General features: G+C 43.8%; 58 protein-coding genes (2 of these 58 cut by a window edge). 24 read left to right on the forward strand and 34 right to left on the reverse strand.

Annotation, left to right across the window (positions count from 1 at the left end; all coding sequences use genetic code 11):
- Positions 1–50: the start of an ABC transporter substrate-binding protein gene (locus COP04_RS12535; RefSeq protein WP_100488334.1), read on the reverse strand. 1,741 nt of this gene lie to the left of the window's left edge; the window shows 50 of its 1,791 coding nt (coding positions 1–50); the start codon lies at positions 48–50; the stop codon falls past the left edge of the window.
- A gap of 120 nt (positions 51–170) precedes the next feature.
- Here COP04_RS12535 and COP04_RS12540 point away from each other — a divergent pair, with 120 nt between their 5' ends.
- On the forward strand, positions 171–1,391 hold the full coding sequence (locus COP04_RS12540) for an MFS transporter (RefSeq protein WP_100488335.1): 1,221 nt from the start codon (positions 171–173) through the stop codon (positions 1,389–1,391).
- Between the two features lie 143 nt (positions 1,392–1,534).
- Here the strand turns inward: COP04_RS12540 and COP04_RS12545 are convergent, their stop codons facing one another.
- On the reverse strand, positions 1,535–2,806 hold the full coding sequence (locus COP04_RS12545) for an APC family permease (protein WP_100488336.1): 1,272 nt from the start codon (positions 2,804–2,806) through the stop codon (positions 1,535–1,537).
- Positions 2,807–2,958: 152 nt separating this feature from the next.
- Between COP04_RS12545 and COP04_RS12550 the strand changes: the two genes are divergently transcribed.
- From COP04_RS12550 to COP04_RS12565, 4 genes are all read left to right on the forward strand, one after another.
- Positions 2,959–3,393 (forward strand): Lrp/AsnC family transcriptional regulator, encoded by a 435-nt coding sequence (locus COP04_RS12550; protein ID WP_100488337.1) that lies wholly within the window; start codon positions 2,959–2,961, stop codon positions 3,391–3,393.
- 538 nt (positions 3,394–3,931) lie between these two features.
- On the forward strand, positions 3,932–4,315 hold the full coding sequence (locus COP04_RS12555; protein WP_100488338.1) for a GntR family transcriptional regulator: 384 nt from the start codon (positions 3,932–3,934) through the stop codon (positions 4,313–4,315).
- Positions 4,312–5,187 (forward strand): ABC transporter ATP-binding protein, encoded by an 876-nt coding sequence (locus COP04_RS12560; protein ID WP_100488339.1) that lies wholly within the window; start codon positions 4,312–4,314, stop codon positions 5,185–5,187. The genes COP04_RS12555 and COP04_RS12560 overlap by 4 nt, the downstream gene beginning before the upstream one ends.
- On the forward strand, positions 5,168–5,815 hold the full coding sequence (locus tag COP04_RS12565; protein WP_100488340.1) for an ABC-2 transporter permease: 648 nt from the start codon (positions 5,168–5,170) through the stop codon (positions 5,813–5,815). The genes COP04_RS12560 and COP04_RS12565 overlap by 20 nt, the downstream gene beginning before the upstream one ends.
- A gap of 195 nt (positions 5,816–6,010) precedes the next feature.
- Here COP04_RS12565 and COP04_RS12570 read toward each other — a convergent pair whose 3' ends face one another.
- A complete protein-coding gene (locus COP04_RS12570; RefSeq protein WP_100488341.1) occupies positions 6,011–6,901 on the reverse strand; it encodes a LysR family transcriptional regulator in 891 nt (296 codons plus the stop codon).
- Positions 6,902–7,032: 131 nt separating this feature from the next.
- Between COP04_RS12570 and COP04_RS12575 the strand changes: the two genes are divergently transcribed.
- On the forward strand, positions 7,033–8,223 hold the full coding sequence (locus tag COP04_RS12575) for an MFS transporter (protein ID WP_100488342.1): 1,191 nt from the start codon (positions 7,033–7,035) through the stop codon (positions 8,221–8,223).
- Positions 8,224–8,246: 23 nt separating this feature from the next.
- Here COP04_RS12575 and COP04_RS12580 read toward each other — a convergent pair whose 3' ends face one another.
- Positions 8,247–9,446 carry an MFS transporter gene (locus tag COP04_RS12580; RefSeq protein ID WP_100488343.1) on the reverse strand — a complete coding sequence of 400 codons (1,200 nt, stop codon included), beginning with the start codon at positions 9,444–9,446 and terminating at the stop codon, positions 8,247–8,249.
- A gap of 166 nt (positions 9,447–9,612) precedes the next feature.
- On the opposite strand from COP04_RS12580, the gene COP04_RS12585 reads away from it, so the two are divergent.
- Positions 9,613–10,422, forward strand: a complete 810-nt coding sequence (locus COP04_RS12585; protein ID WP_100488344.1) for a PaaX family transcriptional regulator C-terminal domain-containing protein — start codon at positions 9,613–9,615, stop codon at positions 10,420–10,422.
- 52 nt (positions 10,423–10,474) lie between these two features.
- Here COP04_RS12585 and COP04_RS12590 read toward each other — a convergent pair whose 3' ends face one another.
- Both COP04_RS12590 and COP04_RS12595 read right to left on the reverse strand, forming a co-directional pair.
- The gene (locus COP04_RS12590; RefSeq protein WP_100488345.1) at positions 10,475–10,939 is read right to left on the reverse strand and encodes a DUF5063 domain-containing protein; all 465 of its coding nucleotides are present in this window, start codon (positions 10,937–10,939) and stop codon (positions 10,475–10,477) included.
- 271 nt (positions 10,940–11,210) lie between these two features.
- Positions 11,211–12,476: an APC family permease gene (locus tag COP04_RS12595; RefSeq protein ID WP_100488346.1), complete on the reverse strand. Its 1,266-nt coding sequence runs from the start codon at positions 12,474–12,476 to the stop codon at positions 11,211–11,213.
- 149 nt (positions 12,477–12,625) lie between these two features.
- Between COP04_RS12595 and COP04_RS20795 the strand changes: the two genes are divergently transcribed.
- The 3 genes from COP04_RS20795 (at position 12,626) to COP04_RS12605 (ending at position 14,490) form a co-directional block, all read left to right on the forward strand.
- Positions 12,626–12,826, forward strand: a complete 201-nt coding sequence (locus tag COP04_RS20795) for a LysR family transcriptional regulator (RefSeq protein ID WP_420852756.1) — start codon at positions 12,626–12,628, stop codon at positions 12,824–12,826.
- Between the two features lie 18 nt (positions 12,827–12,844).
- Positions 12,845–13,507, forward strand: a complete 663-nt coding sequence (locus COP04_RS12600; protein WP_420852757.1) for a LysR family transcriptional regulator substrate-binding protein — start codon at positions 12,845–12,847, stop codon at positions 13,505–13,507.
- A 527-nt stretch (positions 13,508–14,034) separates the two neighbouring features.
- Positions 14,035–14,490, forward strand: a complete 456-nt coding sequence (locus COP04_RS12605; RefSeq protein ID WP_100488347.1) for an NUDIX hydrolase — start codon at positions 14,035–14,037, stop codon at positions 14,488–14,490.
- A 189-nt stretch (positions 14,491–14,679) separates the two neighbouring features.
- Here the strand turns inward: COP04_RS12605 and COP04_RS12610 are convergent, their stop codons facing one another.
- The 7 genes from COP04_RS12610 to COP04_RS12640 form a co-directional block, all read right to left on the reverse strand.
- Positions 14,680–15,168, reverse strand: coding sequence for a tetratricopeptide repeat protein (locus COP04_RS12610; RefSeq protein ID WP_100488348.1), 489 nt, complete (start codon positions 15,166–15,168; stop codon positions 14,680–14,682).
- Positions 15,169–15,209: 41 nt separating this feature from the next.
- A complete protein-coding gene (locus COP04_RS12615; protein ID WP_100488349.1) occupies positions 15,210–15,428 on the reverse strand; it encodes a hypothetical protein in 219 nt (72 codons plus the stop codon).
- A gap of 271 nt (positions 15,429–15,699) precedes the next feature.
- A complete protein-coding gene (locus tag COP04_RS12620) occupies positions 15,700–16,068 on the reverse strand; it encodes a hypothetical protein (protein WP_100488350.1) in 369 nt (122 codons plus the stop codon).
- Entirely contained in the window at positions 16,046–17,512 is a 1,467-nt protein-coding gene (locus tag COP04_RS12625; RefSeq protein ID WP_100488351.1) for an MFS transporter, read from the reverse strand. The genes COP04_RS12620 and COP04_RS12625 overlap by 23 nt, the downstream gene beginning before the upstream one ends.
- A 338-nt stretch (positions 17,513–17,850) precedes the next feature.
- On the reverse strand, positions 17,851–18,276 hold the full coding sequence (locus COP04_RS12630) for a GtrA family protein (RefSeq protein WP_100488352.1): 426 nt from the start codon (positions 18,274–18,276) through the stop codon (positions 17,851–17,853).
- Between the two features lie 66 nt (positions 18,277–18,342).
- The gene (locus tag COP04_RS12635; RefSeq protein ID WP_100488353.1) at positions 18,343–19,488 is read right to left on the reverse strand and encodes a glycosyltransferase family 4 protein; all 1,146 of its coding nucleotides are present in this window, start codon (positions 19,486–19,488) and stop codon (positions 18,343–18,345) included.
- Positions 19,489–19,508: 20 nt separating this feature from the next.
- Entirely contained in the window at positions 19,509–20,657 is a 1,149-nt protein-coding gene (locus tag COP04_RS12640) for an NAD-dependent epimerase/dehydratase family protein (protein WP_100488354.1), read from the reverse strand.
- Positions 20,658–21,319: 662 nt separating this feature from the next.
- On the opposite strand from COP04_RS12640, the gene COP04_RS12645 reads away from it, so the two are divergent.
- Together COP04_RS12645 and COP04_RS12650 are read left to right on the forward strand one after the other, a co-directional pair.
- Complete coding sequence (locus COP04_RS12645; RefSeq protein ID WP_100486821.1) at positions 21,320–21,874, forward strand: helix-turn-helix domain-containing protein; 555 nt, start codon at positions 21,320–21,322, stop codon at positions 21,872–21,874.
- Positions 21,820–22,737 (forward strand): IS3 family transposase, encoded by a 918-nt coding sequence (locus tag COP04_RS12650; RefSeq protein ID WP_157800397.1) that lies wholly within the window; start codon positions 21,820–21,822, stop codon positions 22,735–22,737. The genes COP04_RS12645 and COP04_RS12650 overlap by 55 nt, the downstream gene beginning before the upstream one ends.
- A gap of 44 nt (positions 22,738–22,781) precedes the next feature.
- On the opposite strand, the gene COP04_RS12655 is transcribed toward COP04_RS12650, so the two are convergent.
- Together COP04_RS12655 and COP04_RS12660 are read right to left on the reverse strand one after the other, a co-directional pair.
- A complete protein-coding gene (locus COP04_RS12655; protein ID WP_100488355.1) occupies positions 22,782–24,008 on the reverse strand; it encodes an MFS transporter in 1,227 nt (408 codons plus the stop codon).
- A gap of 208 nt (positions 24,009–24,216) precedes the next feature.
- Positions 24,217–25,575: an MATE family efflux transporter gene (locus COP04_RS12660; RefSeq protein ID WP_100488356.1), complete on the reverse strand. Its 1,359-nt coding sequence runs from the start codon at positions 25,573–25,575 to the stop codon at positions 24,217–24,219.
- A 497-nt stretch (positions 25,576–26,072) separates the two neighbouring features.
- Between COP04_RS12660 and COP04_RS12665 the strand changes: the two genes are divergently transcribed.
- Entirely contained in the window at positions 26,073–26,378 is a 306-nt protein-coding gene (locus COP04_RS12665; RefSeq protein ID WP_100488357.1) for a hypothetical protein, read from the forward strand.
- Positions 26,379–26,521: 143 nt separating this feature from the next.
- Here the strand turns inward: COP04_RS12665 and COP04_RS12670 are convergent, their stop codons facing one another.
- The 9 genes from COP04_RS12670 to COP04_RS12710 all read right to left on the reverse strand — a co-directional run bounded on the left by COP04_RS12670 (position 26,522) and on the right by COP04_RS12710 (position 37,205).
- Positions 26,522–28,468 carry an ABC transporter ATP-binding protein/permease gene (locus COP04_RS12670; RefSeq protein WP_100488358.1) on the reverse strand — a complete coding sequence of 649 codons (1,947 nt, stop codon included), beginning with the start codon at positions 28,466–28,468 and terminating at the stop codon, positions 26,522–26,524.
- A gap of 222 nt (positions 28,469–28,690) precedes the next feature.
- Positions 28,691–29,332 (reverse strand): ABC transporter ATP-binding protein, encoded by a 642-nt coding sequence (locus COP04_RS12675; RefSeq protein WP_239984856.1) that lies wholly within the window; start codon positions 29,330–29,332, stop codon positions 28,691–28,693.
- Entirely contained in the window at positions 29,301–30,677 is a 1,377-nt protein-coding gene (locus COP04_RS12680; RefSeq protein WP_100488360.1) for an ABC transporter ATP-binding protein, read from the reverse strand. The genes COP04_RS12675 and COP04_RS12680 overlap by 32 nt, the downstream gene beginning before the upstream one ends.
- Positions 30,678–30,952: 275 nt before the next feature.
- A complete protein-coding gene (locus COP04_RS12685; RefSeq protein ID WP_100488361.1) occupies positions 30,953–31,597 on the reverse strand; it encodes an HAD family hydrolase in 645 nt (214 codons plus the stop codon).
- A 33-nt stretch (positions 31,598–31,630) separates the two neighbouring features.
- Entirely contained in the window at positions 31,631–32,596 is a 966-nt protein-coding gene (locus COP04_RS12690) for an energy-coupling factor transporter transmembrane component T family protein (protein ID WP_100488362.1), read from the reverse strand.
- The gene (locus COP04_RS12695; RefSeq protein WP_100488363.1) at positions 32,593–34,344 is read right to left on the reverse strand and encodes an ABC transporter ATP-binding protein; all 1,752 of its coding nucleotides are present in this window, start codon (positions 34,342–34,344) and stop codon (positions 32,593–32,595) included. Before COP04_RS12695 ends, COP04_RS12690 begins: the two co-directional genes overlap by 4 nt.
- A 61-nt stretch (positions 34,345–34,405) precedes the next feature.
- Positions 34,406–35,164: a hypothetical protein gene (locus COP04_RS12700; RefSeq protein ID WP_100488364.1), complete on the reverse strand. Its 759-nt coding sequence runs from the start codon at positions 35,162–35,164 to the stop codon at positions 34,406–34,408.
- Between the two features lie 412 nt (positions 35,165–35,576).
- On the reverse strand, positions 35,577–36,290 hold the full coding sequence (locus COP04_RS12705) for a nucleotidyltransferase domain-containing protein (RefSeq protein WP_100488365.1): 714 nt from the start codon (positions 36,288–36,290) through the stop codon (positions 35,577–35,579).
- 135 nt (positions 36,291–36,425) lie between these two features.
- Positions 36,426–37,205 (reverse strand): PHP-associated domain-containing protein, encoded by a 780-nt coding sequence (locus COP04_RS12710; protein WP_100488366.1) that lies wholly within the window; start codon positions 37,203–37,205, stop codon positions 36,426–36,428.
- A 103-nt stretch (positions 37,206–37,308) separates the two neighbouring features.
- Between COP04_RS12710 and COP04_RS12715 the strand changes: the two genes are divergently transcribed.
- Complete coding sequence (locus COP04_RS12715) at positions 37,309–38,145, forward strand: MurR/RpiR family transcriptional regulator (RefSeq protein WP_100488367.1); 837 nt, start codon at positions 37,309–37,311, stop codon at positions 38,143–38,145.
- Positions 38,146–38,291: 146 nt separating this feature from the next.
- On the opposite strand, the gene COP04_RS12720 is transcribed toward COP04_RS12715, so the two are convergent.
- A complete protein-coding gene (locus tag COP04_RS12720; RefSeq protein ID WP_100488368.1) occupies positions 38,292–39,272 on the reverse strand; it encodes a YeiH family protein in 981 nt (326 codons plus the stop codon).
- 102 nt (positions 39,273–39,374) lie between these two features.
- On the opposite strand from COP04_RS12720, the gene COP04_RS12725 reads away from it, so the two are divergent.
- From COP04_RS12725 to COP04_RS12740, 4 genes are all read left to right on the forward strand, one after another.
- Positions 39,375–40,241 (forward strand): LysR family transcriptional regulator, encoded by an 867-nt coding sequence (locus COP04_RS12725; RefSeq protein WP_100488369.1) that lies wholly within the window; start codon positions 39,375–39,377, stop codon positions 40,239–40,241.
- A gap of 158 nt (positions 40,242–40,399) precedes the next feature.
- Positions 40,400–40,849, forward strand: coding sequence for a MarR family winged helix-turn-helix transcriptional regulator (locus tag COP04_RS12730; protein ID WP_162297098.1), 450 nt, complete (start codon positions 40,400–40,402; stop codon positions 40,847–40,849).
- Positions 40,846–44,067: an MMPL family transporter gene (locus COP04_RS12735; RefSeq protein ID WP_100488371.1), complete on the forward strand. Its 3,222-nt coding sequence runs from the start codon at positions 40,846–40,848 to the stop codon at positions 44,065–44,067. The genes COP04_RS12730 and COP04_RS12735 overlap by 4 nt, the downstream gene beginning before the upstream one ends.
- 52 nt (positions 44,068–44,119) lie before the next feature.
- Positions 44,120–45,154: an SDR family oxidoreductase gene (locus COP04_RS12740; protein ID WP_100488372.1), complete on the forward strand. Its 1,035-nt coding sequence runs from the start codon at positions 44,120–44,122 to the stop codon at positions 45,152–45,154.
- A gap of 90 nt (positions 45,155–45,244) precedes the next feature.
- On the opposite strand, the gene COP04_RS12745 is transcribed toward COP04_RS12740, so the two are convergent.
- Positions 45,245–47,104 carry a DHA2 family efflux MFS transporter permease subunit gene (locus COP04_RS12745; protein ID WP_100488373.1) on the reverse strand — a complete coding sequence of 620 codons (1,860 nt, stop codon included), beginning with the start codon at positions 47,102–47,104 and terminating at the stop codon, positions 45,245–45,247.
- A 153-nt stretch (positions 47,105–47,257) separates the two neighbouring features.
- Between COP04_RS12745 and COP04_RS12750 the strand changes: the two genes are divergently transcribed.
- On the forward strand, positions 47,258–47,872 hold the full coding sequence (locus COP04_RS12750; RefSeq protein ID WP_100488374.1) for a TetR/AcrR family transcriptional regulator: 615 nt from the start codon (positions 47,258–47,260) through the stop codon (positions 47,870–47,872).
- An 84-nt stretch (positions 47,873–47,956) separates the two neighbouring features.
- On the forward strand, positions 47,957–48,379 hold the full coding sequence (locus tag COP04_RS12755) for a DUF2000 domain-containing protein (protein ID WP_100488375.1): 423 nt from the start codon (positions 47,957–47,959) through the stop codon (positions 48,377–48,379).
- Positions 48,380–48,852: 473 nt separating this feature from the next.
- Here the strand turns inward: COP04_RS12755 and COP04_RS12760 are convergent, their stop codons facing one another.
- The 3 genes from COP04_RS12760 to COP04_RS12770 all read right to left on the reverse strand — a co-directional run bounded on the left by COP04_RS12760 (position 48,853) and on the right by COP04_RS12770 (position 51,786).
- The gene (locus tag COP04_RS12760) at positions 48,853–49,650 is read right to left on the reverse strand and encodes a helix-turn-helix domain-containing protein (RefSeq protein WP_162297099.1); all 798 of its coding nucleotides are present in this window, start codon (positions 49,648–49,650) and stop codon (positions 48,853–48,855) included.
- Between the two features lie 49 nt (positions 49,651–49,699).
- Complete coding sequence (locus COP04_RS12765; RefSeq protein WP_100488377.1) at positions 49,700–50,272, reverse strand: DUF2087 domain-containing protein; 573 nt, start codon at positions 50,270–50,272, stop codon at positions 49,700–49,702.
- A 77-nt stretch (positions 50,273–50,349) separates the two neighbouring features.
- On the reverse strand, positions 50,350–51,786 hold the full coding sequence (locus tag COP04_RS12770) for an aminotransferase-like domain-containing protein (RefSeq protein ID WP_100488378.1): 1,437 nt from the start codon (positions 51,784–51,786) through the stop codon (positions 50,350–50,352).
- A gap of 190 nt (positions 51,787–51,976) precedes the next feature.
- Between COP04_RS12770 and COP04_RS12775 the strand changes: the two genes are divergently transcribed.
- The 3 genes from COP04_RS12775 to COP04_RS12785 all read left to right on the forward strand — a co-directional run bounded on the left by COP04_RS12775 (position 51,977) and on the right by COP04_RS12785 (position 53,807).
- Positions 51,977–52,591, forward strand: a complete 615-nt coding sequence (locus tag COP04_RS12775; RefSeq protein WP_100488379.1) for a LysE/ArgO family amino acid transporter — start codon at positions 51,977–51,979, stop codon at positions 52,589–52,591.
- 152 nt (positions 52,592–52,743) lie between these two features.
- Entirely contained in the window at positions 52,744–53,325 is a 582-nt protein-coding gene (locus COP04_RS12780) for a TetR/AcrR family transcriptional regulator (RefSeq protein WP_100488380.1), read from the forward strand.
- A gap of 5 nt (positions 53,326–53,330) precedes the next feature.
- Positions 53,331–53,807 carry a flavodoxin domain-containing protein gene (locus COP04_RS12785; protein WP_100488381.1) on the forward strand — a complete coding sequence of 159 codons (477 nt, stop codon included), beginning with the start codon at positions 53,331–53,333 and terminating at the stop codon, positions 53,805–53,807.
- A 64-nt stretch (positions 53,808–53,871) separates the two neighbouring features.
- Here COP04_RS12785 and COP04_RS12790 read toward each other — a convergent pair whose 3' ends face one another.
- The gene (locus COP04_RS12790; protein ID WP_100488382.1) at positions 53,872–54,441 is read right to left on the reverse strand and encodes a DJ-1/PfpI family protein; all 570 of its coding nucleotides are present in this window, start codon (positions 54,439–54,441) and stop codon (positions 53,872–53,874) included.
- A gap of 102 nt (positions 54,442–54,543) precedes the next feature.
- On the reverse strand, positions 54,544–55,209 hold the full coding sequence (locus COP04_RS12795) for a class I SAM-dependent methyltransferase (RefSeq protein WP_100488383.1): 666 nt from the start codon (positions 55,207–55,209) through the stop codon (positions 54,544–54,546).
- 321 nt (positions 55,210–55,530) lie between these two features.
- On the opposite strand from COP04_RS12795, the gene COP04_RS12800 reads away from it, so the two are divergent.
- A complete protein-coding gene (locus COP04_RS12800; protein ID WP_100488384.1) occupies positions 55,531–56,439 on the forward strand; it encodes an AEC family transporter in 909 nt (302 codons plus the stop codon).
- 171 nt (positions 56,440–56,610) lie between these two features.
- Here COP04_RS12800 and COP04_RS20525 read toward each other — a convergent pair whose 3' ends face one another.
- The 3 genes from COP04_RS20525 to COP04_RS12815 form a co-directional block, all read right to left on the reverse strand.
- On the reverse strand, positions 56,611–56,880 hold the full coding sequence (locus COP04_RS20525; protein ID WP_275656864.1) for a WCX domain-containing protein: 270 nt from the start codon (positions 56,878–56,880) through the stop codon (positions 56,611–56,613).
- Positions 56,807–57,247, reverse strand: a complete 441-nt coding sequence (locus COP04_RS20530) for a helix-turn-helix transcriptional regulator (protein WP_275656886.1) — start codon at positions 57,245–57,247, stop codon at positions 56,807–56,809. Before COP04_RS20530 ends, COP04_RS20525 begins: the two co-directional genes overlap by 74 nt.
- 157 nt (positions 57,248–57,404) lie before the next feature.
- On the reverse strand, positions 57,405–57,671 hold the end of the coding sequence (locus COP04_RS12815) for an SDR family NAD(P)-dependent oxidoreductase (RefSeq protein WP_157800290.1). 282 nt of this gene lie beyond the right edge of the window; only the last 267 of its 549 coding nucleotides appear in the window; the start codon falls outside the window, past its right edge; the stop codon is at positions 57,405–57,407.

Here is a 57,671-nt window from a genome sequence, read left to right on the forward strand (position 1 = left end):
TTATTCCGGCTGAATGGATAGCAGCTGACGTACTGTTCGATTAATCCCATTTAATCGCCCCGTCTCTATCTCAATAAACGCTAAAAAAGGTGAAAGATCTGATTTCAGTTTACACTTTTTCTTCCCCTTTTTTAAGGGTAGCATATGAACCAAAAGAAGGGGGCCAGATCATGCTGCATTCATTACATCGAAATATCAGAATCCGTCTGATTATTTCTTTCTTATCCGTATGTGTCAGCAATATGGTTTTTCCATTTATGGCGATGTACTTTGCACAGGCCTTTGGTCCGGCGCTGGCCGGAATACTGCTTTTAATGAATGTGATCATTTCTGCTTCGGCCAGCTTTGTGGGTGGTTATCTGAGTGACCATTTCGGAAGAAAACCAATGATGATCATTGCCCAGGCAATAGAAATCGCCGCATTCGCTGGTATGGCTCTGGCCAATTCCGGTTGGTGGGTTTCTTCAGTTTTTACTTTTTTAATGATGGTCGTACAAAATTTAAGCAGCGGATTGATGCATCCCGCTGAAGAAGCCATGCTGATCGATGTCAGCACTGAAGAAAATCGTCGTTTGATGTACAGTATTAATTACTGGTCCACCAATTTCGGTATGGCAGCCGGTGCTGTCATCGGCGGTTTCTTTTTTGGATCGTACCGGTTTGCGCTTTTTCTCGTCCTGACCATTTCTTCAATCATCGTTTTGTCCCTGATCATTCTTTGTATGACTGAAGTCTATCAACGCCCGGAATCTTCAATCAAGGGTGCTTCGCCGTTCTCGATTCTCTCCCACTACTCAAAGGTTGTCGCAGATCGCGTGTTCATCTTATTCTGTATCGGCAATCTACTCGTGCTTTCACTTGAATTTCAGACCACGAATTACATCGCTGTGCATTTGGAAAAAAGCTTTAAAACTATTACTCTGAATCACTGGCTTAGTCTGGACAGCTATACCATGATCAGCTGGATGCGAATTGAGAATACATTGCTTGTCGTCATTCTCGCTCTGATTATCGCCAAATGGACAAAACGGTGCTCTGCTCCTTCGGTCTTTCTTATCGGGCTGCCTATTTATTCCCTTGGCTATGCGATCCAGGCTTTCAGCAATCAGTGGGCCTTGCTGACTTTTGCTGTATTCTTTGCAAGTATAGGAGAACTAATGTATGTTCCGGTCAGCCAGAGTCTGATTGCTTCCCTGACAAAAGCAAAAACCAGAGCTTCTTATATGGCCATCTATGGTTTTGTTTTTCAAGGTTCTAAATTGTTTGGCGCAATAGGGATCATCATCGGAGCTTTCCTGCCGCCCGTCATCATGGCCTTGCTTTTCCTGCTCGCGGGTCTGGTTGGTTTATGCTGTTATCTGAAAGTCTATCGTCAGAAATCGCAGGCATAAGTAATATGTGCCAAGCACCAAGACACGAACACTCTAAGATCCGTTCCCGATTTTTTATCTAAGATAGATGTCGTTCAGTTAACGAAGTTACTTCATTCTGTTATTGCGCCATCAACAGGAAATTGTAATACTCACATTGTTCACTACTCATCGCTTTTTAAGTTGTTAAAAGAATTTCTACCATGCAGATACAATTCTCCAATCACAGCCAGCACAATCGGATAAAGAATGGCCCAGCCACTAAAAAGAAATATGGCTATACTTGTGAATAAAGAAATAAGCGCCATAAACCAACCAGTCGTTAAGGGCTTCAAAATTTTAATGGCGGCCAGCATTGTAAAGATATAAGATACGATAAAAACCGTACCGGGTCCCTTTAAGAGTGTTCCAATACTAGGTTTAAGCCATCCAAAAATGACTAAAACACCGAAAAATACTGTCCCGAGCGCAGCTAAAACCCTTGCCGGCGTTAGGTGTTTTGGATGTAAAACCGCAAAAAAAGATGGAAAGTTTCCATCTCTCGCCTGAGCATATACCATTCTTGAAAACCCGGCAATGTTTGCATGCACGGTACTGAAAGTAATAAACAGAGCCAAAGCCGTAGTAAAAAAAGCGCCTGATGCTCCTAAACTTTTTGACACTAGCATGTTTAATGAAGCGATATGATTTCCACCATATGAATGGGTCCCAATGGTTACGAAAGAAATGGAAATGTATAAAACTGAAATACAAGCTGCGCCTAATAATAAGCTAATAGACATATCCCTTTTAGGATTTTTAAATTCCTCTGACAAAGGAGTAATCATTTCCCAACCCACAAAAGAGAAAAAAACCATCACGGACGTTGAACCTAATGAAAACCATCCATGGGCAACAAAAGGATAAAATGCGCTGAATTTTACGTGAGGAATGGAGACAATAATTGCGGTAACAAGCAGACTGAGAATCATAAAAATGGCAACCACGCTGACTTTAGAAGAAACTTCAATCCCTTTCATGTGTAAAAGCAAGGAGGTTGCGAGCATCAAAAGGGCGATGCCAATGACTTCCCAAGTATCTAGCGGTTCAATATAGTTTATGTAGTAAGCCCCCGTTAACGCAATCGTCGGAACGCCGACAGGAACGGAGCCAAGCATGATCCAGCTGAGTATTGAACTTGCGTGAGAGCCGAACGCTGTTCTGACATATGCTGTGATGCCCCCGGCACTGGGAATTAATCTCGCAAGATGTGCCATTGTCATTACAATAGGAAAAGACAATAAGGACATGAAAATCCATGACAAAAGAGAAGCCGGCCCGGCACTATTTGCAGTAATCGAAGGCAGAACCAAAATGCCACAGCCAAGCACTGCCGAAATTGTTAAAGTCGTGCCTTGCACCCAAGTGATGGTGCGATTTAATGATTGTTGCTTCAAAATGTTCTCCTCTTTGCTCTATGTATTTTTATTAATTATAGATGGCTTCACCAGGCAGGCACATGGTATGATTAATTTATTAAGCGATGATCGGTAAATAAATTAACGGAAAAGATAACAATTTTATTAATAATTAAGGCGGATGATCTTGAATGGATGAAATTGACTTAGGCATTCTCTCAGAATTGCAGGAAAATGCCCGCCTGACAATGATTGAGTTGGGTAAAAAAGTAGGTTTAACCTCTCCTTCAGTTACAGAACGTGTCAGGAGACTGGAGGAACAGGGCGTGATAAAGAAATACACTGCCCAGATTGCTGCGGAAAAACTAGGTAAACGTGTTACTGCTTTTATTCTGATGGAGCCAAGGGATTGTAAGAAATATGCGCAATTCGCTACCGGGCATCCGGATGCTATTGAATGTCACCGGATTGCCGGAATGTACAGTTATCTAACAAAAGTTGTGACAGAGTCTGTTCATACACTTGAGGACTACATTAACGATTGCCTGAAGTTTGGAAAGCCGACAACGTTGATCGTCTTATCTTCACCACTTGAACAGAAGCCTATAAAATCAAATACCCAGTAATCAGCTGGATAAGGCTTAATCTTGAGGAACGTGATGCACGATGAAAAAGAATGCGTATTCAGTGACGGACAAAATTAAGATTTGTATTTTCGGATTAATGACTGCCGGATCCCTTATTATGATGATTATTTCTTTATTGAGAGGCTTCAATTCTTTTAGTCACGCGAGCTTGTTAATCACCAGCGTGCTCGTATTGATCAGTTCTTCTCTTTCACTTTACCGGGCATTGCGTCAATCAGAGCTTTGGTGAAGTCGTCTGCCTTCACAAAAAATATGAAAATTCACTCTACCGCAACAGATCATCCGGTTGCCCGAGTGTGCCAGATCTAAAAGCTCATACAAATCGCAAAAACGTATTTATTCGGTTTTTCACCCGTTTTGTTCCACCCGCCAATATTTTCCCTGAGCTCTCCTGAGACTGAAAATCACATGTATTTCTCTGATCCTCTTGTAAACCGGATTAAAGTCATTTATACTAATCATTGTACACATTGTGTATATTGTGCATACCCATTGATCACAATAGTGAGGCTTTTGCGTGAAAATAATTTTAAAAAATACTTCGGATCTGCCTTTATATCAGCAAATTAAGGATCAGATCAAAACGGCTATTCTGAATAATGAGTTAAAAGCGGGTGAGCAGCTCCCCACCATCCGCGCGCTGGCCAATGATCTCCAGGTCAGTGTATTAACGACGAAAAGAGTCTACGCCGAACTGGAAGCCGAGGGTTTCATTCTGACCCGTGTTGGCAAGGGCTCCTTTGTCGCTCCCGAAAATTTAGAACTGTTCACCGAGTCCAAGCGGAGGATGGTTGAGGCAAAGCTCTCAGAAGTTTGCCGTATGGCCCATCAACTCGGCATCCGTGCAGATGAGCTTCATTTAATGCTGGATCTGCTTTTTGAGGAGGAGAATGAGAAGTGACATCCATTTTAGAGGTTGAAAACCTGACGAAAAATTTTGATCGTTTTTGCTTGAATCATCTCTCTTTTTCGCTAAGAAAGGGCTGCGTCACCGGCTTTATCGGTGTTAATGGAGCAGGTAAGACGACGACAATTAAAGCGATTCTCGGCCTTATTTCAAGAGATTCAGGAAGTATCCGTTTTGATGGCAGGGACATGGATGACAGTGAAAGAAAAGTAAAAAATCGAATCGGTTTTGTCATGGATGAAGGCTATTTTTACGAGCTGATGACGCTGAAAGAAATGAAAAATGTCATTGCGCCCGCCTACAGCAATTGGGATGAAGCCGCTTTTTCAACCTGGATGAAGCGATTCAACCTGAATCCGAGTCAGAAGATCTCTGCTTTATCTAAGGGCATGCGGATGAAATATGCCGTCGCACTGGCGCTTTCGCATCACGCCGATATGCTGATTATGGACGAACCGACGAGCGGTCTTGATCCTTTGATACGGAGCGAATTTATGGACATTCTGCTCGATTTTATGAAAGAAGAAGGAAAAAGTGTTTTCTTTTCCACACATATTACTTCCGATCTGGATAAAATCGCTGATATGCTGATTCTGATCGATGATGGAAATATTCTGCTGAATGAAGAGAAAGATGTTCTGCTCGATACACATGCACGGGTAAAAGGCGACAACGAATGGATTAATGAAGAAACACGGCCACTGTTTTTAAATTTGCGCCAATCATTGTATGGGTTTGACGGATTGACCGGTAAAAAAAGCGAAGTGCGACGGCTGATGCCTGAAGCAGTCATGGAACGGCCGGAGATCGAGGATATCATGCTGGCCTATATTGGAGGTGGAAAACATGTTACTTCCGCTCGTTAAAAAAGACTTTATACTTATTAAAAAATATCTAGCATTTCTCGTCCTTTTCGCAGCAATAGCACCCGTTTATATGTCCCAATCACTTGCACCTGGGAGTGATCATTCAATTTTATTTTTCTTAGTCGTTTTTGTATTAGAGTACGTATTATTTTTCCAAATTGCCAGATATGAGGTTCAGTATCGGGGATCTGCCTATCTTTGTGCTACTCCTTATACGCGAAACGCATATGTCGAGGCAAAATATCTTTTTATCTTGCTTGTGTTTATTGGCGTCACGCTCATCCAGATCGTCACTTCATTATTCGTACCATCGATGGCTGAAGGAATAACGCTTCAATCGTTGGGGATCACCCTGCTGATTCTTAGTCTGTCATTCGGGATCATCATACCTGCGCTGTTTAAATTTGGCTATGATAAATTAAAATTTGTGTTATATTTTATGATTATATTAACACCCTTTCTACTTACCCCTCTCGTTCGCTGGTATCAATCATCGGGCATCAGTTTATCTGTTCCGCTTCCGATCCCGCAAACGATCCGGACGTTTCTTCTCTATTTCATTGCTTTACTCATTTGCTTCGTTTCGATGTTCATTTCAATAAAAATTTACGAAAAAAAGGATCTTTGAACATTTTTAAGACGGGCAATCTATAAAGGGCAAAATAGACTGAATCACATTGATGCCCTGCAAAGGAAATCCTTATCATTTTCAAATAAATTTAAAGCTATGCACTGACACAAACGAGTTGCATCTAATTTAATTACGATGCAACTCGTTTGGTTTAGCTTTTATTGGACTTGTAATTCTGGTCATTTGGTGCATTCATTCATTGATCATCAAATAGCCATTTTTTCTCACGAATGCCACAAAAGATTGGAGGTTAAATTCTTTTTTTCTGCTTTTCAAATAGGTCAGATAGATTGTCATGTCCGGGATGGATGTTTTTGATTGATAATCGATGGGTTTGAGTTTACCCTTTTTTATCCACTCCCGGGCGACACTCTCCAGCATGAAGCCCAGGCAATCAAGATTCATGATTAATTTTAAAGCGAGTCCGGAATGATCAACACGCGCTGCCACTGTGGCGTATTTTCCAAATTCATTTTTAAACCAATCCTCATAGGCAATACCCCAATTCTGGTACAGCAGCTTGTGGCTGTGAAGCAGTTGCTCACGGGATAGAGTCTGAACGCCTTGATAACGATCACTGTTTCCAACCAGGATGATCCGCTCATTTCGAAAAAGAACTTTTCCAAAAACCGGCGAACGCGGCGGGATCAGAACAAAGGCGACATCAATTGTGCCTTCCTGAAGCCGATTGATTAAATGTGATGAATGGTCCGTCACCATTCTTACAGATACCCTTCCTCCCCCGCAAAGTTTCTCAATTAATGTATAGATTGAGCTGTCCCAAATTGTGTTTAATCCGCCAATGACAATTCGATAGTCATATTCTTTCCTGATTTGCAGTTCCGTTACAGCCTGTCTCATTCTACCGACGATCTTACCTGCATCATCGAGAAAAGCATGGCCATCCGGCGTTAACCGAACATAACGTGTTCCACGTTCAAATAACTTTCTGCCTAATTGTGTTTCCAGTGCTTTGATTCTCACGGTTATTGTCGACTGGACAACATGCATCATCTCAGATGTCTTAGTAAAACTCGATGTTTCCGCGAGAGTCAGGAATGTTTCCAATTGTTCCTGATCCATGATCCGGTCTTTCCTTTATTTATTATTTTCATTAATACTATTAAAATTATTCGTTTATCAAATAAAAGTCAACGCTTTAAGATTAAGTTAACCCATGAAAAGAAACAGAAAATTAAAGAGGCTGGTTAAATATGAACACGTTAAAGAAAATGACCCCTAAGCTCATGCTGATTCTGTTCGGTTTACTGCTTACCAATACAGGTTCGTTTATGATTCTCCCCTTCTTAAGTCTGTATCTGAGTAACCTGAACCTGTCCACAGCTATGATCGGATTTGTCCTCATGGTCAATGTCATCTGCCAGCGCGGTCTGACATTCTTCGGAGGCATGCTGAATGATCAGTTTGGTGAGAGGAAGCTGTTAATCATTGGCCTGTCTGTCCGACTGACAGGCTACATTCTATACAGTTTTGCTGGTCATCTCTCGCTGATCTTCGTGGCTTCCGCTTTTGTCGGCCTTGGCGGCGCTCTCTTTGCACCCGGCCTGATGGCAACCATTGCCAAACTGGCCGGTGACTTAAAACCGGAAGTCTTTGCACTGCGTAATGCAGTCATTAATGTTGGTTCATCATTGGGGCCGATTCTGGGCGGAGTACTCTACCAATACTCTGTTTTCTGGGTATTTATGCTGACTTCTATGGCCCACTTTATCTTTCTGCTGTTCATTATTTTCAGCGGACCGCGTGATATCAACGCAAAGAGGAGAGTTCCAGTCATAGGTCTTTTTCGCTCTGTCATTCAGAATCGCGCCATTTTGATTCTTACCTTAATGAATACCATTTTCTGGTTTGTGTACAGCCAGTTTAATTTGGCCATACCGCTGTACATGAAAGATGTTTTTCGAGAGCCTTCACTGATCGGATTATTATTCACGATTAACGGATTATTCGTGATTCTGCTTCAATTTGCGATTGCGCAAATGATTTTTCGGAGATCAGCGAGCAGAACTGCCTTGTTATACGGGTTCTTTTTTATGAGTTCTGCTTACTTTGTTCTTGGTCTGTTCCCTTATTTACCATTCATCTTCCTCTTTGTCCTGCTCTGTAGTACCAGTGAAGTGCTTGTATTCCCGACAATTGACAATTTGGTCTCCGAACTGGCAAACGCGGACTTCCTCAGCACTTATTATGGCTTTGTTGATATGGGCTGGGCCGTAGGGGCAACTCTTGGCAATCTTTTGGGCGGTATTTTCTTTGGTTTCGCTCAAGCGAATCATCTGTTGCCACTCGCCTGGTTCAGCTATGGAGCACTGGCTTTGATTGCTGTATTTTTTGTGTTTCTGCTTGGTTACATAGGACAACCTGCTCTTAAAACGCATCGCTGAATGAGTGCACATTTTCTGGAAAGTTATTTAACTTTATCAAAAGCATTATTTTTATCTCCCGGATGTTTATGGTGTTTGCTGAAGATTCCACTGCCGGCATAAATCAACAGTGAAACGATATAGGCTGTGACAGTAAAGAAGGAAACACCTGTAAATCCGGAGAAACGGCTGAATAATAAACCACCGATGATACCGCCAATGGTCGTTCCCGCATACATCGCCGCATTGGCCAGAGCCGAGACCGTTCCTCTTGCCGTTGCTGTCAGGCTTTGCATCGTGCTCATAAAGACTGGAAAAACGTATCCCCCTGTTAAAAAGATCAGAAATAAAACAGCTTCTGCGGCAACCAGCGAATGAGAGAATGGCAAAATGGAATATAAAATGATATAGGCACAGAAAGACAGGAATAGGGACCTGGCCTCACCTAATTTTCGAATCAGGCTGCTCCCGAAAAGCGATCCGATCGCGTTCCCTATACCTAACACGATCATAGCTGTCCCGACTGCTGCAACGTGAAGTGAAAAGCTGGAAGAGTACCATAAGCCGATAAAAGAAAAGGCTTCAAAATTTCCTGTCTGAAAAATAAAATAGGCAAGCATATAGTTAACGGCTCTTGGCGTTTGAAACAAACCGCTATAGACACGTAAAATAGACGGTCTTTGTTCCATATACCTGGCAGCAGGGATCGGCGGAAGAAATGCCGAAATAATGCACAGCAAGATAATAGAGCATCCTGCCGTGACAAAAAAAGGCGCGCGCCAAGACAGAGCTGCGAGATAACTGCCGACAGGAAGGCCGACCACTTGCGAAATCGACAGACCGGCCGTTGCGTAGCCCATTGATTTAACGATATCTTGCCGAGCAACAAGCTGAGGGATTGCAGCCCAGACCTGTGAACCGACGAATGTTGCGCCAATGCCTGCAAGCAGTCGAAAAAGAACCATTGTCCAAAAGGTGGAAGATAATCCGCATAGAAAAGTAGACAGTGAAAAAACAATCAGTCCGAAAATCATCACTTTTTTGCGATCCAATCCATCGGATACGGGTCCTACAAATAATGCAGATATGGCATATCCTAAAGCATACGAACTGACCATCCAGCCGGAAATTTCAGTTGGGATTTTATAGGCTGCCGTTAAAATCGGCAGCAGTGGTGAAATGAGAAACGTGTCTGTGCCAATAAGAAATATCATAGAAAAAAACAGAAGTGAAACTTTTTTCATCAATTTGATCTCCTCATGTTTTTCTATTAAGGATCCGGATCCCTTCTCATATTTTATAACATTATTTATAACGTTCGTCTATTATTTAGTTATTTTCTGAGTAATATCCATTACAGGCAATAATAAAATCGTGTAAAATAATTCTATAAGAAAGGATCTGATCCGCTTGCTTTCATTGGAAAAACAGCTTTTATATATCCTGATGAGAAAACCCAATATTGAAGTGTCTGAACTGCTTGGCATTTATCGGGGGAGGGATTATTCTGCCCAATCTATCCGGAACGCCATTTCCCGATTAAAAAAATCCGGATATATTGATCACCGGGGGCGCGCTTACTTTCTGACTGCCAGCGGATCCCATTTTATCAAAGCCTTTCAGGACAAGCTTTTGCTTAAGGATCACGATTGGAATGGCAGCTGGCAGCTGGTGGTGTACCAGATACCCGAGCCACTCAGACGAGCCCGCAACACACTGAGGCAGGAGCTGACGGATCTTGGATATGGCCAGCTCTTCCAGAGTGTCTTCATCTCACCTCACGATCAAAGTCTCTCCGTCAGGCAGATTTTTTCAGATCTCAATATCCAGCCTTACGTGAATATTTTTTCAGGGCATTTCATTTATGGAGATGTGAAAACGAGAATGCAGGAGATTTGGGATCTGAAAAAAATAGAATCCTTGTACGTTGACTTTATTTCGTGGACAAAAGATAAGAGCGTTTCTTGGGTGAAGCAGGAATCCATTGATTCCTGGGATGCATTCTTTCATGTTCTGGAATTGGGGGAGCGTTTTGGAGCTATTTTACTGAAAGATCCGATGCTGCCGGCTCAATTTTTGCCGATGAACTGGCCTGGGGGAGAAGCCTGGAAAACGTATCGTCTTCTTTTCACAAAGCTGGCTGCTTCTGTTGCAGATAATCAGGAAATCATTAAACTGATCAAAGATGATGTTGGGGAAAAGCTGGTTAAGCCGGTTTGATCTCTGTAAGGTTTGAAAAAAAGCAGGAATTGTAAAATGACTCCTGCATTTCTTATGCGAGATAAATATCCCGATTGATCAAATAATGTAATGCACGCATAGCATCAATGGCGTGGGCTCCCCAGTGCATTTCAAAGTTAAATTTCCAATGCCAGACTGCCTCCTTATATTTCTTTTGCTCGTACAAAGAAATGCCCTCTTTTAAGTCATGGTATATGTCTGAAATATCATCAGTCAGGCTCCCTTGAATTGGTTCGTCTGGCTGGTAGGGATTGAATACTTCCCAATAGGTATCGTATTTCTTTATCTTCAATTTGGGATAGGACACGTCCACTTTGGTAGACTTTGAAGTTTCAAGAGTAACTTGCGGTAAATCCAGCCCTTTGTGATATAAACGTAAGAGATTTTTAAGAAGTTTATTAAATTTATTACGGTTTTTGCACCTGCCCAGTAAATCAACAAAATCGCAGAAGTCATTGGCTGATTTGTAAAAGTCTCGTGTTCTGGCTTTATTCATTATACTTTCTCCGCTCTGTTACATTTGTTGTAACTTGTTTGGTGCGTCGGCACGTGTGGACGGGTCATTTGTTTTGATAAACCAGTTCTGTGTTATCGCTTTATGCTACTTTCTATATCGATACGTGTTCCAGTAAGCGCAGGTTTCGTTCAATCAGCCGACTGATCGGAGAGAGGATGATCGTGTTTCTTACTCGGGAGATGCCTTTCCTGTCGATGTAGCCTATACAGCTGATGTGTTAGCTTTTAACAGCCTTTCTGTTCCCATTATTTTATTTGTTTATCCTTATTTTTTTATGCTCAATCCACATTTTCCCAATCACGATCATCAGAAAAATCACTATGGGGTAAACGATGGCCCAGCCAACAAACAGGAACATGATTGCCGTCGCTAGAAGCGAGATCAGGCTTACTATTAATTTTTTTCTTTCATTTTTAAACAGTACAACACCCGCTGCACAACCACTCAAATAATTCAGTAAAAATGTTGCGTTAGGCAATTGGATAAGTTCTGTCAAGGAGATCAAGCGCAGCGCATAAGACGCCATCACACAGATAAAACAAAGAGCTAAAAAGAGCAGCCCGCCGAGCGGGGTTGTATATTTGGGTGAACGCCTGCCAAACCACTTAGGTGCAAGGCCATTCTCCGATAATGAATAAGCCAGTCTTGAGGCTGCCCCAGTATAAGCCATCACAGTCGCCAGACAAATCAACAGGCTGGCAATACCGGTCAGAATCGTCCCCAAGCGGCCATACGTTTCGCCTGCCACGTTAACGAGAGCTGCCTGTGATTGATTTTTATAGCTATCGGTCCCGATCACGGCGATTGCTGTCATAAAGTATAGGCCGCCCATCACTATTGCTGCGATCAATGTCGCACGCCGGACATCTCTTTCCGGATGAACGAATTCCTCAGATAGATTTGAGACAGCCTCCCAACCGATAAAGCACCAAAATAAAATAGTCGAGGCTCTACCGATACTCATGACTCCATGCGGCATAAATGGGCTAAAATAAATCCATTTTAAATGTGGTGCGGCGCCAATAATTGTGAGACACAAAATGGTCAGAATTCCGAAAATCACTGCCACCTGAATCCTTCCGGCCACATTCATCCCCAAATAATTGAGCAAAAGAGCGATTATAAGCACCATACAGGCTATCGTTATTCTTGAAGTTTCCGACAGATCTAACGCGGCACTCAAATAACCGGCGCCCGTTAATGCTGCAACCGGTGCACCAATGGGAACAGACATTAGAAAAAGCCAGCCTGCAATCGCCCCAGGTATCTTCCCGAAGGCTTTCGTTACAAAATAGCAAACACCTCCTGAAACAGGATACTTTTGAGATAAATAGGCCATGCACAAAGAGAGAGGCAAAACTAATAGGAGCAAGAAACCCCAGTCAATTAATGAGGCCGGTCCTGCAATTTGAGCAGCCAGGCCGGGAACAATCAAGATTCCCGCTCCGAGCACTGCACCGATATAAAGAGCAACAGCCTGGGGCAGGCGGATCGTTGCTTTTGGTCCCTGTTTCATCTCTTACTCCTTCTTCCCTTAAAATGATAGATTGTACTTTCAAAGTATTGTTTTTCTTTACAAATCATCATAAGATAGATTCATTGATTAGAAAAACTGATTATTTTGATTGAATCAATCGAAATATCCGATTAATAGGAGAAGTGATAATGGATACCAAACAGTTGCGGACATTTAAGGTCGCTGCAGAATGCCTGAACTTTACCCAGACAGCCGTTCGATTAAATTTTGCCCAGTCCAGCGTGACTGCGCAGATTCAAGCTCTGGAGCGGGAAGTCGGAAGACCGTTATTCGAGCGGCTGGGCAAAAAAATAGCGTTGACTGAGTCAGGCCAAGCATTTAAAAAATAGGCAGATCAGATGGTTCATTTGACTCAGGAAGTTGAAGATAAACTCGCCAATCCTGACGCTCTCCCTACTCTGACAATTGGCGCTACTGAAAGCCAGTGCACCTACCGGCTGCCCCCTATCTTGGCGAAATATAAAAGTAAATTTCCTCAGGGCAAACTGGTTGTGAAACCTGCCAATTTTGCCGAAGACATAAAAGAAAACCTGGAGAATGGACGCATCGATCTGGGATTTATTATGGGAAAAGTGCAAACAAGATCGATGCTGACTGTTGAACCATTGGTTAATGAGGAAATATGGCTATTAGCTCATCCTACAAATCCATTGGTTAATAGAGATCCTATTTTAGCCCGGGATCTTGAACAAGAAACAATGCTGCTGACAGCAAAGGGGTGTTCTTATCGTATGCTTCTTGAAAACGCCCTTTCTCAGGCGGGAATTTTTCCCGAAAACATTGTTGAATTTGTGACTGTTGAAGCGATCAAACAATGTGCGCTCACAGACCTTGGCCTTGCCTATCTGCCAGCCGTAGCCGTGCAATCTGAGGTAAAAAAAGCGTTATTAAAAAGAGTGGACTGGCCCTATGCGCCTACTTCAGTCCCAACGTTCATCGCCTGGAATAAGGATAAAGAACTGACACCCAATATTCGATACTTCATTGAAGCGGCGCATGCTATGTATTGAATAAAAGCGGATCATGTTTTAGTTAACCGCTCTCTAATGGACGATTTTACTCACTATTCAAATTGATAACCGTTTTTCCTGATTGGTTTGAATCCAGCGTCTAATGGCTTCATAGTAGTTTGGCAGATCATATTGCCGGCTCACTTCAGGTAACTTTAATTTCCCAGTTTCTATAAGTTTCATGATCTCCTGGAAACCGCTCGCCCTTGAAGCACCAGCAACTAAATTGATAATAGATCCATGACTAGACAAATCAACACAAAATCAAAAATTAAGATTTTTTCTCCGCTTCAGCAAATCGCCATGCGCTGCCGTACAATGAAACAGCTATGCCGAGCCAACCCGTAATCCTAGATTTCATCTGGACCCCAACGCAATAAGGGAATGAACGAAGACGGCGGGCAATGGCAACAAAAAATGGACTATTTTTAGAAGTACTATCCCGGATCTGGAACAAACGACCCATGAAAATTAATATAAGGATAGTCTTTTGTGCTATAATTGGCCAGTCAAGGAGGTTGACATATATGGGGTACATCGAAGAAATACGGACGCTAGTCGGGCACCGGCCTCTGATTTTAGTCGTCGCGGCCGTGCTGATTCTCGATAAAGACGAGAAAGTACTGCTCCAGGAACGCACGTTTCCTAAAAATGTTTGGGGAATTCCAGGAGGATTTATGGAACTTGGAGAATCGTCAGAAGAAACTTCAAAACGGGAAGTCTATGAAGAAACAGGATTAACTGTAGACGATCTTCATTTTTTCAGAGTTTACTCTGGCACTGAACAGAATCAGGCAGAAAACGGAGATCAATATTATACTGTTACCGTTATGTATACTACCAGCAAATTTAAAGGTCATTTGATTGTTGATCCCAATGAATCCATTTCATATCAGTTTCACAGCCCTGATGATTTGCCAGATAAAATATTAAATGAACACCGCACCATTCTGAATGACTTTTTTTCACACCGAAAAAAATAAAAAAGCCTACCATCTACTTTGTCAGGGGAGTCCTCTTTAAATATCAGACTGTCTATTGAAAAAGAAAGGCTAGGTTTAACTGAAGTGGTAGCTTAAATCAGATAATACAAGAACATGTTTTGATCAACTTTTTTCAGAACATGCTCTTTCTATTTGTTATTTTAAACCAGCAGAAGCATCTCATATTCCTTATTCTGTCAGCGCAGAAAATTTAAAATCCAGCGCTCCTTTAAATCCTTCAAAAGCTGCCGGTTCGAGACTTTTCAATAGTGCCCTGCCCAATAATTGCACTGCCTTCCTGGACCGTCCCGCATCAGCTAATATCAGGCTGTAAAAGCATTCAGCAGCAATATTGTCAGGATATTTTTTCAAAGTTCTTACTATGGTCTCCGTTGCCAGATCAAGCTGACCGATATTGCGATAGGATGAGGCCAGACAAATGAGTGCTGTACGTTCCGACTCATAATCCAGGCCGATTTCCATGGATTTTCGGTATACTGGAATGGCCTCTTCTTCCTTTGAAAAATGATCCAATGCTAGCGCATACTTAAGCCACGCGTCACTGTTGCCGGGAACCTGAACGCACAGGTTGCTGAGCAAAGCCAAACACGCCTGCTCATTTCCATTTTTCATGAATGCGTCTGCTTTATGAATAACGGATTCCATTGACTCTTCCATATATATAAATCACCCCACACGTTGTTCAGCCTGTGCATCATTTAATTGAACAATGCATCCGTGAACTGGTGATTGTCACTGGGAAATGTTGTCAATGTCAGGTTAATATTTTTCGTCAGCTCATGCATAGTTCTCACATAGTCTTCCTCCACCTTAATCGATACGTTCGAATCATTGTTTCCATGCATCAGAAATTGAGGAAAAGCATTAAGAACGGGCCTGCCCCACCGGATCATAACGGGAGAACTCAGCTTTCTCATACCTCTCCTCGTACCGTCGCACTTTCTTTGTTCTCCATGATCTGACTATCCCTCTTTTTTTCCAAATTCATGAGTTCTGAAAAATGCCGGGTTTCCGAAATGATTGACAGGAGCACCGATGATGGGAACGCATTAATTCATTAAGTTTCTTGTAGACATCGCCCTTTTCAAATGTTTTCAGTGATGCTGGCAGTTCTTCTTGATCAAGCATAAATGAACGGCCGTCCGCTCTGACAAGCAGCTCTTCATAGGAAACGACCTGATCTGTGATTCAGGTCGTTTTTGACAATATCGAAATACGTGCCCAACTATTCTCCGCCGCTGTCTCTCCAGAATAGATGTTATAAGGGCGTTTTGTCCAGTCATGGGCAAAAGTCCGGCTGCCAGCCGAGACTTTCACGTCAATTTCTGCAGATCCGACTGCCACAGTTTTCGGCATCTTATAATCTAAAACTGCGTAATCCGTCTCTAGTTTTAATACCTCACATTTGAATTTCGCAAGCGTTGCATCATAACGAATTTTCCGTTCGGTTATGTACCTTAATGGTCGATCTCGCTTTCGTTCCAGTTTCTTCAGCAATGATTGGGCAACGCCACATCCCGCACCTTCGTAACTTTCAGACCGCCTTTTGATGGACATGCCGCCTTGACTGCAGCAGACGAAATCCGGTGATTACAGCGCATAACATACAAATTCCTGCTGATGTGAGAAAAACAATATGCATACCGTACAGAAAAACGTCCGGATGTCCGGGGATCAGCCCGGTCACACGATAGCCCGCTGCTGAAGACATGCAGGCAAACAGCAAAGTCGTGGCAAACGTGATACCGCTGATCATGCCGAGATTCCGGATCAGGGCATTCACGCTTCCGGCACTGCCGAGCTGTGAACGGGGCACTGTTGACATAACCAGTGAGTTGTTCGGCGACATAAATAGGGCACTCCCGATGCCCAGCATGGCAATCAACATGCCAACATAGAAAAGCGGGCTCGTTTCATCAAGAAATCCAAGACCAATTTGCGCTGCTACCAGCACAAGCAAGCCGATAAAAGTCAGAATTTCGGAACCTATTTTATCTGACAGTGCGCCGCTCATCGGGGCAATGACGGCCATCATGATTGGAAAGAGCATCATTAACAGCCCGGAATCTCTCGCTGTCATATTTAAAATATCCTGCGTGTAAAACGGTGCAATAATGGTGAAGCAAAAATTGGACAGAAAAACAAGATAGCCGCACAGAATACCCACGGAAAACAGTGGATTTTGAAATAGTTTCAGCTGAAGCATCGGCTGTTCTTTATGCCACTCGGCTCTGATGAACAGAGCCAGAAAAACGACGGAAAGAATGAGAAAACCTGCGATCTTCCAGTTTTTATAGCCAAAGTGCTCGCCGAGCAGCAGCCCGGCAAATAAAAGAGTAATAAATAGCCCGAAAATCAAAGTACCGGTTTTATCAAGATTTCCCTTTGACTTGAATAAATCTTTTGGAAGCACGTACAGCCCAAGGATGATCACGACAATACCGATCGGCACATTAATCCAGAAAATATAATTCCAGCTGAGTGCAGAAACGACTATCCCACCTATCCCCGGTCCGGCAATGCCGCCCAACGAGACAAATGTTCCAATCAGACCAAGCGCCCGTCCGCGCTCCGATCGCGGAAATATATCTGTCGCAATACCAAAATTATTTGCCATCGTCATGGACGCACCAATTGCCTGGATCACCCGCCCGGTCAACAGCAGCTCAAAATTCAGTCCGAAGCCGCTGATCAGTGAACCGAGAACAAACAGCAATGTTCCGATACGAAACACAAAAATTTTACCAAGCATATCACCCAGCCGGCCGAACATCAGAATCAGCACGCAGATGACCATTAAATAAATCGTCACGATCCACTGGCTGCTGGCAATCGGCAAATTCAGGTCACGTGAAATCTGGGGTAAAGCAACGTTCACAATACTCGCGTCAAGAGTAGACATAAAGGTAAACAGATTGACGACGATCAGGATCAACCATCTTTTCCTTTGAACATCCTGGTTATCCTGATAAGTTAACGGTTTTGAATCAGTTGTTTCCATAGTTACGGCATCCTCCTATTTATGAAACGGTAAGCCGTTTTCAACGATTACCCGGCAAATCAGACACGGGAATTCAGAAAAAACTTACACGTGCAAAAAAATAAAGCCAACTATAGAATAACTATAAATGGCTTAAATAATCAAAAAATCAGCTCTCATGAATTCAGAAATTTTTTATCGTCTACTCTCAATGCAGCTTTTTAAAGGCATATAACGGCACCGTAAAAGTCTTGATCAGCTCGTGGTTGCACTCACAGATCCATTCAAAAATGGTGACAAAGGAGGACCGGAGAAACAAGCGGGCGTTGAGATTTGCTGCTTATCGTTTGCCGGCTGCCTTAAATCGATTTTTGCGGCTGTTTACTTTTAAATACATAATACTTCATCAAAAAAAAGCTTGTCAGCGACGAAATCGCCATGGAGAGTAATTTAGATAGATTCTGGGCAATCCAGGCATTTGACATGATGTCCTCAGTCAGATACAAACCGCCGACGAACACCATATTGCTGACGAGAAAACAAATGATGACTTCAACAAGATATAATAGCTTCTGTCTCATTGTTCGATCTGAATTTTTTTTAAAAGTGATTCGGGAATTCAGCAAATAACTGTTGATCATGGTTAAAATGTATGCGACCGTATTGTAAAGAACTAGCAGCGCATGCACTTTTGTCGGGAAAAGGAGAAGCAAGATATTCAGCGAGCCAAGGTCCACGGCAGCATTTGTCATTCCAATCAGTGTAAATTGCGTGAACTGAAACATGGGCCGGCCCCTCCTCTCTTTCTTTTACATGAGAAATATTCATTTTTCAGCGACTATTCAGGTCAGTCAGACAATCCTTCTTTTCCCTGGCACAAACTGCACATCTCCAATTGCCATTTCGTAAAAACCAAGCAGTTGCTCGGATGCATGGCTCCACCCTAAGTCAATGCTGGTCTGCCGCGCTGCTTCACTCATCGTCTTGAGATCAAGCGCTCCGGACGCAGTGGACAGCACTTTTTGGCACAAGTCCCCCGGGAGATCCGGCTGATAGAGCAAACCGTTCTTCCCGTTTTCAATCTGTTCTCGCGATGGACCGCTGTCTGCGGCGATTACCGGAAGACCGGAAGCCATCGCTTCAAGTATGACAAGTCCCAGTGTTTCCGTAGTGGATGGAAACACAAAAATGTCTGAAGAAGCATAAACTTTGGCTAATGCTTCACCATATAGAAAACCGGTAAATGTCACATTTGAGCGACGAAAACAGTTCTCCAGTTCACTTCGGTAAGGTCCGTCGCCGACAAGAACCAGCCAAAGATCCGGAGATGCGTCGAGCACTTCTTTTATCCTTTCAATCTCCTTCTCAGCCGCCAGTCTTCCAACGTAGAGGAGCACTGTTTGACCCGGATGTCCATGAGTGATTCTGCGGCGAACCTCAAGCTCCTTCTTTTTCGGGCTGAAAGTTTCAAGATCCACACCCCTGCTCCACAAATGAACATTTCTGAACTTTCTCGCATTCAGTTCTTTTTTCACCGTCCGTGAGGTGCACAGATTCATCTCCGCTCTGTTATGCATGAGACGGAAATACTGCCACATCAGCGGCTTAAATAAACCCAGATGATAATAGTCCATATACTGTGCCACATTCGTGTGATAGGAAGCAATTAAAGGAAAACCGAGCCGCCGTGCATAATAGATGCCGGCCAGACCAAGCAGTGCAGGGTTGACGACATGGACAATATCCGGCTGAAAAGCTTCCATGTATTTTTTTACACGCCGGGAAGGGAACGCAAACCGCTTCGTCCGGTAAAAGAACAACAGATGGGCCGGTACACCCTCCACTGGAACGCCATTAAATTCATGAACGCCCAGATCGGGGGCAATCACCATAATCTGATGTCCCTGCGCATTGAGCCATTTAATCGTTTCGCATAGTCGCGTCACAATCCCGTCTGTCGATGGAAGAAATGTTTCCGTAATGATTACTATTTTCATGCGGGAAACCTCCTGCAGATTTATCGCCAGTTAACCGTTGGCAATATATTTTCCGGTATGACGCGTTCTTTATATTTTATGACAGTACGCAGAATGTTTCTGATGACATCCTCTGTCAGCAAATGCGGCTCCAAACCGAGTTCCTGTAATTTCGTATGTTTCGCATGGAAAAAGTGTTCTTCCAGCTCAACCCTCGGATCTTTCAGGTGATCGATTGAGATCGGCATTCCTTCTTCACTGGCGACTTTCTGCACCCTTTCGGCCAGATCCTGCACAGAGAATTCTTCTGTAAACTGATTGAAGACACGGAATTCCCCTAAATCTGCCGGATTTTCCGCCGCTATCTCAATACAGCGTACCGTATCCTTAATATTCAGGAATCCTCTGGTCTGTCCGCCCTTCCCGTAAACGGTCAGAGGGTGGCCAACAGCGGTCTGAATGATGAACCGGTTGAGCGCTGTACCGAATACGCCATCATAATCCAGACGGTTAATCAGTGCCGGATCCATCGATGTTTCGTCGGTGTACAGACCATAAACGATGCCTTGATTCAAATCGGTAGCACGGATGCCAAACGTTTTGCAGGCGAACATAATATTGTGGCTGTCATGCACTTTGGACAGATGATACATCGAACCCGGCTGCTTCGGATATGGCAGCACATCCTCACGGCCTTCATGCTGAACATGGAGGTACCCCTCTTCAATCGGAATATTTGGGAAACCATATTCACCCATTGTCCCCAATTTGATCAAATGGCATTCAGGAACAAATTCTTTAATTCCATAAAGGACATTCAGCGTCCCAACCACATTATTTACCTGAGTAAAAACAGCATGTTCGCGATCAATCATTGAGTAAGGCGCGGAACGCTGCTCAGCAAAATGAACAAACGCATCGGGAACCACGTGTTTCAGCACCTGACTCAAAAAGTCATAATGGTTCAGATCACCCTCATAAAATTTGATCGTTTTTCCGGTCAGCTGTTTCCATTTTTCAATGCGCTCTTTCAAAGTCAGGATCGGTGTCAGTGAGTTCGAATGAAGCTCACCGTCCCATTTTCTCCTGGAAAAATTATCGATAATCGATACCTCGTGACCCTTTTTTGAAAGATACAAAGCGGTCGGCCATCCGCAAAATCCATCTCCACCAGCAACTATAATTTTCATCCTATGGCACTCCTGTTCTAGAAATATTGATAAATCATGACGCGTCATCACAGTTGAAAAGACAAACAGCGTCCCATATTTCATGCTTTACTTTTAGCGACTGCAAATCCCTGCTCGACAATCATTTATAATTATATCAGCCATATATGAAAATTAGCTGAATAAAAGATTAAGATTTTCTCAGATTCTCTATCAGTCTATCAATAGTTTGTATAACAAGTGAATTACCGCGCCATTAACACGAATAGGGAGTGACGCTCAAAGAAATTTCTTCTGCGAAGGGCGTAATATTTGAAGGGAGTTATTTTTTCACAACAGACAATAAATTTGGACGTTCAATCACCTGGATGCTTTCGTTAACTATACGCACAAATTAAGCCGCGATCTTGAGGCAAATAACCAAGACCGCGGCTGTAAAGACCATGATTTTTTAGGAGTCACCCACTCTTTCCGCTCACTATTCTTTATTTTCGCTCCGATACAGAGACTTTTCTCTGATTTTCTTTATCTGATAATAATTACAGAATTAACCGCAATCACGATAATCGGTGCAATGATGGCTCATCCAACAATTCCGGTAAAAAAGCCCCATGAAAAAGAGTACTGAGAACTGAAGTGACCCCCTAAAGTTGGACAACAAACCAACTTTAGGGGGTTTTCATGTGACAAAGTACTCTAATGATTTTAAAGTGAAAATTATTAGTGAGTATCTGGTCGGGGCAGGCAGCACTTTTCTACACCATAAATATCATATACCAGGACATGACACTGTCCTGAAATGGATGCATCAATATCAATCGAATGGTTCTGTAGGATTCAAAAATCGTGAAAAACGGTCGGAGTACGCCAGCAATTTCAAACTGGAAGTATTAAAGTGGATGAAGGAGAACCATTCATCTCTTAATGAAACCGCCAACCACTTTAATATCTCTACATCCTCTACGATCTATCAGTGGGATCGACGGTTTCAAGCAAGGGGATTGGATGGATTGAGAACAAAGCGAGGGCGTCCACCCATGGGGAAACGAAAGAAATCAGATCCTACAAATCAAGTTAAGAGAAATAAAAAAGTGGAAGAACCATTTGAATCAGATCAACAACGACTTAAGGATCTGGAGAAAGAAAACAAATTACTCCGGATCGAGAATGAGTATTTAAAAAAATTAGAGGCCTTAGTTCGTCAGAGAGAGCAACACGAACGGAACAAGCGCAAGTAGTTACTGAGCTGAGGCAGCACGACTCTCTGAGTGATATTCTTCGAGTGGTGAAACTGCCTAAGAGCGTGTATTATTATGAGCTTCACCGCCCACAGGCAGAGGGGGATGACCCGGTAACCTCGGAAATAAAAGCAATCAAGCAGGACCATCCAGATTACGGTTATCGTCGTGTCTTCTTAGCTCTGAAAAATAATCAGCACGTGACTGTAAATCATAAGAAAGTGCAGCGCATTATGGAAGCCGAAGGTCTCCAGTCAACCTTCTATACCAAACGGATGCGTAAATACAACTCGTACAAGGGGACCGTTGGGAAAATCGCTAAGAATCGGCTCCGCCGCCGCTTCATAACCGACCGTCCATTCCAGAAACTGGTGGCGGACGTCTCTGAATTTCGTTGGGGCCGCAAAACGACGAGAGAACGCCTTTATCTTGAACCTGTGCTGGATCTCTATTCCGACGAAATCCTATCCTTTGCGATCAGTGACCATCCAACTGTCGCTTTTGCGCTCAAACCGCTTCATGAGGCCCTGGAGCATCTTCCTGAGCATCACTATCGTACCTATGTGCACACAGATCAGGGGTTCCAATACCAGAATGAGGCGTGGTGCAGAGAACTTAAATCGCATCGGGTCTATCAGAGTATGTCTCGGAAGGCCACCTGTTTAGATAATGCCCAGATGGAAAGCTTCTTTCACATCATGAAGGCTGAAACAGTCCATTCTCATGATTATCAGACTCGGGAAGAACTTAAACGGGCCATGCGTGAATGGATTAAGTACTATAATAGATCCAGAATCAAAGAAAAACTCGGGGGTCTAAGTCCGATTGATTATCGGATTTCGACTACCGAGCAAACAGCTTAAAAATGTGTCCAGCTTTTGGGGTTCAGATCAAACCACTCCTCTTTTTAATCTTCATTTCTATCATTTACAGCTAAACGCTTTCTGCTAAACACCACAAACAAAAATGAAAGAAACAAAAGAAAAGCAGATAAGGTAAATATGGCCTGCACACCGACCTGGTCCGTCAGATAGCCAATGATCAGAGTAGCCGCTCCGTAGGAAAGTGCGTAGAGAGCGTCTGTTGCAGAATAAACTTTTGCCAGCACACCGAATCCTGTACTTTTCTGGATCAGGGTTCCAAATGAAATGGTCTTCAGCTGTTCGAATAAACCGACCAGCAGAGAAAGCAGCAGTGCGGCAATCGGAATCGGGTTCCATCCGAAACATAGCGTCAAAACGGATGTCGCAAATAATCCGATGAGAGAAGCAGCCATCAAGTGTTTATCGATAAAAGTAGAACTACCGACTGCTATCACACCGCCGGCGATCAGCCCTGCAAAGTAAGCAAAGTTGATGTAGCCCCACCATGCTTCACCGACATGCAGTGCGTGATTGACAAAAACATAAACAATTGCTGCCATCCATACAACAGAAGCCGCAGAGCCCAAGATGTCCGTAATGCTGATGATTCGCAACACTGGTGTATGCCAGATCGCGACCCACCCTTCTTTCATTCCGCCCAGCTTTTTAGATCTTGCTTTCCCATGGTGAAGATGCATTTCGGGCTGCTCGCTTATCAGCAGCATGAATAAGGTTGAAAGAACGAATAAGAGAACGGTCACTCCGACCATGCCGCTTCCACCAATGAAAGCGGCAAGAACTCCCCCGAGCGCCCAGCCGCTCATGTTGATCGTCTGATCAAGGATGGATAGAAAACCATTGGCTTTAACCAAACCTTTTCTACCAACGAGGATCGGGACCATGGCATTGCGGGCCGGCATTGCCCAGCCATCCAGAAAACTGATTAGAATCACGAAAAGAAACAGAAGGAAAATAAAATGATCGATGAAATGGATCTGGAGAAGAACAGCCAGAATCAATAAGAGAATGGTCTTCCCCAGCTGTGAACGGACCAGTGATCCCTTAAGGCCGATCTGATCAAGCACAAGCGGGGCCAGCAGCCCGCTGATAAAGCGGGAAAAAGTGGTAAAGAAAGGCACCAGCGACATGTAGAAGGCAGACCTTGTCACGGTATAGATAACGGTCATCAGCCCGACAATATAAAAGACATCCCCGCAATTGGCCAGCGACTGGCCCATCCAGAGATACCGGAAAGAATATTTTTTTGCCATTGCATTATTTCTCCTTTTTAATTGAAAAAGAATCTGTGAGAAAACAAAGTGGGCCTGCTTTTGCTCACTCATTTTTCCTCAGTTCTTTTTCAAATGACTTTTTCTGGAGTTTCTGCGATGGCAATCACATATTTAGAAATTTCCCTTCCCAATCAGATGCATATTTGAATTGTAACAGTACCCGGCCGTTTGCCGCAAGACAGCGGAGTTATTTTATGTTAAGAAAAGGCTCACTATGACCCTCTTTTACGGCCCGTATTTCTACGCTTTTTTTATAAAACATTCTGAGAAGAAAATACAGCACAGCATAATTAAAAAACAGGCAGGCGGCGACACCGTTCAGCCCCATTCTTAAGGCAAAGGACAGAATCAACATCACGGCCAGACTGATCAGTTCAATAATAAAAGACCGACTTAGGACATAAACACTTTTCCCTACAGATTGCAGCGATGATTTATAGACCTCAAACAATGGCCTGAAGAGATTGGCCAGCAACAGAATAATAAAAATGTCTGCAGCGTAGCGAATCAGGTGAATCTGATTGGTGATCAGGCCGATCAGCGGTTCTCTTAATAGAAAAGAAAGGATACCCAGAACTGAGAAAAGGGCCATCACCCATACCGCTGCGACTTTCGGTATATCGCTCATGCCGTTCCTGTTCCGCGAGCCGAAGCTTTCACTGACGACGGTGATCAGGGCTGTGCCGTACATATAGGTCGGGATAAACGTAATTTGAAAAAGCTGGGAAATGAGCAGATAGCCTGATAGTGCCAGGCCGCCGATATGCGAAAGGATTGCGTTAAGTCCAATGACAAATATGCTGCCTTCCAATGTTTCCTGCCCCATCAGCGGAAGGCTTCTGGAAAAAATAGAGGAAATCACGGTTGGACGATGGCGGAACGAAGCTTTAAGATCGTCCCTCAGAACAACTGAGTATATGATAATATCCAGACACAGTGTCACTATATCCGACAGTGCGGCGCCACGTACACTCAATAGTGGAAAACCGAACGCACCAAAGATAAGCAAATAGTTCAGGCAAGTGTGAATGATGGTCGTGGTCGTTGAGACAATAAAAATCCATCTCGTCTTCTTCCTGATTTTCAGACAATTTGTGAGTGTAAAACTCACAAGCTGAAGCAGCACGTAACCGCTCATAATCGAAAGATAATCGACCCCGGCCCGAAGCGTTGATCCGGAAAATCCATACAACCCCCTTAGCAGGGGAATTTCGGTCACCAAAAGGAGCAGGCCGAAACCAATTCCCAATATACCATTCATGACGAGGGAAGAAATCAGGTAATCGTAATAATTCTCAGGCCGATTTTCTCCCATGGCACGTGAGCCGTAAATATTAAACGTAATGGCCAGGCTCCCCAATATGCCGCTGATGGTGTATAAAAAATTCCCGATTGCTCCAACCGACTGAAAAGCAGCAATGGATACATGGCCGAGCATCGCCTGGTCAATCAGCTCGATCGCGAGTCCAAAGACGGCGTTGGCGATTAACGGAATAGCCAGCGCGTTTAAAGATTGGGTATGCCGTCTAAATATTTCTCTGTTCATGATTTTTTTACTCCGATTCTGTGCCCTGCATTTCACAATCCAGAAATGTGTTCAAGTTTCTCATAATGGAAATGCGATGATTCGATAATTCTTTGATCAATTGATCGGTTGGGAGTGACTTCAGCTTAGTTAGGGGCAACATTTAATTTTCATCCTCATTCTCTGTGTCAATATACCTCACGACCATTTGTTCCTTATCTTATTTCAACAATCCTCCCCACTTTTTCCATCACCCGGGAGAATGCCTGAAACCTCGCTGTTGCTGGCACATTGATTCTATTACTGCTTCGAACAGAGATCATTCTTTGTTGATTAGTTTACAGCCAGAGGCGTATTAGCTCAAGATGCATTCAGAAATTATTGAAAAATTTGTATAAAAAATCATATTTTTTCCGACCATTCGTCTTTTGTGTAAATTTTAATTTTTAAAGCGCATTCATAAAAAATATGGTAAAATATAGATAAATTTAGTAACATCCGTTAGGAGATGCTGAATCATGACCGTTGAACCTGAGAACGTTAAATTGTATCTTGAAGATCCTTCGAAAGCCATACTGGATGCTGAAAATGGATTGTGTTCAGAATCCGAAGTACAACTAATAATCGACGACGTCTATAAACATCTGGATCCTTCCTATAAGGAACTGGGGTCTTTTCAGAAGCTGATTTTTGGATGGTCGATGAGCGCACCCAAGATGTTAATGTCGCAAAATTATCTGGATGAAGTGCTCAAACCTTTTATCAAAAAAGTAAATAGTGAACTTAACTGGCAGCTAAGGGCGCCTGCCGATTTTATGAAATAGTTCTGATGACACATTTTGAAAATATAGGAGCAGAAAAACTTCCTCTTTCCCTGAGTCCATATAAAAGTAAGCCCCATACCGGATTCATTCCTGCTCCGGCACGGGGCTTAGTAGATTTTATGATCACTTTTCCTTAATATGTTTTACTCAAACCGGCGTAATGATTCAACCGGATCAAGATTCGCTGCTTTGGCGGACGGAGCGAGACCGGCGATCACACTGATCAGAACACTGATCGCAATACCAAATATGATGTAAGGTACATTCACGTTCAGAATAGACGTGTGAATATGCGGTTTCGCCAGGGAATTGCCGAGCAGCGCGGCCAAATAAGCAATGATTACGCCAAGAACACCGCTTAATAAGCCTAATAGGCCTGCCTCTGAAAAGAAGAGATGACGGATATCCTTACGGCGCGCGCCCAGTGCACGTAAAATGCCGATTTCCTTCGTCCGCTCCGTGACGCTGATGTAGAGTACCACGATAATCATAATCGCTGAAACGAGCAGCGAGATACCCGCAATGGCAGCGAGGACATATGAGGCCAATGATATATACGTATTCAATGTATCCAAAAAGCTGCCGACGCCAGTGATTGTGTAACCGTGGGACTTAAAGTGATTTTGGACCGACTTGACATTGGCGATTTGATCAACTTTAACCGTTGCGAAATTCGGTTTTAATGTCAGATGCTGTTTCTGATAGATCGCGTGAACGGTCTGAAAAGTTGTGGTAGCCAGTCCCGTCTCCGCTTTTCCGCCTGCTATGCCGGATACTTTAAGTGTTTCAGAAAGCACAATCGGGCGCCGCTGATTATTCATCCCGTTTATGTAAAGCGTCACTTTTTTTCCAATCAGGGAATTAGGGTCTTTTGCCAGCTGCTTCCCGACATCCGTGCTGATCAGGATTTCGCCGTCCTTTGGAAACCCGCCTTTCGAAATATCTTTCTGTGGTATTGTGCCATTGACCGATTCAAAATACTGAGTGTTTGCCAGTGACGAACCATATTGGACTTTTGTCGAAGCCAGATAAACGCCGCTTTCAGCCGACGACACATGTTTCACTGCTTTGATCTGGTTCAAATCGTTCTGCGAGATGGAAGATGATTTGCTGACTCCGCCTCCTCCTGTAGATGAGGCTTGATTCTTCATCGCCTGCGTTTTCGCCAATTGGATAACGGTCGGATTAAGATTTTTCGTAATCTGATCATTAATGTAACCTTGAACACCACTGCCGAGTGCCAACATGATAATTACACTGAAGATACCGATTGCACCGCCGATTGAAACAAGAATATTGCGTTTGGTATTATGGCCAATGTTCGTCAGCGCCATTTTAAATGTAGCGCCAAAGCTCAGATTCTTGGATTTTTGACCATTGCGATCATTCTGTGCCGGATATTTATCACGCAGACTGATATCGTCGGCAATCTTCCCATCATCAATCTTGATAATGCGCGTGCCGTAATCAGCGACAGTCTGGGAATGAGTGACGGTAATGACTAATTTCCCCTGCTTGGCAATCGTATCGAGCAATTCCATAATTTGCTTACTATTCTTTTTATCCAGAGCGCCTGTCGGTTCATCAGCCAGGATAATGTCCGGATTGCTCGCCAGCGCCCGGGCGATCGCCACGCGCTGTTTTTGCCCGCCGGACAGCTGGTTCGGCCGCTTTGTTAAATGGTCGGCCAGTCCGACGGTTCCAAGCAGGCTTTTTGCACGATCCACTCTTTCTTTCTCCGTCATCGATGTCATTTTCAGCGTTAGCAAGACATTATCTAAAACAGATAAGTGATTAATCAAATTGAAGTTTTGAAAAATAAAGCCGACGTTTGCTTTGCGGTAATCATCCAATTCTTTTTCTTTCATGGTTCTCAATGATCTTCCGTTAATCAGCACTTCTCCTGAATAGTCCTGATCCATGCCTCCGATGATGTTCATCAAAGTGGATTTACCACCGCCGGACTCACCCAAAATGGAGACAAATTCCCCCCGCTCAAATTTCAGATCAATGCCGTTCAAAACGGGAAATGTTTTTTTAGCTCCCAGGTGATACGATTTGTGGATGTCTTTCAGTTCAACGTAACTCAATGTGTTCCCTCCAATGTCGCTTTCCACTGTCTAATCTTTCACATGTTTACCCCATAGTGTCATAGTATATGAGATCAGAGACATTTAAAACATCCTCAAGTTTTAACCTCTTATACGTCTGAGGACCTAGCTTCCTAAATGACAGCCACTCTTCTCCAGATGACTGTAAACAAGCAAGATGAATGGAGTGTGAACCTCTGAGACATTATCAATAACAATTTTTTACATACCTGCAGTTTTAAACTGAGTTTCATATAATTTCCTATACAGCGGGCAGTCCTCAAGCAAAAAAGCATGCGTGCCGATAGATACGATCCGGCCTTTTTCCATGACAACGATTTTATCCGCTCCGAGAACTGTCGAAAGACGATGAGCAATGACAAGTGCGGTCCGTCCCTGCAGCAAAGAGGCCAGTGCATTTTGAATCTTGCGTTCTATGAGTGAATCCAGAGAACTCGTAGCTTCATCAAGAAGAACAATCTTGGGTTCCTGCAGCAGCACACGTGCGATCGCCAAACGCTGGCGTTCACCGCCGGACAGACGATAGCCGCGCTCACCAACAACGGTATCGTATCCTGCCGGCATCGCGGCTATCGTTTCGTGAATTTGGGCGGCTTTACAGGCTACCACCATCTCCTCTATAGAGGCGTCCTCCCTTGCAAGACGGAGGTTGTAAGCAACCGTATCATGAAAGAAGAAAGGATCCTGTGGAACCATGCCCATTTGCGATCGCAGTGATGTCAGAGTCAACGATTTGTTATCCATGTTGTCCAAATATAGACAGCCTCGGTTGGGGTCGGAAAACCGCGGAATAAGATTAAGCATAGTCGTTTTACCGGCGCCGCTCGGGCCGACAAGTGCCACCGTTTCGCCCGGTTTTATAGTCANAAGTGCCACCGCCCGGTTTTATAGTCAGTGTGACGTCTCTCAATGCCCATCGCGTCCGTTTCTCTTCGTAGCTATCCCGGACCGCGGTTTTGTCTTCATTTTCAGAGCCGCTGTTTGATCTGTAGTTTTTTTGCCTGTCTCCGTAAGAAAATGAAACATTCTCCAGATGAATCCCGCCTTTTACGCTGTTCTTCGATAGGGTTAGTGGTCCGTCCTGTACTTCCGGCTCGATATCCATAACCTCGAAAATGCGCCGAAACAGCGCAATAGAAGAAAGTATACTGACATGAAGCTGAGCCAGCTGGCTAAGCGGACCATAGAGGCGTGAAAGCAAAGCGGTGAAAGCCACGATGACTCCGAGTCCGATCTGGTGATTGATAACGAGCCAGCCCCCATAAGCCCATAAGAGTGCCGGACCAATTGAGGAAAACATGTTGAGCCACATGAACAGCCAGCGGCCGACAAGAGCTGTATGAACCTGGAGATCGCGAAGCGTCTGGTTGGACTCCGAAAATTGCTTTTCCTCAGCAGCCTGCCGATTAAAAATACGGATCAGTAAAGCGCCGCTCACGCCGAGTGATTCACTGAGCTGAATCGTCATCACGGCAAGCCAGTGTTGAATCTGCGCCTGCAGCGATTGTCTAGTTCTACCTACCCGCTGAGTCGGAATGACAAAACCAGGCACAACAATCAAAGCAAGTACTGCCAACCGCCAGTTCATACTGAACATGAGAAACAAAGTAGCCGCTATATTCAAAAAATTACTGACAAAACCAACAACCGTGGTTGTCACGACACTTTGGATCGCTTCAACATCATTGCTTACGCAAGACACCAGATCACCCGATTTCCGGTAAGCAAAAAAACTGACCGTCTGCCGCTGCAGATGATGGAAAAGCGCCATTCTATAATCGGCCATCACGTTCTGAGCGATCAGATTGCTCAGCCAGGTCTGCAGGACTTCAAGCAAGCCCGTCACAACTGCGATGGCAATCAGAATCAGCGTGTAATCAATAATGACGGACATCTGATGTTGGTTGATCCCGTCATCGATGATCCGCTGAGTCAGCCACGCGGGCATTGCCCCGCCGATAGCCGTGATCAGAATTACCAAAGCAACGGTAATTGCGTGGGGCCAGTAAGGCACAAATGCTCGCAGCGCGCGCCAAAGTATCTTCACATCCAGGTGCTCATTTGCTGCAAGTTCCTGCATGCGCCATTTTTTTAAACTTCCTCTATATTGACCGCCGTTCCCGGCGCCAAGACCGAGGCCGCGAAATTCATGCATATCCTTCACCCCTGCATAGCTGACTTCGACCATTTCGTATTTTATGGAATGTACTCCTCAATTTTATCTGAGAAGCGCGTAAAATGACACAATGTGGCTTATTTCAGACTTTTTTCCAAAACAAGCTGAACACCCTAAAAGCCACGAAATGACAAGGGCCTTTAGGGTGCACCAGTAATCAGAATACACGGATCCGGCAGGCAAACAGTTAACCCTGTCCGGTCCCGTCTGTTTTTAAAGTTTCCTGCAAACAAGCTGTAAATTTCAGATTCATCGACCGATAAAAACACGATAAAACAGCGGTTCCGTCACATCTGGTTCAAAGGTGTGCTTGAACCGGTTTCTGCTTCTTCGGGAGTAAGCCATCCTTGATCCAGCAAATCATTTTTAAAAGTTTCTGTATCCGTAAATGTGTGCACTTGAAAACCAAGGCGCTTTGCCGTATCCGTATTCCGTTCCTTATCATCAACGAACAGGACACTTTCGGGTTCTTCACCCAAGCGTTCGATCGCCAGCTTGAAAATTTCTTCATCCGGTTTCTTCATCCGGACACGGTATGAATTGATAACGAACTCAAACAGAGGCATCAATTGGAATTCTTCCAACCTTTCTTCCAAAAAGGAGTTAGAATTGGATAGAACAGCGATGCGATACTTTTCTTTCAGTTTATATGCCAGCGGGACTAATGCACTGTTTAACGTTTTTGAGCAGGACAAATCGTGGAAAAGTTCTCTTGGGTTTTCTGTGTATGTCTCCGGGAACAGCGGTTTGATCAAGGCCATGCCTTCTTCTTCGGTCAAATCTCCCTTTTTGTAGCTTTTCCATGCATCAGAATGTTTTATTTCCCTTAGATTGTCCTCTGTTACCCCGTGACGTCGCAGAACCTCGTCAGATTTCTGCTTATCTTTGAAGAAAAAAACGTCTCCAATGTCAAACAATACAGTTGTTATCATGATTTTTCCTCCTCGTATTTGAAGTTTCCATTTTTAATTACCGCTTCCGCGAAGACCAACTCCAAGCATGATAACCACAACAACTCCGAGGACGGCCATTGTGACATAGGCCCAAGCGAGTTTGTCTTCCAATGTAAAAGTGTGGTCTGTTAACGATCCCCGTTGTGCGTTGGCACCGAATGCTCGTGCATCCGCAACCATCGCCATTGTATGTGTCCCGCGCAGTGAATTAATAAATAAAGGAACGGTCAGCACAGGTAAAGCCATACAAAATCGTTTCAGATAATTCACCCAGCCGCGAAGCTGCCACCACTTGTCGGGATGACTGAAATCATAGCCTCTGACCTCCATGGCCTGCACCAGAGTATTGAATTTTTCGAACATTAGCGGTAGAAAGCGCAGACCAGAAGAAAGCGCAAATCCGAGTTTTACAGGCATTTTCAACTTCATGCAGGCCCAAATGATTTCTGCCGGCTCCGCGGTATACATGAGAAGAAGTGAGGCCAGTGATACACAGAGAAATCGCCCGGTCTGCTGCAATCCGTACTGAAGTCCCTGAACGGAAAGTCCCTGATGTCCTGTCCAGCTGAGCGTCCACGGAAAAAGAAACAGAAAATCGTGATTCGTATTATAGAGAATACCCTGGCTCCATATTTGTCCAAATGCCGGGATAATCGACATCGCAATGACAACCCGGATCCTCGCTTTGGATGGTTTAACCAACAACCAGGGTATGACAGATACTAAGCATAAAGCAAAAACCCAGCTCCAGTTTAAAAAAACGGATAGAAGCCCGATGATGACCGGAAACAAGACTTTTAGCCGGGGATCAAGCCGATGTATGATCGTATCATGTCCCTCATAGCTCAGCATGTTACGTAACCCTTTGATCCCTACCAATTTCATGAAGCTCAGCGGAATGAGAGCGGGGATCATGAACATAAGAAGATAACCAAGAATGGTCTGTCCAATCAAGTTATGGAAAAAAAACTGACTCATATCGACATCCTTCCTTTTCCCCTGCTGATCTCAGCCCGGTCTGCCGCCCCGATCGAACGTAAAAACTCATCTACACTTAATGAAACCCAGCTTCTCCGTTCATCCGTCAGCAGCCCGTGCAGATGGGCGACAGGCGGCGGAACCACATGGCACTCAGCTAATTGTTCAAAATGGGCAAACACTCTTTCGGGACGGTCATTCAAAATCATTCGACCATGGTTCAGTACACACAACCGATCTGCGTAATGGGCGATAGCTTGCATGTCGTGCGAAATCATGAGATAGGTCAGTCCCTGTTCATCGCGCATATCATCCAGAAATTTTAGAAAGGCACGTGCATGCCCTTCATCCTGCCCGGTCGTCGGTTCATCCAGGATCATGACTTTAGGCGACGATGACAGCAGTGCGGCAAGCGCCGGACGTTCTTTCTGTCCATAGCTGAGCTTGTATGGATTCGCATCCAGGCGATCAGACAAGTCAATTAGCGCCGCAAGTTGCTCTTCCGTATAGGCAGCTTCAGACCGCGACCGACGGCCATAAGTTTTAGCAAAACCCAATTCGTTTTTCACGGTTGCAGAAAAAATCATATTCTCAGCTGATTGAAAAAGATAACCGACTTTTTCGGATTGCCTTGATATTTCACCTGCTTTGACCGGACTTCCATAGCACAGGACCTTGCCTGATGTGGGTTTGTTAAAACCCATGGATAAGGCCGCGAGCGATGTTTTTCCTGATCCATTGGCACCGGCAATGGCCACCCACTCATTTTGCCGGACTTCAAGATTCAGATCCTGAAGCACCTGTTTGTCCCCAAAGCTTAAGCCTACATTCTTCCATTGAAGGAGCGGATCCCCCGGCTCAAACCGTGATTCCCTTGAGGATGAGGATCTGGCCAGTGCTGCCGCGTAAGATGTCCCGCGCAGTGCATCTGCAGCTTCCTCAACTGTCAGCGCTATGCTGCCGTGAAAAACATCAGGCAGTGCATAGCTTAATTGCACCATCTGAGGAACGGAAACACCTAATCTCTGCCATAGTTGAAGATCACTGAATGCCTTTCTGGGTGGGCTGTCGACAATAATTTTACCCTGCTCCATCAGCAATACACGATCCACCCATGGAATGACCTCATCAATCTTATGCTCGATAAGAATTACTGTCATACCAAGATCTTTATTTAGATGCCGGAGAACGCTCAGGACTTCCTGCGTCCCGACCGGATCCAAATCCGAGGTAGGTTCATCCAAAACAAGAATCTTAGGTTCCATGGAAAGGGCCGCCGAAATGGCTACCCGCTGCTTCTGTCCCCCGGACAATACTTCAATGAGCGCTTCGCGGTATTCGTCAGATCCGGTATACCTCAGGGATTGATCCACACGACGTTTAATTTCTTCATGTGGCAAATTAAGGTTTTCGGGCCCAAAGGCCACTTCCAGATCCACTTTGAACGAAATCAGCTGATTATCAGGGTTCTGGAACACCATACCTATGAGCTGTGATGCCTCATGAATCTTCATTTCGGATAAATTTTTTCCATCCATATATACAGCACCATTCATAAACCCCGCTACTCTGTTAGGAATCAAGCCGGACAGCGCAAGCCCCAGAGTAGATTTTCCACATCCGGACGGACCGGCAAGCAGTACAAACTGACCTGCGGGAATGTCAAGCTCCACGTTCTTTAACGCGCTTTCCTTCTCATCAGGATAGCGAAAGGTCAAATGATCGAGGTGTAAATTATGACTGTTCATTGTTTTACCTGCCCGTCATTTAAGACTTTTTCTGATCCGTTTTTTCTGCAGCATTAATTTTTCAACTTTTAGGCGCATCGCCAGTCGGTGGCGGGGTGATCTTGGCTCTACCGCCCAATTGAGTAATCGACTTTGAAACTCTGACTGCAGCGTGGACGAACATCAGCGTATAAAGCAAATGGAATCCTCCGTCCGAGATGAGCTGAAGAATATCTTTTCCAATCGTCGTCATTTCGCCTTTAAGAAAAGGCCCCATTACAAAATCATCTAACTGGGTACGAGGGAAATCTTTCAGAAAACCTACGAAAATTGCGTCAACGAAAATCATTTTCGGGTTCGCCAAGAACTTCTTTCCACGGTACATAATGTACATATCGATAAAAATCCCTTGATACAAATACTTTGGCCATTCAATCGGATTGACACCTGAACCGCCATAAATAAGCTGTTCCAGAAAATATTTCAAGAAGATCAGTGCCGTCGCAGCACCTGGTTTACGAATAACTGCAATGCCTGTAATAAGGACAAATTCATATGGCAGGCCTTTGACGCCCATGAAGTCTAAGAGATTGCCGATGCCTGGAATCGTTTGAACAATCGGTCCGATGAAATTATCACCGAGTATACTGTTCGCTACCATACAAAGAACACCGATAATGGCAACACTTATGATATCTTGCGTCGTCCAGCGATTGCCGTCTTCTTTTCTGGAATTTCTCCAAACCATAAATAACGTTCCGAGAATCACGATCCAAATAACTACATACAGAGTAGCAGCTACACCGACGGGCACAACAACAGTTGTGTTCCAAAACTTCAAACCATCCACTCCCTCTCACTGATCCGATTTTTTCTCCGGTATCTACCGAAGTTGCCTTCATTATGCTCCTGAAATGTAACCACCATATTAAGCTGTAAATAAACGATTGTAAAAAATGTTCCATATATTAAATAATGTAATTTTTATATCATAAAAAATCCATATTCAGCTCATCCGGAGAAAAGTTTTGATTCATTGCCTTTTCTTTTAATAAGGCTTTATTAAACTTGTCTATTGTTTTCCGCCCCATGCGCTCGCTGATCCCCCAGGAGTCTCGCGCCTTCCGCTCCAATCAACGGAGGGCAAAAACAACATTGAATTTAAACATAGCCTTTAATAAAAAAATCCCCGGTTTTTATTTCCCAGAGATTTTCATAAATATAACTTACTATTTACCAATTTATCGGTTTGTTTAAGCACTCCGTGATAGCCTATTTAAACACGAAATGGTCCACTCAATTATCCTGATCGCCGTTTCAATTCGCTGTGTTGTATCACCGGTGAATAGGAGTTTAATTTCTTCATCCACATTCTCAGGCACTCTTTTTAATTTTTTTAAATGATAAAAAACTAAGCCATTGGGCGGTACAGGCTTACTGTTTACAGCCCAAAGTCCCTCAAGTATTTTCCATGAAGTGGTTGCAACTACAAAGGCAGCTTTTAATTCATCATCAGCCTCTCTTGCTGCTTCAATTTTGATTAGAGCCGTTTCAAGCCAGTAAACGATGGATTTCACTTCACTCTTAGGCACTTCATATTGTTCAAGCACGTTATTTGCCAACTCTTTGATTTGTGAAAACTTTCTTCGGTAATCAAAAAGAATAATTGAATCCAGAAAGTTGTACAATCCCATTGAGGACGATTTGCACTTGTAAACTGCCCGTTCAAAGTCAGCATATTTCATCTCGACAAGGATGTTGCCGCGATATTCCGAACAAAGTGGCCTGTTCAATCCATCTTCAAGTAACACATAGAAGTCTATATCCGAAGTTTGGTAATTTTCCCCGCGAGCCACGGAGCCCTGAAGAAGCAATCCTATAATTTCACCATCTTGCACCGCTTCATCATATATCTCGGCAACCAAACATCGATGAGCAATACTTTTGATAAACGACAGATCAATCATAACTCGCCTCCGGGTAAAACTTGGGATATAAATAATCAAAGATATATAATTTATAACTGAATTTTTGATTGTTTGAGCTGCATATCACACGCAACAGGGCAGGTTGAAGAAGGAGAAGTATTGCTTGATGCGGGATCAGGATAATACTCTTGAAGCTAATCTTAGCTGCCAATTTTCCTTCAGTAAATTTTTTGCCGTTTTAGCGGCTCTGACCCTTAATGATAAGTCATCTGAAATCCTGACTTTGTAACTCCCTGATAAAACTGCCTGACGCAGTTCCTCAACTGTATTACAATCCATTTTAAATTTATTATAAACACAGCTGATCTGCAAAGGATGGTGGGCATCGCTGCCTGCTACAACGGACTTGCCGAGCCTGACAGCAAAATCGTACACTTTTTCTTTCATTCGCTTTACCCCATACATGTTCAAATCTTTGCCATTCAAATCAAACGCATCGAACTGTTTCAACAAGTCTTCGGGAAGATTAAAGAGCGGATTGGCTTCTCTGAATGGATGCGCACCGATTTTCATGAAATCGTATGGTTCGCCGATCTGAAACAAATGTTCCAAAGGTATAAAACTCGTATCTGTTGTATAAGGTTCCAGCTGTTCGCGTAATTCTTTTACTGCATGACGATCGCCTGTAAATAAAACATGCCCGCCTTCCTGAATATTAATTTCCATACCAGGAAAAACTTTGAACCCGTCCACATCGTAGTACCCACTTTCATATTGAAACTGTTCATCGAGTGTTTTATAAATTTCGTAAAACCGATCCGTGTTAAAGTGTTCAGTCAACGTAAATGCATCCAATCCTTCATGGCGGGCTTCTTTAATCATACTTAAAAAATACTCAAGTGAAAAATCAATCTTTTTTGTAAATTTAACATGAGTATGGAAATCAATCTTCATCGGTGTCACTCCTCTGGAAATTAATTATCAATTTGTAATTAATGATATATTTTTTTCAGCCAATATTCAAGTATAATAATAATCACAGAAAGGAAGTTTGCTCATGTCAAATTCATTTACCTGGGATCTAACCAGCCTATCCCCGATACAAAAAAAAATAGCCGATTTTATCGAGAAAAACATTGAACACTTGCCATTTATGACTGAGCGTGACATTGCCGCTAAAATTCCGACAAGCATCGCATCTGTCTCACGATTCTGGAGCGCTGTCGGCTTTTCAAACCTTAAAGAATTCAAAAAAAGTATTCAAATATATAATGAGGTCACGCCTGCAAACAAGATGAAAAACACCTTTAATCGCGTTTCAGAAGACGATCTTCCGGGCGCCCTGCTTGAAGGTGCCACCGCCTACCTTAGCGAGACATCTCAGCATCTGTCTCGCGACACATTCGAACAGGCTGTTGAAAAAATTGTTCATGCAGATAAAATTTTTATATTCTCTCCCGGCCCATCCGAAGGGTTAGGGACGTTATTGCGCTTTCGGCTTAACCGTTTTGGCATGACCATTCAGCCGATGCCTAACAGTGGCCACGAACTGTTCGAATCGCTGGTCAACATCTCGGCGGATGACACGGTCATCTGTTTCAGTTTTGCCAATATACTGCCTGAGACCAGAGTCATACTGGATTATGCCGCTGACGTTAAATTTACGACGGTCGTGATCACCGATTTACTCGTGACTGACCTGAATCAGCTTGCCGATATTGTGCTTTATACCGCACGCGGCCAAATTTGGGAATTCCACTCCATGGTGGCACCAACGGCTGTCATTGAAAGCCTCATTATCGCTGTTGGCTTTCGCCTTCAGGAACAATCCGTGGCAAAGTTAGATATGATACAAGCATTGCGGAAACGCTATGCCCTCTTGCTGCCAAGATAATAAGACTGTTCCTGCTGGCGCGCAGTAACCGTGTGCAGCAAAACCAGTCTTATTTTAGGCGATCACCTCTACTTTTTTGCCTTCGGACAAGAAAACAAGCATGTCCTGTTCCTAGAAGCTCGGTACTTCAGTGCCGATGTAGTTCACTAGAGCGATTGTATGGCAAGTGACGTAATTGACAACACGGCCCAGCAAATAAATCCAAGTAAAATCGGTCTGCCGCCGTTTTTGACAAGCTTCACTACATTGGTGTTCAAACCAATTGAAACCATGGCCATCACAATCAGGAATTTTCCAAACTGCACAAAAAAATTAATCACGTCACCCGGAAGAGGCAGAAAAGTGCTGACTACGGACGCCAGGACAAAACCGAGCACAAACCACGGGAAGATTTTCGAAAAATGGTAGCTATTATTATTTTTCCGTGCCGTTTTACGTGAATAATAAAGGGCGAGCACCAGCGTGACGGGCACGATCATCAGTGTGCGGGTCAGTTTGACAATCACAGCAAGATTGCCCGCTGCATGGCTAAAAGTATAGCCCGCTGCCACAACCGACGAAGTATCATTGACGGCCGTCCCGGTCCACAATCCGAAATTTTGATTGCTCATACCCAGTACATGTCCGAGAAAAGGAAATAAAAACGCCGCAATCACATTAAAAAGAAAAATTGTGGAAATCGAATGCGCCACTTCTTTTTCGTCTGCATCAATGACCGGCGCGGCTGCTGCAATCGCAGAACCTCCGCAGATCGCGGTTCCTACCCCAATCAAAGTTTGCGTCTTTCCTTCGATTTTGAGCAGTTTTCCGGCGACATAAGCCGTCAGAAATGCGGCTGCCAGTGTAAATACAAGCAGTTCAAGCGTCTGGCCCCCTACTTTAATAATATTAAACAGATTAAGCCCAAACCCCATGAGAATAACGGAATATTGCAGTACCTTTTTTGACGTATATTTGACCCCGTCCTCAAACAGGAAAGGCCTTTTCCAAAAAGATAACAGCATGCCTGACAAGATGCCCAGAACCGGACTGCCGATAATCGGAAAAAATGTTCCGATCAGCCAGGCAGGTATTGCAAGAACTGCCGCCAAGATAATTCCCGGCAATATTATTGTGATTTTGTTCACATGATCACTCCTTATGCTGGCAATTATAGGGCTTGTACATGAATAATTAAAATATTATTATTTTATTATTATCATAAGTAAATAGTTATGGAGGAGAAAAAAGTGACACTCAGACATTTGCGAATATTCATTGCGGTCTGTGATGTAATGAACATGACTGCCGCTGCTGAGGCGCTCTTTATGTCGCAGCCTGCCGTCAGCCAGGCCATCTCTGAACTCGAAAAACATTATGGCGTGCGCCTTTTTGAAAGGCTGTCACGAAAGCTCTATTTAACGCAAGCCGGGGAAAAACTATTAAGTTATGCACGTCACATGATCAGAATGAGCAAGGATGTCGAGATAGAGATGCGAACCCTGAACGAGACGAGTATGATCAGGGTCGGCGCGAGTGTTACTGTCGGTGCCCATGTACTGCCAAAACTCGTGAGCAGCTTTCAAGATTCGAACCCCAGGGTAAAAGTTGAGGTGATTGAGGATAATACCGCAAAGATTGAGAAAATGGTCCTTCAAGACCAAATTGATTTCGCACTCGTTGAGGGCGAAACAGTCTCAACCGATCTGATCAAAAAGCCTTTTATGGAGGATGAACTGGTGCTGATCTGCGGCACCCGGCATCCCTTCGCCCCGCTTCCCGTCATCACCCCGGATGAACTTGAGAAAGAGCCATTCATTATTCGTGAGGAAGGCAGCGGGACTCGGAAAACGTTTGAAGACGTGATGACAAGTGCTTCATTGTCATGGGAAGTAATATGGACGTGCAACAACGCTGACTCAATCAAAATGGCCGTTTCCGAAGGGCTTGGTGTCTCTGTCATTTCAAAACGTGCGGTTAGAAATGAAGTCCATTCCGGATTGCTGCGCATCAAAAAAATCGATGGACTGCATTTCAAACGTCAATTTAACCTCATTCATCATAAAAACAAATACCTGACATGTTCCATGCAAAAATTCATTGATTCATGTTTTTAAACTTTAGAGTTTATAAAGTGCAGAACAGAGCCTAATTTTTTAAGGTTCTGTTTTTATTCATGTTCTTTTATGTAAAAATGGTTGACACAGTAAACTATTTGTTGGTAAAATACAAAACAGTTAACACAGTTATCTATTTTTCAGAAAGGATGCATGCTATGGAATTAGATTCGATCCGAGCACTAATCAAGGATTACGAAGAACTGTCAATTTATGCAATGAATCAAGTACATGAGTCTATTGAAGAAATCTCCCGGAGCAATCAAATTACCTTTGAGCAATTTTGCCTGCTTCGGCTGCTGGTAAACTCTCCCGGCATCAGCCCGGTTCAGATTGCGGAACGCCTGAATATCAATAAAAGCGGCGTTAGTATCCGGATCGGCAGATTGCTGGATAAGGGATTCATTGAAAAAAAGAAAATTGACAACAGAAGTTTCGCCCTCTACACTTCTGAAAAAGGGAGAGCACTTTTCGAGCAAGGAGAAAAGAAAATTCAGATGCTGGTTGAAGAGTGGATTCAGGAGCTCGGCGAAAAAGACAGCAGAGAATTCATACGCATCTATAAGAAAATCAACACGATCATCATCAGATTGAGGGCTGAAAAATGAAGAAAATCATCTCTTTACGCTGGGCATTTCTAGCCATCTGGATTATCGGTCTGGCTGTGCTTATCATCACTTCACCCAATATGAATCAGCTGGTTCTTGAGAAGGGCGGATACTCCTTTCCAAACAACTATTCCTCAAGCATTGCAGGCAATCTTGAGAAAAAAATCGGCGGAAACAGCAACGGTACAACTTATCTGGCTGTTTTCCACTCCGACAAAGGCCTGTCTCAGAATGACAAGGCATCGATTAAGCAAACACTGCAAAAAATTAAGAACAACAAAGCAGCACTGCATATACAAAGTGTTACAGACAGTTTTGACAACAGCAGCCTGAAAAATGAACTTGTTTCAAAGAACAATAAGACAGTGATGGCAATGCTGCAGATTGAAAACACCAAAAATCTGACGGTCCATCAAGTACGGACAGCTATTGATGCACAAATAAAAACTAACGGTGTCAGTACCTATCTTACAGGTCAGCAGTTGATCAATGACGATATGAACACGACTGCTCAGGAAGGACTGAAAAAGACGGAATGGATCACCGTTATTTTCATTCTTGTCGTTCTGCTCCTTGTCTTCCGTTCAGTCGTTGCCCCGCTTATTCCACTGGTTTGCGTAGGCATCAGTTATGTCGTTGCTCAGTCCGTCGTGGCTTTTCTCGTTAAATATTTTAATTTTCCTATTTCGAACTTCACTCAGATCTTTATGGTTGCAATTATGTTCGGTATCGGGACAGATTACTGTATCCTCTTGCTGAGTCGGTTTAAGGAAGAACTGGCAAACGGAAAAGACAAGCACGAAGCGACAATAAACACGTTCAAGACAGCAGGAATCACGGTTCTGCACAGCGGCATCCCGGTTTTTATCGCCTTTCTTTCGCTTGCCTTTGTCCAGTTCTCCCTGTATCGCAGTGCGGTTGCCGTCGGAGTCGGGGTGGTTTTTCTCCTGATTGCCCTGTTTACAATCCTTCCGCTATTTACCGCAACTCTTGGCAACAGATTGTTCTGGCCGATGAACAAAAATATTAAGCAGTCCAAGAGCGGTATCTGGGCCTGGGCCGGCAATCTCTCTTTTACAAAACCGATTATTGCTTTACTGATCGTTGGTCTGTTCACTATTCCGCCGATTATCGCTTACCACGGCCAGCCGTCATTCAATTCGCCTGAAGAAATTCCAAATAAATACGCGTCAAAGGAAGGCTTTAATATTGTTTCAAGAGACTTCGGTGCAGGAAATATTTCTCCGGCCACGATTTATTTTCAGAATGACGTGAACATGCGATCGGCAGATTACGTAGCGTTGATGGAACGGATTTCTGAACAAATAGCCAAAGAGCCGCACGTTGACAAAGTGTTGAGCGTATCACGTCCTCTAGGAAGCCGCCTGAACGGTATCTATGTCAAAAATCAGGCAGGCTCGGTGCATAGCGGATTGTCCGATGCCTCGGCGGGATTGGGAAAAATTAAAAACAGTCTGAAGGATACGAGCAAACAGATAAACGCTTCCCAGCCGCAGCTGAACAGTGCTTTATCGGATATCGGCAAACTCCAGGCTGGCACAAATAAGACAGGCAGCGGGATTGGTACCATGCAGGCCGCGCTGACGCAGATTTCCAGCGGCATCAAATCCGGCGCATCCGGCACCTCGGAGATCAGAAAAAACATTCAGAGCGCGCAAACCCAGCTGGCACAGCTGCAATCCGGGCAAAATCAGATTCAAAACGGCTATCAGCAGGTCGCCGCTAATCTGCAGAAGATTTCTAATCAGCTTGGACATTTTTCTTCGGCAAACGGCCAGCCGGCAATTGATACCACCGGTCTTGAGCAAACGCTCGGATCAATGGGAAACAATTTAAAGGCCTATATTGCAAAACATCCGGAAGCACTCAGTGATCCGAATTTTGCTCAATTAGCATCAGAAATTCAGCAGCTGCCTGGAGTGATGACCAATCTGCAGCGTTCAATACAAACGTCCATTGATCAACAGACAAAGAGTGCACAAGCCCAAATTAAGCAGTTAAACAGCGGCATCCAGTCATTGGCGAATGCCATGAATCAACTGAATCAGCAATCTGATAAAATCACGAACGGTATCAGCCAGTTCAGAGCTGGTCTCTCCCAAATTGATTCTGGACTTGGGCAACTGGAAACCGGGTTGAATCAGGCGGGAAACGGCCAGGATCAGGTGATCGCAAAGATGCCGCAGATCACGGATGCTCTAAATCAGATTGCATCCGGCCAGGGTAAGATGAAAACCGGGTTTGGGCAAGTCCAAAGTCAAATGGGCACGCTTTCTGAAGGATTGGTCAAAGGTTCAGACGGAGCTGGCAAAATTCAAAGTGGTATCAATTCGGCCAATGACTTTATCAATAACTGGGCAAACGTTCCCTATGATAATTCGGGAATCTACGTACCAAATTCAATCTTCTCAAATGCAGCCTTCAAAAAATCGCTGGATCAGTACATGAGCAAAGATGGAAAGGTTGCCAGTATCAGCGTTATTTCAAAGGATGATCCTTATTCCAACCAAGGTATCCGCAACTTTCAGTCTCTGAAAAATCAGCTTCCGTCAATGCTTAAGGGAACAGCACTAGAAAATGCCCATATCGGTATTGGCGGCATTGCAAGTTCGAACAGTGACATCCAGAAAATGGAGAGTTCAGATTATTCACATGCGCTCATTTTTGTACTGATCGGTGTCTTTATTGCCCTTGTTATCGTTCTGCGCTCACTGACAATGCCGATTTACCTGATGGCTTCGCTGCTTCTCACATATCTTGCATCACTCGGCTTCAGTGAACTGATTTTCACTAAGCTCTTCCATTATTCCGGTCTGACTTGGACGACACCGTTTTTTGCCTTTATTATTCTCATGGCCCTGGGCATTGATTATTCGATCTTTGTTATGACACGCTTTAATGAATATGCCCATCTGGCGATTAAAAAACGAATGATTCTAACGCTCTGGCACATGGGCAACGTCATCTTTTCCGCTGTCATTATTCTTGGCGGAACGTTTGCCGCCATGCTTCCGTCCGGTATGCTTTCGCTGGTCGAGATTGCAACAACTACGATCATCGGCCTGGCACTCTATGCGGCAATCGTCATCCCGCTTTTTGTACCTGTTATGGTTAAATTTTTCGGGCGTGGGAACTGGTGGCCGTTTTCTGAAAGAAAGACAGATTCATTAGTCTCTGAAGAAAGCCGTGCGGAATAAATAATCAACCAGGCAATGCATCTGTGAGCCTGCGGGAAATGGAGAACATCCTATGAAAAAACATACGCTACTGGTAACCGGCGGAACTGGTTATTTGGCTTCATGGATCATCAAAGGGCTCCTGGAAGAAGGCCATGATGTCAGAATCACTGTCAGAAATAAAAACAATTCAAAAAAATATCAGCATCTGCTTAAAATCGAAAGTGAAACAGCTGGGCGGCTTTCTGTCTTTGAAGCCGATCTGTTGAAAGAGGGCAGCTTCGATCAGGCTGTTTCTGGTTGTGATATTGTGTTCCATACGGCATCTCCCTTCTTTATCGCCGGTATCAAGAATGCGAACGATGACCTGATAAAACCGGCTAAGGAGGGGACGCGGAATGTTCTGAACGCAGTAAATAAATCTACATCTGTTGAACGAGTCGTTCTGACCAGCAGCGTCGCCGCTATCTATGGAGATAACTGTGAAATGAGGGGGAAAGCCGCTTTTAGCGAAGCAGACTGGAACGAAACAAGCAGTGCCAGCCACCAGCCATACAGTTTTTCAAAGACAGTGGCTGAAAGAGAGGCATGGGAGATGTGCAAAAAGCAGAAAAAGTGGAGTCTCGTTACAATTAATCCCTCATTTCTGCTCGGTCCGTCCCTGACCACAAGGAAAGATTCTACAAGTATTTCGACCGTCGTCGATTTTCTGAGCGGTAAATACAAAACCGGCGTGCCAGCTTTAACAATGGGCTACATCGATGTCCGTGACGTAGCGAAAGCAGAAATAGCTGCCGCTTTTACAGAAAAAGCCCATGGCAGATATCTGATTTCAGCTGGTGAGACTTCCCTTTCAGGGATCTCTGCGACACTGGAAAAATGCTTTCCGGGACAGTATCCGCTTCCTAAACGCATCGTCCCCAAAGCACTTTTTTGGCTGATCGCGCCAATGGTTGGTTACTCAAGAAAAGTCGTATCAAGAAATGCGGGACTCCCACTGAAGTTTGACAATCGAAAAAGCATAACTGATCTGGGCATGACTTACAGAAATCTTGAAACAACTCTGATCGACCAGAAAGAACAGCTTGAACGAGATGGACTGATCTAAAGAAGAAAAACAATGTGATAGCAAATTTAAGTACACTTAAACGGCCACTAAACAGGTGGCCGTTTTATTATTTTCGCTACGCCTGACCAGTTAAAACCCGTGCCCCACAAGGCTTGCTGCCTTCTTTACTTCTTTCTTTTCCGAGAAAAAACTGAATAAAAGGGCAATAATCATCATGATCGAGATGCTTCTGAAAGTCTTGCTGAACGCATGCTCTGCAGCGGTGACCATATTCTGCTGTGCTTGAGTGATCAATCGATCCATCTCGGATTTTTGCCCACTAAGTTTCCGAATGAGCTTTTTTATCAACGCTCCTTTTTCTGTCTCTGCTTTTTCATTGATCTTTATTTGAATCTGCTTCTTTTGTTCCTCTACCTGATTTTTAATGATCCGCTCCATTTTTATTCCGGAAGACTGCTTCATTTGCTGCTGACCTGCCTGATCAATTTTTGAAAAAGCTGCTGTAATAACTCTTTTCTCTGCCTTTCCAATCTGATGTTCAATTTCGATGCTGCCTGTTTTCTGAATCACTGCCACCTTGCGATCAATCGCTTCGTTCAGATTGGATTTTTTAAACGTGGCATTATTGATTTTTGATGTATTGATTGCCCTCAGTTTACTGATTACGGCTTGCTTGGCCTCGCTCATCAGTATTTTATTTTGTTCCACGTCTCGAATCATCTCTTTTTTCGCCTCGTTCAAGTTGGACTGCATCGCCGCGGTCAGAACAGCGACAAGCACCGCAATGCCAATCACACTGCCTAATGTCCGCCCCATGTTGCTGATTCCTGAGGCCATACCGAATTCATGCTCAGGGACAGGAGCAATAATGGCCGACATAATGGGTGCTAAGCAAAATCCATTGCCTGCGCCGCCTAAAACCAGAACAGAAATGATTTCAAGCCTGTTTGAATCACTGGTTAAGAAGCCCATGAGATAAGCGGACAGTATGACAATCAGAATGCCGATCACAATCACTGGTTTTGTTCCCCGTTTGCTGACTACCCCGCTGACTGCCGAACAAACCATTGTTCCAAGTGCAAAAGAGGCAAGTGTCAGTCCGGCCTGCAGAACGGAATCATGCATCAGTCTTGTCAGAAAAAAAGAACTGATAAATATCAGACCGTTCATCGCAGAAGCGATCAACAGCAAAGTGACATTTGCGCAGGAGAAATAGGAACTACGGAACAGATGAAGAGCAAGCATCGGTTCTTTGCTTTTTATTTCTACAACTAAAAACAAGAGAAGCGAGACCGCTGCCGCCGCAAAACTACCTTCAATGGACGATGATGTCCAGCCATGATCATTGCCCATGATTAGGGCATAAGTCAGTGTACTCATCGAAACAGACAGCAACAAGATGCCCAGCCAGTCAATGCGCTTCCCCGCTGTAACATCGTAAGATTCCTGAATCAGCAGGGCAGTCAGCAAAATAGCCAGCGCGCCAATTGGAACGTTCATGAAAAAGACAAAGTGCCAGTTCAGGTATTTACTGATCAACCCGCCCAGGACCGGTCCGGAAGCTCCAGCGAAGGCTGCCAATGCACCCCATATGCCGATAATTGTCTGCCGCTCTTCTTTCGAAAACAAGCCAAGAGTGATCGGGATCGAGACAGGTACAATAATCGAAGCACCAATCCCCTGCAGAACCCGAAGCAGGATCAATTGATCCACGTCCGACGTCAACCCGCACAGGAGCGATGAGCCGGTAAAAATCACCATCCCAATGATAAAAAGCTTCTTCCGGCCGAATTGATCGGCCAGCTTGGCTGCAGTCAGAAGGCAGACCGCAAAGGACATGTTGTAGCCATTAACAATCCAGGAAATAAAAGACACCGTTGTATTTGTTGCTTTCATCATGTCCGGCAATATAATATTAACAATTGTCGTGTCAAGAATAGCCATCAAAAAGCCCAGAACGGCAGCACAAAAAGCCAGATTTCTTTTCATTTAGCTTCCCACCCTTTTAATTAACAATATGTTGATTAATCATCACGCTGTTAATTATAATGAAGGCAGAAAACAGAACAATAATCAGTTCATCGGGAAAAGTTGCTTAGTCAACACAGGGCGATCAATTGATGATTAACGGAGGAAAAAAATATGAACGAGAACGACAGGCGATTTAAACGTACAGAACAAATCATTCGCGATGTTTTTGTTCAGCTGGTGAACGAAAGAGGCTTTAATCATGTGACGATTAAAGACATTACGGAACGCGCGAACCTCAACCGGGCGACTTTCTATCTTCACTACACAGACAAGTATGAATTGATGACCGCATTTCAGAAAAAATTTCTGGAAGATGCCAAAAACTTATCAACAGAAAGTAAAAAAATTGATATTTTTTCTCTTTATGACAAAGAAGAAACGATTCTCTTCTTGGTTAAGATTTTGCAATACTATAAAGATCACTCTTCAGTGATCAAAATGATGCTTAATGAAAACCGTTCCGATTTTATAAAACTGATGAAGCAACTTGTATTTCAAAATTTGTTTGAAATTCCGGCCGTCAAAGAACAAGGCAGCCAATTATCGATTCCTAAGAACTATCTAATTTCCTATATTTTTTCCGCTCATTTCGGCATTTTACAGGAATGGTTGGATACGGGAATGAAGGAAAACCCGGAAGAAATAGCAGGTATTATGTCGAAAATGACTGTACAGGGGACCATAGCCGCTTCTGGGATACTTACAGGATATGGAAAGAAGGCATGATTCCTTAAATCAAGTCAATTTTTTACTAGTCTGCTTTCTCCTTCATGTCTAAACTGATTTTGCAAGACATAAGGAGGTAACAGAATGAGCGATTCTGCAGAAAAATGCGTAATGGTCATTGACCATAGTCTTCCTCTTGGGCTGATTGCCAATACGGCGGCAATTCTGGGCTGCACACTGGGAAAAGATAAAAGTGAAATAGTTGGAAGAAACGTAACAGACGGGGGTGGTTTCCTTCATAGAGGCATCGTGCAGCTCCCCATTCCAATCCTTGCTTTATCACAGGATGGACTGAAAATGCTGCATCGGGAAATCATCGATCAATATAAGGAACGGATCACGTTAATCAGCTTTAATGATATTGCCCAGAGAAGCAAAAATTACGATGACTATGCTGAGAAGCTTGCCACTATTCCGCGGGATGACCTAAATTATCTGGGTCTGTGCCTTTATGGTGAAAAAAAGGCGATTAATCACTTAACCGGCAGTCTGCCGACATTGAAATAATTGCGTATTATCTGCCATTCTCTGAAAAAATCGGTCTTCTCACAAATAAATCAGTCTTCATAAAAAAATATCGGTCGTCCTGTAAATAAATCGGTCTTCATGAAAAAATATCAGTCGTCCTGTAAATAAATCGGTCTTCACGAAAAAATATCGGTCGTCCTGTAAATAAATCGGTCTTCACAGTAAAACAGTTAAAGTGATGCACACCATCTTTCCCATGGGTCAAGGCGGTGTCCAGTTTTTTATACTATAAGAAAGCATAAAAATTATAGTGGATTATAGTATAAGCGGCCGAATAGACATCGGATCTTCGAAAGGAACTTCGACTAAGAACGTGCACGTCCTATGCACAACGCCGAAGTCACCGCATCCTGCGGAAGTACGTCCTGTGGCATGTTCGGCATTAGGCCATCCGTGGCCGTCACAACTAAGGCTCAGCCTGCGCCAGAGGGCTTGGCTTTGCCAAGTTTTCTTTAAAAAGAAGCAGATTGTCTGCGATAGTCGATCGGAGCGACACCGGTATAAGCCTTGAAGGACTTGTCAAAGTGACTTTGATCATAGAAACCGCTGGCTACAGCGACATCGGCTATAGATTTTTGACCGTGAAGCATATTCTTCGCGCTGTTAATACGCAGATTAATGACATACTTTAGCGGTGTCATCCCCGTGTAAGCATGAAAATGGCGGATCAAGGTATACTTATCCATTCCGACACGCTCCGAAATTTCATCCATCCTTATTCTGCGCCTATAGTTCCGGATTAAAAATAGCCTAACGTCATTTAACTTATCGGAACTCATTATTTCTGAATTCTGCGTGATGCCGTTGCGATTCAGATCCATGTAATTCATCAAATGAATCAATATTTTTGATTCATTTTCTGCATTCGCCAGATTCGTTTCAAACTGATTGAACCATTGAACGAGAACCCGGAATTGATCTTCAGTTATTTGCGGATAAATGCCGCCGCGGAAGAGCCATTCACCTCCGAATTGACTCAGCCATGACGCGCTAAAATAGAGCATCCGAAAACGCCAGTTTTTTACATCGCTTGGAGAACAGCAGTGCACCGCACCCGAGGGAATAACCAGAAGTGTCCGATTGGCTAAGTAAAAAGATTGATGACCGATTCTTGCCCGGCAGCTGCCCTGCTCGATCAATCCTATAGCAACCTCATCGTGAAAGTGGGTTCTGGACGTATGAATTGCATTGGTGCATGTTTTTATTTCGATAACCCGGTTGCTATCGGCCTGGTAGTTGATACCTTCCATTCCAAACATCCTCGTAATTCATATTTATTTGCTTTTAATCATATCCCTATTACAGATCCCACAATTCCGGCGGGTTCAGCTCATACTGACCGTTTTTGCGATACATGAACTGGGTGATAATCAACTCTCTGCGCAGTGTCGCATAATCCGGATGAAATTGCCTCAAGTATTCACTAATCTCTTTTTCCGGATAGATTCTCCCGAATTCGAGTCCCTTAACGATGTGAGATAAGACAACCAGCCTTTTTTTGCGTTGCGCCGGAATGTTCTTCAGCCGGCCTTCGGGTGTAAAAAAGTTACTGAGAATAGCCGCCCGCTCTGCTTCCGTAACTGACATTTCGGACCCCCCCTCCTTTTTTCCTAACGATAAAATCGCCTTGGCACTGCTCTCTAGCGCCTTGGTGTCGAGTGAAAAATAAATGGTGTTTTTATCCCGGCGTTCTTTGATCAAACCAACTTCGCGCAGTTTCGCAATATGGTGCGTAATCGTCGGTGGCTTAAGGGAGAGCTTTCCGGCAATGGCCTGGCCATGAAGCGGCCCCTGCTGCAGCAAAGCAATAATACGAATTCGTGTTAAATCACCCAGCGCTTTATAAAATTCAACGATTCGATTAATTTGCATCAAAACACCTCTAACCAATTTATCATCTATCTAATTAGATAGTAATCAAATTAATAAGTAAATGCAAGTGCCACTTCTTATTTTCCTGATTTAATCACTAATTCTCTCAAGGCACGGATGGCTTTCTCCATTTCCTTCTGTGACGCGTAAGCATAAGACAAACGTAAATATTGCCGTGCACTGCGATCATACAAAACGCCCGGGTTAAGCAGAACACCCTTTTTCAAAGCCTGTTCAAACAAATGACGTGGATCGATCGTCGGAATCATATTTAACCAGATGTAGAAACCACCTTGAGGTATCCGCCATCTCCCAATATCTGAGAAATAAGTATCCAGCAAATCAATCAGATCATCACGTCGTTTCTTCAACTGCTTCCGGACAAAAGAAACTTGTCTCTCATATAGCCCCGTTCTCAGAAATTCTCCGGCCGCCCATTGCGACAGAGAACTCGAACCATAGTCGCTCTGCATTTTAATATCGGCAAGCCGGTCAATAACTGGCTGCGGACCCACGATCCAGCCAATTCGGAGACCTGGACTCAGTACTTTTGACAGACTGCCGATATAGAGCACATTTCCGGACTGATCCATACTTTTCAGCGCAGACGGTGGTGGCGCATCGAGCCAAAGATCACGATAGACATCGTCCTCAATAATCGGCAGACGTTCCTGCTCACAAACAGATAGCAGCTGCCTCCTTCTCTTTTCAGTCATAAGAATGCCGGTAGGATTATGAAAAGAAGGGATGGTGTAGACAATCGTCCCGTGGTATTTCTTCTTATAGTCAGCCAGTTTTCCCGGCTGCAAGCCCTCGGCGTCCATCGGCAAACTGACAAAGCGCATACCTGATGACTGGAAAACATGGACAGAATATAAATAAGAAGGTTTCTCAAGCAGCAAAGCAGAACCTCGATCAAGCAGCCCGTTCGAGATGAGCTGCAAAGCCTGGAGCGCTCCAGAAACAATAAGAATGGATGAAGGATCGGCCGTAATTCCGATCCTTTTCAAATGCAATGAAATCTGCTCTCGAAGCTGTAAATCCCCTTTGGGTTCCTGATAACCCAGCGAAAGCAATTTTGGGGGAACTTCTCTGAACAAATCGGCAAATCCGCCGGAAGGCAACAAATCGCGACTGAGTTCGCCTGTTCCCATGCGAATGATATTAGGATAGAATTCGGCTTCATTGATTTTCCGAATCATAGGCAGATTGGGTTTATACTGGCCGGACTCGACGTAAGTCTCCCAACCGCGAGTCTCCCGTTTTGCCATCAGCCCCCATGTATTATTCACAACGATTGTCCCCCCGCCGCGTCTGCCCTCGACCAATCCCTGTGCGGCCAATTCTTCAAAAGCAACAATTACGGTGCTGCGATTAACACGCAATTTTTCAGACAGTACTCGTTGCGAAGGTAATCGAGTACCTACTGTCCATTCGCCGTTTCGGATTTTTTCAATGATATAATCTGTCACTTGTACGCGCAGCGGAACAGACGAATGTCGATCAAGAATCATCACGCATTCTCCCTATCTGATCTCCATATTTGGCTGGCTAAGGATCTCTCATTTTATTCATCAACTATATTTATTCTCAATCATAACATAGTTTGGTTGGTTCATATTTTTTCATTTGGCTGGTGACTTGAGCCATTCTTCTTGCAAGAATAAAGAAAAGAGATCTTTTCTTATTTTTGGAGGTAATTTTATGTTGACTGCTATCATTCATGGCTTTATTCTCTCACTCGGCCTGATTCTGCCGCTCGGCGCGCAGAACATCTTTATCTTTAACCAAGGCGCACGATCAAAGCGTCTGTACGAAGTATTTCCTGCGGTCATTACCGCCGCTTTTTCCGATACCCTGCTTATCTATCTTGCCGTTGGCGGCGTTTCATTGCTGATTCTCTCATTCCCCTGGCTTCAAAATATTTTCCTGACTGTTGGCCTTATTTTCCTAGTTCTGATCGGCTGGACCATTTGGAAAAATTCCTCGGTTGACAAAAATAAGCAGATGCAGCGTCTTCCCATAAAAAAGCAGATCCTGTTCGCTCTTTCCGTCTCTCTACTCAATCCCCATGCCATTATGGACACGATTGGCATCATTGGCACCAACGCACTTCATTACTCTGGAAATGAAAAATGGGCATTCGCGGCTTCCTGTGCCACCGTTTCCTGGCTCTGGTTTTTCATTCTTTCTCTCGCGGGGCATCTAACTGATAAAGTAATGGATGGAACGAGAGGTATGATTTTGGTCAACAAAATTTCGGCTCTGATGATTTGGACGGTTGCATTATATTTGGGCTATTTTTTATTACATCAATAATCGTTCACCTTTAGGTTATTGACTGTCGTTTGCTGATCAGTTATATTAAAGCTATGCTGAACACCGTTTATTTTTTGATCACTGTTCGAAATCGTTTCGGGAGGTAAAAAGTTATCGGGATTAATCAAAGAAAAGAAAGAGAAAAGGCTGAAATGCAAACAAAAATACTTGAGGCAGCCCAGAGGTTAATCGAAACAGAAGGCGTTGAAAATGTTTCGATCCGCAAAATCGCTCAGGCCATCGAATATTCTCCGGCCACTATTTACCATTACTTTGACAGCAAAGAACAAATCATTGATCAAATAATCACCGATGATTATGAGAAAATGATCGCAGTGTTATCAGCTGGACCTTTTTTCGAACAGATGTCAGAAGAAAGTGTACGAAGCAATATAGCGAATTATATCAACTTTGCCGTTGCTATGGGCGACCGATACAAAAATGTGATGTTAAGCGATTCACCAACTGTTCTTGCGCATACATCCGTGCTCCAAAAAGGAGCTGAAGCAGAGCGACCGGCTATAGCGATGCTGTGCCATGCCTTGCGGGGATTTCCCGGACTGACAGAATGTAAAGACTCGGATATTGAAGTTATTGCACAGGTAATCTGGAGTATGCTTTTCGGGCTGGCTCTTCGCCTCATGACCGAGCATACAGACGAAGAACAGAAGCAGCGTCTGATTAATCAGGCGGCGGACTTTATACTGAACATGATTGAAAACAAAGGAAGGTAAACGTGATGAAAAAAATACTGATCTATGCGACAAAATACGGAAGTACGGCTGAAGTAGCACAACGATTAAACGCCGCGTTGGAAGAAAAGGGCGACTTGTTCAATGTGATGACAGACAGCGTCCCTCCGCTTGATTCGTACGAAACAGTCATTTTGGGCGGATCAATTTATATGGGGAGAGTTCAAAAGAAGCTTTCCGCATATATAAATGATCATTTAAAAGAACTGCTGACAAAAAACATCGCCCTATTCCTCTGCGCCGGGCACCCCGATGAGAAAACCAGAGAAAACGAGCTTAAGAACAGTTTTTCAGAAGCATTATACCGGAGAGCTGTTGCGAAAGATATACTGGGGTACGCGATCGATTTTGAAAAAATGCATTTTTTTGATCGACTGATTATGAGTAAAGTCAAAGGAGACCGAATCAGTACAGCTGAATATTTTGATGACCGGATTGCTGCGTTTTCAAAGGCGTTGAATTGAAAACACCTGCTGTCCACATTTTTTGAATGAAACAGCAATATAAGGCCATATCTTGTCTAAGCAGTTACTTATTTATGCCCTGACAGAGTTTTATGAGCGAACGACATTGTCCATCGTCACTCAATACTCCGATGAGCTTGCAGACGGACACTGCAAACTCAGCAAAGGCAGTTCCTTTAGCTGTGATGATGGATTGACCAACCTCAATCTCTTTTCCGGTATATATCGATTTTCTGAAGAGTGATCTGTGACTGTTATATGTATGTTCGAGACAAGTGAATTTTTTCCCGTCCAATGTCCCAGCTTTCGCTAATAAAATTGCAGAAGCACACATAGAAGCAATTGGAATACTTGACCGATAGGCAGTTGTCAGAATTTGGGCGACAGCACTGTTGTCTATCAACTGGTCAACATCATCGCCTCCGGAAATTAATACCAAGTCAAAATCATTCACATTAATATCGTGTAATGCGTATTTCGCCTGAACCCATAATCCACCAAGACTTTCTATCGCTTTTCCATCGGCAGAAACTGTATCGATTTCAGCGTTCCCCGCTTTTCTGAGCAAGAATAACGTGTGTGCGATCTCAAAATCAGCATATTGAGGATAAATGAGGAACAATACTTTTTTCAACACGTGTGACCTCCAATAAACAGTGATTCTTCTTATCAACGCGCGCAAACTTGGCTCTTCTCAAACGTCCAAAACGCATAGGTTGGTTTTTCCTAGTCCCGCTCAATGCCAAGTCTTAATGAAATAGCCGCTTTTATACCAATCCAAGTACTCAAGGCTGACCTGCCAACCTCTTTTTTGATAGGCTTCAGCGATTTTTTGCGGTTGCAGTCCGTTTTTCATTCTATGATTATCCGTCATATACCACCCCATTTGACGTACACCCCGCGTCGCAATGGAGGATACATCATCGAAATATTGCTCTGTGTCATCAATAAACATAAAAACATCGCGGCTGACAATAAAATCGGTACTGTTTTTATCATATAAAGCGTTCAAACGCCTTAATTCCGTTCGTGTAAAATTAAACCGCTGATCTGATGCAGCCAGATCCTCCGTCGCTTTCAGGCAATCCGGATCTCTGTCCAGTCCGTCAATTCTTTTGATATTCTTATTTTGAAGCAAAAAACGGCTGAGAAACCCGCCACCACAGCCCAGATCAACGACGTAGCCGAATAAACCTTCAAAGCGCGTTAAAATTTTATGATTATAAAAAGCTTCTGCCGCTTTCTGATCAATAGTCACATCATGCCCACAGGTTGAACACTTGAGTTTAACGGTAAACGGCGTGCAATTCCACGGATGATGCGCATTCTGGAGTATGCTGCATACATTGCCACAGTTGCCGCAATGTGTGCCCCAAATAGTAAATGGATGTTCCGGAAACATGTGATACACCTTCCTCTAAGGTGGAATCGTAAAACAGCACGGTTACCCGTCTAATCAGCCCAACGGATGGGTTCCTTCCATAATTGCTGAATATAATAGTACCGCTCATCCTGAACTGACGCGATCAAATAGGCCTTATCTAGATTATATTGCAATTAACTCTAGCACTTGTGCCTGTTCTATGAAAGAACCTGTGCTCGTTTATCCGTTACAAATTATAAGTTTTCATGTTATGATAGTGAAGGCTTAGCGATGAAAAAAATTTTCACGATGTTGATTTTCTATCTGTTACTTTGACTGGCTTTAGGGGGAATCTACTTTATGTTTGCCTATCTTCATCTTCTGATGACAATCTCCGTTCCGATTGTCATCATTTGTGGCTGCGGTTTTTTGCTTCAGACACAGCGGCCTGTTGACTCGAAACTGCTGGCTGATATCAGCCTTTACATACTGGCTCCCGCTATGATTCTGTATGCGTTGTCTGATGCCCATCTGCAGGGAGAAAATGTCATCCATATTTTTTTGTTTACCATAATCATGACTGCTCTGTTGTGGATTCTGGCAGTGATTACTTCCAGGCTTGCCAGACTTTCAGAAAATGAAAAGCGTGCGCTGACTCTGACAACGCTTTTCAGTAATGCCAACAATTACGGACTGCCCGTGCTATTGCTTGCGTTCGGAAGCGCGGGTTTTGCGCTGGGCGCCGTATATGTCATCGGCCAGGTTATTCTCGTCAACGTTCTCGGCCTGTACATCGCATCCCGCTCACAGATGAACGGCAGGCAGGCGGTAACCCATATTCTTAAAACTCCGCTCATTTATGCATGCATCGTCGGAATTTTGCTTGATCTCTTTCATTTTCGACTATTGGGAGGGATAAATACGGCCGTCCAAATGCTTGGAAAAGCCTACCCTGTACTTGTTCTGATGATTCTTGGCATTAAACTCGGTACAACTAAGCTAAAAGGACTCAGGTCATCAAAAGTCTGGCTGGGTGTTTTTCTCCGCCTGGCTATAGTTCCCGTTCTTGCCAAGCTGGTTCTGTTTGTTCTCGGAATTCATGGGCTGCTGGCATCGGTTCTTTTCGTAGAAGCCAGTATGCCGGCAGCGATCAATGCGGTCACGCTGGCAGAGAAATTTGACGGTGACACTGAAACTATTTCTCTGATTGTGTCGGTTACGACCATTCTAAGTTTTATCTATCTGCCTCTGTTTGTCGCGATCAGTTGAATCAGTTTTAAAGCAATCTGAGCATGTGTTGATTTTTTTCGATTTGATGTCGATTCTCTTCGCTTTTACATCGATTCGTCCGCCCGTTCTGTCGATTCTCTTCGCTTTTACATCGATTCTTTTGCTCGCTCTGTCGATTCTCCTCACTTTTACATCGATTCGTCACAGATTTCATTTTTCTTGATACAGTCTGAACAACTGCCTGGCATTTTTGCAGATTTTCTCACGCAATGCGACCGGATGGATGACCTCTGCATCAGAGCCCAGGCTCAGAATTTCCTGAGAAGCCTGGTCGGGAGTTTCAAACTGTATTTTTGTGACGACCAAACCCGTTTTCTCTCGATTAATGAAATGGATCCTGTTCTCATCAACATTCAACCGCTTTAAAATTCCTTTTTCTGCGCGAATCGTTACTGAATAACAAGGCCGGCCTTCCCTCAAATTCCTGACACCAGGCCAACCAAAACTGCGAAAGGTTAAAATTTGCCGAAAAAACAAAGTTTCTTCCTGTGATTTGCATATTTCTGACTCTGGACACACGATAGACTCTCATGACATCCTCATGTTTCGCAATTAAATACCAGAAATCCGTCTTGGCAACAAGACCATAGGGGGCAACTTCTCTTGAAACGATTTTGCCATCCACCTTCTGATAGTCAATTTGAATCCAATGATAGTCCCACATAGCTTTCTGAATCATTTCCAGGTAAGGAACGGCTTCATGACCTGTGAACCAGCCGGACGGATCCAGATAGATTCGTTTGCTGAACTGTGTGGCTTCATAACGACGATTGTGAGGAAGTTTCATAATCAATTTATCAGTCACCTGTTGACTTGAGCCAATGCCCAGATCGGTCAACGGGCCTGGCAACCGCCCGATGAGCAGATTTCTTAATTCTGATCCGGTGATATCGGAAATGTCGATACGGCAGCGCTCATCTAAGACAAAACCTCCATGTGGCCCCTCACCGCATAAATTGTAGCTCCTCACCTAAAGAAAAAATAAAATTACGCAGGGCAGCTTTTCCAAGCGACATTGATGAAAAGTCAATTGAAGGACGAATGGCAAAACCACCACCGGTAACCAAAAACGTGCCTTTTTTCTGCTTTACAAAATCGGGAATGACTTCGGCTATACAAGTTTTTTCCCCAATTACATTCACTTTAAAATCATTCATTAATTCTTCTTCGGTCAAACAAGATGGAGATTTTTTTCTCCTTACAACTGCATT

The organism is Sporolactobacillus pectinivorans (assembly GCF_002802965.1).
GTDB classification, from domain to species: Bacteria; Bacillota; Bacilli; order Bacillales; family Sporolactobacillaceae; genus Sporolactobacillus; species Sporolactobacillus pectinivorans.

Coding starts and splice junctions, on each gene's coding strand:
- COP04_RS12540 (WP_100488335.1), top strand. CDS start 171: ATGCTGCATTCATTACATCGAAATATCAGAATCCGTCTGATTATTTCT.
- COP04_RS12550 (WP_100488337.1), top strand. CDS start 2,959: ATGGATGAAATTGACTTAGGCATTCTCTCAGAATTGCAGGAAAATGCC.
- COP04_RS12565 (WP_100488340.1), top strand. CDS start 5,168: ATGTTACTTCCGCTCGTTAAAAAAGACTTTATACTTATTAAAAAATAT.
- COP04_RS12570 (WP_100488341.1), bottom strand. CDS start 6,901: ATGGATCAGGAACAATTGGAAACATTCCTGACTCTCGCGGAAACATCG.
- COP04_RS12575 (WP_100488342.1), top strand. CDS start 7,033: ATGAACACGTTAAAGAAAATGACCCCTAAGCTCATGCTGATTCTGTTC.
- COP04_RS12580 (WP_100488343.1), bottom strand. CDS start 9,446: ATGAAAAAAGTTTCACTTCTGTTTTTTTCTATGATATTTCTTATTGGC.
- COP04_RS12590 (WP_100488345.1), bottom strand. CDS start 10,939: ATGAATAAAGCCAGAACACGAGACTTTTACAAATCAGCCAATGACTTC.
- COP04_RS12595 (WP_100488346.1), bottom strand. CDS start 12,476: ATGAAACAGGGACCAAAAGCAACGATCCGCCTGCCCCAGGCTGTTGCT.
- COP04_RS20795 (WP_420852756.1), top strand. CDS start 12,626: ATGGATACCAAACAGTTGCGGACATTTAAGGTCGCTGCAGAATGCCTG.
- COP04_RS12605 (WP_100488347.1), top strand. CDS start 14,035: ATGGGGTACATCGAAGAAATACGGACGCTAGTCGGGCACCGGCCTCTG.
- COP04_RS12610 (WP_100488348.1), bottom strand. CDS start 15,168: ATGGAAGAGTCAATGGAATCCGTTATTCATAAAGCAGACGCATTCATG.
- COP04_RS12615 (WP_100488349.1), bottom strand. CDS start 15,428: ATGAGAAAGCTGAGTTCTCCCGTTATGATCCGGTGGGGCAGGCCCGTT.
- COP04_RS12620 (WP_100488350.1), bottom strand. CDS start 16,068: ATGTCCATCAAAAGGCGGTCTGAAAGTTACGAAGGTGCGGGATGTGGC.
- COP04_RS12625 (WP_100488351.1), bottom strand. CDS start 17,512: ATGGAAACAACTGATTCAAAACCGTTAACTTATCAGGATAACCAGGAT.
- COP04_RS12630 (WP_100488352.1), bottom strand. CDS start 18,276: ATGTTTCAGTTCACGCAATTTACACTGATTGGAATGACAAATGCTGCC.
- COP04_RS12635 (WP_100488353.1), bottom strand. CDS start 19,488: ATGAAAATAGTAATCATTACGGAAACATTTCTTCCATCGACAGACGGG.
- COP04_RS12640 (WP_100488354.1), bottom strand. CDS start 20,657: ATGAAAATTATAGTTGCTGGTGGAGATGGATTTTGCGGATGGCCGACC.
- COP04_RS12655 (WP_100488355.1), bottom strand. CDS start 24,008: ATGGCAAAAAAATATTCTTTCCGGTATCTCTGGATGGGCCAGTCGCTG.
- COP04_RS12660 (WP_100488356.1), bottom strand. CDS start 25,575: ATGAACAGAGAAATATTTAGACGGCATACCCAATCTTTAAACGCGCTG.
- COP04_RS12665 (WP_100488357.1), top strand. CDS start 26,073: ATGACCGTTGAACCTGAGAACGTTAAATTGTATCTTGAAGATCCTTCG.
- COP04_RS12685 (WP_100488361.1), bottom strand. CDS start 31,597: ATGATAACAACTGTATTGTTTGACATTGGAGACGTTTTTTTCTTCAAA.
- COP04_RS12690 (WP_100488362.1), bottom strand. CDS start 32,596: ATGAGTCAGTTTTTTTTCCATAACTTGATTGGACAGACCATTCTTGGT.
- COP04_RS12695 (WP_100488363.1), bottom strand. CDS start 34,344: ATGAACAGTCATAATTTACACCTCGATCATTTGACCTTTCGCTATCCT.
- COP04_RS12705 (WP_100488365.1), bottom strand. CDS start 36,290: ATGATTGATCTGTCGTTTATCAAAAGTATTGCTCATCGATGTTTGGTT.
- COP04_RS12710 (WP_100488366.1), bottom strand. CDS start 37,205: ATGAAGATTGATTTCCATACTCATGTTAAATTTACAAAAAAGATTGAT.
- COP04_RS12715 (WP_100488367.1), top strand. CDS start 37,309: ATGTCAAATTCATTTACCTGGGATCTAACCAGCCTATCCCCGATACAA.
- COP04_RS12730 (WP_162297098.1), top strand. CDS start 40,400: ATGGAATTAGATTCGATCCGAGCACTAATCAAGGATTACGAAGAACTG.
- COP04_RS12735 (WP_100488371.1), top strand. CDS start 40,846: ATGAAGAAAATCATCTCTTTACGCTGGGCATTTCTAGCCATCTGGATT.
- COP04_RS12740 (WP_100488372.1), top strand. CDS start 44,120: ATGAAAAAACATACGCTACTGGTAACCGGCGGAACTGGTTATTTGGCT.
- COP04_RS12745 (WP_100488373.1), bottom strand. CDS start 47,104: ATGAAAAGAAATCTGGCTTTTTGTGCTGCCGTTCTGGGCTTTTTGATG.
- COP04_RS12750 (WP_100488374.1), top strand. CDS start 47,258: ATGAACGAGAACGACAGGCGATTTAAACGTACAGAACAAATCATTCGC.
- COP04_RS12755 (WP_100488375.1), top strand. CDS start 47,957: ATGAGCGATTCTGCAGAAAAATGCGTAATGGTCATTGACCATAGTCTT.
- COP04_RS12760 (WP_162297099.1), bottom strand. CDS start 49,650: ATGGAAGGTATCAACTACCAGGCCGATAGCAACCGGGTTATCGAAATA.
- COP04_RS12765 (WP_100488377.1), bottom strand. CDS start 50,272: ATGCAAATTAATCGAATCGTTGAATTTTATAAAGCGCTGGGTGATTTA.
- COP04_RS12770 (WP_100488378.1), bottom strand. CDS start 51,786: ATGATTCTTGATCGACATTCGTCTGTTCCGCTGCGCGTACAAGTGACA.
- COP04_RS12775 (WP_100488379.1), top strand. CDS start 51,977: ATGTTGACTGCTATCATTCATGGCTTTATTCTCTCACTCGGCCTGATT.
- COP04_RS12780 (WP_100488380.1), top strand. CDS start 52,744: ATGCAAACAAAAATACTTGAGGCAGCCCAGAGGTTAATCGAAACAGAA.
- COP04_RS12785 (WP_100488381.1), top strand. CDS start 53,331: ATGAAAAAAATACTGATCTATGCGACAAAATACGGAAGTACGGCTGAA.
- COP04_RS12795 (WP_100488383.1), bottom strand. CDS start 55,209: ATGTTTCCGGAACATCCATTTACTATTTGGGGCACACATTGCGGCAAC.
- COP04_RS12800 (WP_100488384.1), top strand. CDS start 55,531: ATGTTTGCCTATCTTCATCTTCTGATGACAATCTCCGTTCCGATTGTC.
- COP04_RS20530 (WP_275656886.1), bottom strand. CDS start 57,247: ATGAAACTTCCTCACAATCGTCGTTATGAAGCCACACAGTTCAGCAAA.